This is a genomic window from Streptomyces sp. NPDC093097, from assembly GCF_044754325.1.
Classification (GTDB): Bacteria; Actinomycetota; Actinomycetes; order Streptomycetales; family Streptomycetaceae; genus Streptomyces.
The window spans coordinates 1-53,817 of record NZ_JBIVOW010000037.1; the positions used below are offsets into that span (position 1 = coordinate 1).

Genomic DNA, 53,817 nt, shown 5'->3' on the forward strand with positions numbered 1-53,817 from the left:
TGGCGGCTTTTTCCCACCAGGACGTGCCCTTCGAGCAGGTCGTCGAGGCCGTCAACCCACCCCGGTCACTGGCCCGCCACCCCCTCTTCCAGATCGCCTTCGGCTTCCAGGACGGCCAGAACGAGGCCTTCGACCTCGCGGGCGTACGCGCCGCGATCACAACGGCCGCCACCGGAGCCGCCAAATTCGACCTGAACTTCGGCTTCACCGCCGAGTACGGACCGGACGGCGCCCCGGCCGGCATCCGCACCCTCGTGGAGTTCAGCACGGACCTGTTCGACCGGGCGACGGTCGAGGGGTTGGTGGAACGGCTGGTGCTGTTGCTGGAGGCGGCGGCCGCGCGGCCGGACGTACCACTCGGCGAGCTGGGCCTGGCGGCCCCGGTCGTCAGTACCACAGCACCGGCCGCCGCGACGACGACCAGACTCACGCACAGGCCCGCCGGGGAGCCTGGTGCGCCGCCGCGCGACGCCCACGAGGAGGTCCTGGCACGGCTGTTCGCCGAAATCCTGGGCCTGGCCGCAGTCGGGATCCACGACGGCTTCTTCGACCTGGGGGGCCACTCGATGCTCGCCGCCCGCCTGGTCAGCCGAATTCGCCGCGAGCTGGGCGTGAAGCTGTCCATCCGGACCCTTTTCGAAGCGCCCACGGTCGCCGGGCTCGCCGGGGCAATCGCCACCCCGGACGAGGCGGCCGCCGCCGACACCCATGGGCTCGACACGCTGCTGCCGCTTCGCAAGGGCGGATCCAAGCCACCGGTCTTCTGCGTACACCCGGTGGCCGGCATTAGCTGGGTCTACTCCGGTCTGCTGCGCCACATCGACCCCGAGCGGCCGGTATACGGCCTCCAGGCGCGTGGCCTGACCCATCCCGACGCGGCTCCGGCGAACACCAAGGAGATGGCCGAGGACTACCTGGCCCGGATCCGTGAGGTGCAGCCGCACGGACCGTACACCCTGCTCGGCTGGTCCTTCGGCGGTCTGGTTGCCCACACCGTGGCCGTATGCCTCCAGAACGCGGGGGAGGAGGTGGAACTGCTGGCCCTGATGGACAGCTACCCGCCCGACCCGGCCGATCTGCCCGTGCTCCGGCACGGCGGGCCGGGAGTCCTCAAGGAGCTCGTCCGCTCCCTGGGCCAAGAGGAGGACGCTGACGACGGTCCGCTCGTGGGCCTGGGCGATGAGCACCGGGCCGCGCTGGCACGGGTGTTCGTCGACCACCTCGCGATGATGCGCGACATGGTGCCGGAGGTCTTCGACGGAGACGTCCTGTACTTCCTCGCGACCGTGGACAAGTCCCCCGGGGCACCCGGGCCGGGCCTGTGGCGGCCGTATGTCACTGGCGAGATCGGGATCCACGAAATCCCCTGGAGCCACGGCGAGATGTGCCGTTCCGAGTCCCTCGACGTCATCGGCCCGGTACTCGCCGCGCGGCTGCGCTGACCACGCGGGATACCGACAAGTTCCAGCCGCGTCCGCGCGGCCAGCCCCCGCGGACGCCCTGTCCGCGCCGATTCCTACGTACGACCGACCGACCGGGCCGTCACCAACCCGGCGTCACACCCTCACTCAGGAGACCCACCATGAGCAGCAACCCTTTCGAGGACCGCGACGGCAGCTACTTCGCGCTTGCCAACAATGAGGGCCAGCACTCGCTGTGGCCCGTGGGCATCGCCGTCCCGGACGGCTGGCGTGTGGTGCACGGCCCGACGGGCCGGGAGCTGTGCCTGGAGTGGATTAACACTGAGTGGACGGACATGCGCCCGCTCAGCCTCCAGGCCCGCATGGCCGCAGCGGACGCTGTCTGACCCTGCCACCGATCCGCACGACACAGGAGACCAAGAGGAGTCGGCAGACATGACCACAGCATTCGACGGGATGACCGTCGACCACATCGAGCTATACGTGACCGACCTGGCCGCGTCGCGCCAGTGGCTGGGGCAGGGGTACGGATTCGGCACTCATGCGATGGCCGACACGCCGGACGGCGCCTGTTCGGTCGCGCTCGGCAGCGGCGACATCCGCATGGTCCTCACGGAGGCGCGGACGCTCGACCACCCCGGAGCCGCGTACACCGAGAAGCACGGAGACGGGGTCGGCCGGATCGGCCTGCGGGTGGCCGACGCGACCGCCGCGTACAACGAGGCGGTCCGCCGGGGTGCCCGGCCGGTGATAGCTCCGCAGGCGTCGGACGGCATCGTCACGGCCTCGATCATGGCCTTCGGCGATGTGGTGCACACCTTCGTGGAGCGGGCGGCGGATCTGGACGAGCGGCTGCTGCCCGGCTTCACGCCTGTTTCCGCCGATGGCGCGGCGGGGACGCGGGAGCCCGCGCCCGGGATGCGTGCGGTGGACCACTTCGCCGTCTGCCTGGAGGCCGGAACTCTGGACAGCACCGTTGACTTCTACGAGCGGGTCCTCGGCTTCTCGATGGTCTTCAGTGAACGGATCGTCGTCGGTGACCAGGCGATGGACTCCAAGGTGGTGCAGAGCGCCTCCGGAGCCGTCACCCTCACCCTGATCGAGCCGGACCTCTCCCGTGAGCCGGGCCAGATCGACGCCTTCATAAAGAACCACGATGGGGCCGGTGTCCAGCACATCGCCTTCGCGGCCGACGACATCGTGCACGCCATTGGCACCATGCGCGGGGACGGCGTCGCCTTCCTCTCCACTCCGCAGACGTACTACACGCTGCTCACGAAGCGACTTGAGCTGTCCCGGCACACCGTCGACGCGCTGAGCGGGCTAGGCGTTCTCGTCGACGAGGACCACGACGGCCAACTGTTTCAGATCTTCACGCGTTCAGTGCACCCGCGCGGCACCCTCTTCATGGAGGTCATCGAGCGCCTGGGCGCCAAGACCTTCGGAAGCGGCAATATCAAGGCCCTGTACGAGGCCGTGGAACTGCAGCAGGCCAAAAACAGCGAGGCAGGTGTCCCCGCATGACCGCCGTGGCCGGGGACCGGTCGTTTGCGCCGCCGCAGCCGATGTCGCTGGCGGACGTCGAACGACTGGCCGCGGACCGGCTGCCCACCGACGTTCGGGACTTCGTGGCCGGCGGTGCCGGCGCCGAGCGGACACTGGCCGCCAACCGGGCCGCGCTGGACCGGCTCACCGTCTGCCCGCGCGTGCTGACCGGCAAGGGCGAGGCCAACTCCGCCACCCGGCTGCTCGGCGGACCGGCTGCGATGCCGGTGGCGGCCGCGCCGATGGCCTACCAGCGGCTGCTGCACTCGGATGGCGAACTTGCCCTCGCCGCGGCCGCCAAGTCCGCCGGAGTGCCGTTCGTGATCTCCACGCTCAGCAGCTTCACTGTGAACGAGATCGCCGCCGTTGGTGCCGACACATGGTTCCAGCTGTACTGGCTGCGCGACCGGGAGGCCGTGCTGAGGCTCATACGGCGAGCCGAGGAGGCGGGCTGCCGGACGCTGATGGTTACCGTCGACGTGCCCGTCATGGGGCGCCGACTGCGTGACCTGCGCAACGAGTTCACTCTGCCGGACTGGATCGGCGCGGCCAACCTCGGCACCGGGGGCAAGTCCGAGGCCCATGTGCTGCGCAGCGGCGGTTCGGCGGTCGCCGCGCACACGAAGTCCGCCTTCCAGCCGGCGCTGAGCTGGGCCGACGTGGAATGGCTGCGGGAGCGCACGATGCTGCCGCTGGTCCTCAAGGGCGTGCTCGACCCCCGCGATGCCGTACGCGCGGTGGCCGTGGGCGCCGACGCGTTGGTGGTCTCCAACCACGGCGGGCGGCAGTTCGACGGCGCGCCCGCCGCAGTTGACGCCCTGCCGGAGATCTCGCGGGCCGTCGGGGACCGGTGCGAGCTGCTGCTCGACAGCGGCATCCGCACGGGTACTGACGTGCTGCAGGCGCTGGCGCTGGGCGCCTCCGGGGTGCTGCTGGGCAGGCCCCTGCTGTGGGGCCTGGCTCTTGGCGGCGAGGCGGGAGCGGGCCGGGTGCTGGACTTGCTGCGCACCGAGGTCGAGGACGCCCTGACCCTTGCGGGCTGTGCCGGCCCAGCCGATGCGCGCGACCTGTGGATCGGATACGCCGACGGGCGGCGGACCGCACCTGCCGGAGGAACCGCTCCCACCGCCACCACCGCAAAACGAGGAGCCGAGAGCGCATGACTGCCACCTCCGCCGTCCCGCCCCCAGGCCCGCCCGCCGGGCTACTGAACACCGCGCTGCTGCATGGCTCCCTGATGGATCCAGCCCTGACCTCGATGAACCTGCTCAACGAGGTGGCCAACCGGTTCCCGCAGGCTATTTCCTTCGCACCCGGCCGCCCCTTCGAGGAGTTCTTCACCGCCGAGGACATCCACCGCCACCTGCGCACCTACTGCAGGTACCTGGCGGACGAACACGGCTTTAGCCAGGCCGAGATCGACCGCACCCTCTACCAGTACGGGCCCACGAAGGGCATCATCCAGGAACTGGTCGCTCGCAACCTCGAGGTGGACGAGAGGGTCACTGCCGACCCGGCTGCGATCGTTGTCACGGTCGGCTGCCAGGAGGCGCTGTTCCTGGTCCTGCGGGCGCTGCGCGCCGACGACCGGGATGTACTGCTCGCGATTGCGCCCACGTACGTGGGACTGACCGGGGCGGCACGCCTGGTCGACATGCCGGTCCTGCCGATTGCCGGCGGGACCGCCGGGGTTGACTTCGAGGATCTGGCTGCCCAGGTGAGCCGAGCCCGCGCAGCGGGATTACGGCCCCGTGCCTGCTACGTGATGCCGGACTTCGCCAACCCGTCCGGCACCAGCATGGACCTGGCGGCGCGGCGCCAGCTGCTGGAACTGGCCGAGTCGGAAGACCTGCTGCTGCTTGAGGACAACCCCTACGGGCTGTTCCACGGCGAGGAGGAGCGCCTCCCCACCCTCAAGGCCCTCGACGAGCGGCGCCGGGTGGTCTATCTCGGCTCCTTTGCCAAGAGCGCCCTGCCCGGAGCCCGGATCGGCTACATCGTGGCCGACCAGCGCGTGACGGATGGCACCGGAGCAATGTCCTCGTTCGCCGACCATCTGTCGAAAATCAAAAGCATGGTGACGGTGAACACGTCACCGATTTCCCAGGCGGTCGTGGGCGGAAAACTGATCGAGTACCATTTTGACCTGGCCGCCGCGAACAAGCCCGGCCGGGAACTCTATTCGCACAATCTCCGGCTTCTGCTCAATGGTCTTGAGCGGCGCTTCCCCGCGCGCGACCTGCGGTGGGCCGGTATCGAATGGACCGCCCCGAGCGGCGGCTTCTTCGTCGTCGTCACGCTGCCCTTTACGGTCGACGACGCTCTGCTCGAATACTCGGCCCGACGATACGGTGTCCTGTGGACTCCGATGACCCACTTCTACGGCGGTGCCGGCGGCACCCGGCAGCTTCGGCTCTCGGTCAGCCTGGTCACACCCGGTCAGGTCGCTGACGGTTTGGACCGCCTGGCCGCCCTCGTCGCGGAGCGGATCGGCACGCCAGCACGCTAGCCCGGAATCTCACTCTCAGAATTCTATTTTCATCAGGTGCGGAAAAACCTCGGATGGGTAGGTCATGCATTTCTCCGACCTTAATGACTTGTTTGGCAAGGCGGTCGCCGAATTCCCCGAGCGTCCCGCGCTCGCCGACGAGGAGCGGAAACTCAGTTACACCGAACTGGACGCGGCCGTCTCAGCGGCCGCCGAAAAGCTCGCCGCCCGTGGTATCGGCGCCGGCTCGGTCGTCGCCCTCAAGGTGCAGCCCTCGGTCGAGGTGATCGTCTCACTACTCGCCATCCTGCGCAGTGGCGCCTGCTACCTCTCTCTGGACCCCTCCGGCCCCGCCGAGCGGGCCCAGGTCATCCTGGACGACGCACGTCCCTGCGCGATCGTGGAAACTGCGGACGGGGAAACCGGCGCCGGGGCGGTGCCGTTCACCGAGACCACCATGCTGCGCGCGCTGGACTGGGCCGAGCCGGCCCCGGCTCTCGGCACTGCCGAGGACCCGCTGGCGTACATCATCTACACCTCCGGAACCACCGGTAGGCCCAAGGGTGTTTCGGTCACCCACCGCAATGTCGCGGCACTGTTCGCCGACGTGGCCGAGCACTACGATTTCGGCCCCGAGGACCGCTGGATGCTCCTCCACTCCACCGCCTTCGACGTGTCCGTCTGGGAGATGTGGGGGGCACTTCTGCACGGAGGCCGCCTCTATGTCCCGGACCGGTGGACGATCCTCGACCCCACCGTCTTGGCGGAGGTGATCAGGGACGAGCAGATCACCGTGCTCAATCAAACGCCGACGGCTTTCAGCAGCCTCGCGCCCGAGCTCATCCCGTACGCCGGTGAACTGAGCGTGCGCTACGTCGTCTTTGGCGGAGAACGGCTGCTGCCGTCCACGCTGCAGCCCTGGATCGAGGTGTTCCCGTGCGACCGGGTCGCCCTGATCAATATGTATGGCATCACCGAGGTTACCGTCCACGCCACCTTCCGGCGCATCACCGACGCCGATGTGGCCGAAGGAGTGTCCCCGGTCGGAGTCCCGCTCGCCGGCTTCGAGGCCCGTATCGTGGACACCGACGGACACCCCGCTGACCGGGGTGAACTGCTCCTGGCTGGGCCCCAGGTGGTACATGGCTACCTCAACCGCCCCGCGCTGAACCGGGACCGCTTTATCACTCCCGACGGCCCGGACGGCCCCGTCTTTTACCAGAGCGGCGACATTGTCGAGCGCACCGCCGACGGCGAATTGCGCTACATCGGTCGCACCGACGACCAGGTCAAGATCCGCGGCTTTCGCATCGAACTCGGTGAGGTCGAAGCCGCGTTCACCGCGGTCGACGGCGTCGTTACCGCCTCAGCCTTCGTCTTCGCCAGCTCCGGTGGTGACGAACTGGCCTGCGCCTACACCTCCACGAGTGGCGCCCCGCTTGACGAAACACCCGTGCGTACCGCGCTGCGCACCCGCGTGCCCGAGTACATGGTCCCCACCCGCCTGCTGTGGAGCGCCGAACTGCCGCGCAACCAGAACGGCAAGGTCGACCGCGCAGCGCTGCGCGCCTCCCTCTCGGAAATGGAACTGAAAGGATTCCCAATGGAGTTGTCAACCCGGTTCGGTGACTTGCTGTGAGCGTGTCAGGCGAGCGTGGCAGGGCTTGGCGGCGCCGTGATCTCGAAGGGACGGCCATCGCGTATGAGTGCCCACAGGACGTTCAGGCGGCGCCGTGCGAGGGCGATGATTGCCTGTCTGTGGCCCTTGCCCTCGGCTCTCTTGCGCTCGTAGAAGGCTCGGGAGACGGGGCAGGAGCGGGCGGCGACCATGGCGGACATGTAGAAGACCCGCAGCAGGCGCCGGCAGTAGCGGCGGGGGCGGCGCATGTTGCCGCTGATGCGTCCGGAGTGCTTGGGGACCGGGGCCAGTCCGGCGACGCCGGCGAGGCGGTCGGAGCTGCCGAAGACGCTCATGTCGCCGCCGGTGTGGGCGATGAACTCGGCGCCCAGGACGGGGCCGATGCCGGGCATGCTCAGGATGACCTCGGCGTGCGGGTGGTCGCGAAACCGCCCCTCGATCAGGGTGTCGGTCTCGGCGATCTCCTCATCGAGGGCCATCACTTCCCTCGCCAGCTTGGCCACCACGGCGGCGGCCGGCTTCTCCCCGATGACTGCGGTGTGCTGGGCCTCCGCGGCCTCCACCGCGGTGGAGGCGACGAGACGGTAGTTGCGGACCTTCCGGTTCTTCAACCAGGTCGCGAGTCGGGTCCTCCCGATGCGCCGAAGGGCGGCCGGCGTCTGGTACTGGGTCAGCAGCACCAGGGCCGCCTTGGACGTTTTGTAGTCGAAGGCCCGTTCCAGGGCGGGGAAGTACTCCAGCATCTGGGCCCGCAGCCGGTTGATCGCCCTGGTGCGGTCGGCGGCCAGGTCCAGGCGACGCGAAGTAAGAATGCGCAGGTCCACAGCGATGTCGTCGCCGCGGTGCATCGGTTCGAGGTCGCGGCGCATGCGGGCCTGGTCGGCGATGACGAAGGCGTCCTTCGCGTCGCTCTTGCCGTCGCCGCGGTAGGAGCCGGAGGCGTGGTGGACGGTGCGGCCGGGGATGTAGAGGACCTGCTGGCCGTTGTCGGTCAGCAGCGCGATCATCAGCGCGGCCCCGCCGGCGTTGAGGTCGATGGCCCAGGTCACCGGGTCGCCTTCGCTCAACTCCAATACGTCGGCGATCAGTTGAAGCAGTGCGGTCTCGTCGTTGTCCACCCGCCGCGACAGCCTGCGCTTGCCCTCAGTGTCGATCACCGTGCAGTGATGCTGAGCCTTGCCCGCATCCGTTCCGGCCCACAGTTCGGGCACGGCCACCTCCGAAGTCGTATCCGTTCACAGTCCAGCAGACGACCTCGCCAGCGTGTCCTTACCAAGCGATCTTGTCGCGCGCATCCCAATGAGTGGTCGAGTCGTCGCGGGATGCCGGGCGGCCAATCCTTTCAAGCCACCAAGGGGCTGGAGACACCAAGCCACACCCAGCATCCCTGGGCTTCCCGATCCTACGAGTGACCGGAATCAACCCACCAACAACGTAAGGAACCCGTTCATGACCCTCGCCCCCGACATCGCCATCTCGGCCAAGGGCCAGTACGACCGTGAGGGCTGGTACCAGGCCCCTACCCGGTTCAGCGCCGAGGACATGGCCAAGCTCCGCGCCAGCGTCGAGGCCATCAGCGCCCAGACCCGCCCCGAAGTCGTCTACGAGAAGGGCACCGAGGCAGTGCGCGCCATCCACGGATGCCACGCCTTCGACGAGGTCTGCGCCCGGCTGGTGCGCCTGCCCCAGCTGGTCCGTCTGGCCGAGGAACTGGTCGGCGGACCCGTGTACGTCTACCAGTTCAAGGTCAACCTGAAGCAGCCTCACGAGGGCGCCGCCTGGCCCTGGCACCAGGACTTCGCGTTCTGGGAACGCGAGGACAGTATGCTCACCGACAACGCCGTCAACATCGCCATCCTCCTCGACGACGTCCACGAGGAGAACGGCCCGCTCAAGGTGATCCCCGGCAGCCACCTCCTCGGCCTCATCGACGAAGACACCAAGGCGGCCGCGCGCAGCGGCGACTGGACCCAGCATGTCTCCGCCGACCTCGAGCACACCGTGCCCGCCACCATCGCGGACCGGCTGGCCGAGGAGCACGGCACCCGCCTCGTCGTCGGCGAACCGGGCTCGTACTACGCCTTCCACCCGACGATCGTGCACTCCTCCACCGATAACCGCTCCCCGGACCGCCGGGCGCTGCTGCTCATAACCTACAACTCGGTGAGCAATGCCCCCGTCGCGCCCGCTCGCCCGGAATTCCTGGTCAGCCGGGACGCCACCCCGGTCACCGCGCTCGAGCCGGGAGCCCAGCTGTGACTGCGACCCACAACCCGCACGAGTGGACCGTCACCGGACTGTTCGCGGCCCAAGCGGCCCGGACCCCCGACGCCATCGCCGTCCGCAGCGGCGACCGGGAGCTGACGTACCGGGAACTGGACGAAGCCGCCAACCGCCTCGCGCACCGGCTGACCGGACTGGGTGTCACGACCGAACAGCCAGTCGGTGTGCTGTTGGAGCGCACCCCCGACGTGATCGTCGCCCTGCTCGCCGTACTCAAGGCCGGCGGTGCCTACCTCCCCGTGCACACGGGATACCCCGTGGAGCGGATGGAGCGGGTGCTGAAAGCCGCGGGCGTGACCGTCCTGTTGTCCGACGCGGTGATGCGCGACCGGGGCATGCCCGGAGGCGAGCACACCACCGTCGTCGTCGACGAAGACCCTGCGCTCGCCGGGGAACTGCCCGACTACGCGCCCGCGGTGGCGGACCCGGAGCAGGTCGCGTACGTGATGTTCACCTCCGGCTCCACCGGCGTCCCCAAGGGCGTGGCCGTCACGCACCGGGACATCGCTGAGCTGGTCGGCGACGGGATCTTCGCGACCGGCCGGCACGAGCGGGTGCTGATGATCGCCCCATACGCCTTCGATGTGTCCACGTACGAGGTGTGGCTCCCGCTACTCAGCGGTGGCACCACGGTGGTGGCCCCCGGCACCGACCTCGACGCCACCACCCTGCGCACGCTCATCACCACCGAGGACATCACCGCCCTCCAGGTCACCGCGGGTCTGTTCCGCGTGATTGCTGAGACCTCCCCCGAGACCTTCGCGGGTGTCCGCGAGGTTATGACGGGCGGCGACGTGGTCTCCCCGGTCGCCGTCCGGCGGGTGCTCGAACACTGCCCCGGCACCGTGGTCCGCGCGATGTACGGACCCACCGAAACCACGCTGTTCGCCACCCAGCATCTCCTGACCGGTTCGGCTGCGGTGGCCGGGCCCGTGCCCATCGGCACTCCGCTCGACGGCACGAGCGCCCGCGTCCTGGACATCGACCTGGCCGAGGCGGCGGAGGGCATTATGGGCGAGCTGTACCTCGCCGGGGCGGGCCTCGCCCGCGGATACCTCGGCCGCGCCGGCTTGACCGCCGAGCGATTCGTCGCCGATCCCGCTGGACCGGCCGGCGCGCGCATGTACCGCACCGGTGACCTGGTACGCCGGAAGCCCGGCGGAGTGCTGGAGTTCGTCGGCCGGGCCGATGACCAGGTCAAGATTCGCGGCTTTCGGGTAGAGCCCGCCGAGGTCGAGGCCGTCCTCGCCACCTACCCTGGACTCGCCGACGTGGCGGTCGTGGTCCGCGAAGCCGCTCAGGGCGACAAACGCCTCATAGCCTACGCCGTGGGCGAGTCGGCCGACGACACCCGCGGCATGCGCGAACACCTCGCCGCTGCCCTGCCCGAGTACATGGTCCCCGCCGCCTTCATTGCGCTCGACGCGCTCCCGCTGACCGCCAATGGAAAACTCGACCACCGCGCCTTGCCCGAGCCCGAGTTCGCCGCCGCACGCGAGACCTCCCGCGCCCCCCGTACCCCCCAGGAACAGGTCTTGTGCTCCCTGTTCGCGGAGACGCTGGGCCTGGACCGGGTGAGTGTAGAGGAGCACTTCTTCGAGCTCGGCGGTCACTCCCTCACCGCCACCCGCCTGATCAGCCGGATCCGCTCCGTGCTCGGCGTACAGCTGCCGGTGCGTATGGTGTTGGAGCACCCCACCCCCGCCGGCCTGGCCGGACTGCTGTCCGGGGGCGCCACAGACGGCGCAGCCCTCGACCCCGTCCTGACCCTGCGTACGGCCGGCACCCTGCCGCCGCTCTTCTGCGTGCACCCCAGCAGCGGCACAGCCTGGTGCTACACCGGACTCCTGCGCTACGTGCCCCGGGACATGCCCGTGTACGGCCTCCAAGCACGCGGTGTGAACGGCTCGGGGGAACTTCCCAGCACGCTCGCGGAGATGACCGAGGACTACCTCACCCGCATCCGCGAAATCCAGGCGGAGGGCCCATACCATCTGCTGGGCTGGTCCTTCGGTGGGACCGTCGCCCACGCGCTCGCCGCCCGGCTGCGCGAGGAGGGCGAGGACGTCCGCTTACTGGCCGTACTCGACTCCCGGCACGGTGGCCCGGGCACGGAGCACCGCACGCCTTCCCCCCGAGACCTGCTGGAGATTGCTTTCGACGGCATCGGCGACTTCCACCGCGAGCCGGGCCAGGGACCGCTCGCACCCGGCAGGATCCTGGAGATCCTGCGGGAGCGCGAGAGCCTGATCGCCGGCCTCGACGAGCACACGGTGGCCGCCCTCGTGGACATCACAGCCAACAACATCACGCTCAGCTCAGCCGCGGCGCCAGCCCTCTACCCCGGCGACGTGCTGTTCATCGAGTCCACCGATACCTCCGGCACACCCAGCGGCCTAGCCGCCCAGTGGCGGCCGAGCGTGACCGGCCGCATCGAGCGCCGACTTGCCCCCCACGTGCACCTGAGACTGATGACGCCACAGGCCCTCGCCGACATCGGGCCGGTGATCACGGAGGCCCTCGCCGACACCCTCAAGGAGGACGCGGCATGACAACCACGACCGCCCTGCCGATCCCGGCCGGACTACGCCGCGTCGACCTATCAGACCCGGAGACCTTCGTCCGGGAGGACATGGACGCCGTCTGGCGCACGCTCCGCGACGAGGCGCCGGTCTACTGGCACCCTGAGACACCCGCCGGATGTGGCTTCTGGGTGCTTTCCCGGTATGACGACGTCCTCGCGCTCCTGAAGGACGACGAGCGCTTCAGCTCGGGGGCGGGCAACATGCTCGACTCTCTGCACAAGCCCAACGGCGACCCCGCAGGTGGGAAGATCCTTGCCCTGACGGACAACCCTCGGCACGTGGCACTGCGTACCATCCTGCTCAAGGCGTTCACCCCTCGGATCCGCGAGTTCATCGTCAACCGCCTCAAGGTCCGCGTCGACGAACTGATCGATTCGCGTCTGGGCATCGGCTCCTTCGACTTCGCCCGCGAGGTGGCCGAGCAGATCCCAATGGGCACCATCTGCGACCTGCTGGGCTTCCCACCCGCAGACCGTCCCCGGCTGCTGGACCTCAGTCGCGAAGCCCTCAGCTCCGATGAATCCGGGCAGACCGAGGACGACGCCTGGGAGGCCCGCAACGAGCTGCTGCTCATGTGCATGGACCTGATGGAGGCCCGTCGTGCCGACCCCCAGGACGACCTGGTCAGCGCCATGGTGACCTGCGAGGTCGGCGGGCGGATGCTTACCGACGACGAGGTGATCGTCAACCTCTACGGGTTCATCCTGGCCGGCGATCACACCAGTCGGCTCGCCATGGGCGGCGCGGTGACGGAGTTCGCCGCCCGGCCCGAGCAGTGGCGCGCCCTCAAGGAGAGCCGGGTGTCCATGGACAAGGCGGTCGAGGAGGTGGTCCGCTGGACCACTCCTGTGATGCACGTGGGCCGCACCGCGAAGACCGACATGGAGTGGGGCGGCCACACGATCCAGGCCGGTGACCTGGTCACCGCGTGGAACATCTCCGCCAACCGCGACGAGCGGCACTTCGACGCACCGGACGTGTTCGACCTCGCCCGCAACCCCAACAAGCACCTCGCGTTCGGCTTTGGCCCGCACTTCTGCTTCGGTGCCTACCTAGGCCGGGCAGAGGTCGCCGCCGTGCTCGACACCCTGGTCAAGAAGGTGAGCTCCATCGAACTGGTCAGCGAACCCAGGCCGTTGTACTCCACCTTCCTGCGCGGGTACAGCAGCATCCCGGTGGCGCTGCACGGAGCCACGGAGACGTCGCGTCCGTGACAACCACTGAACTGCTTCCCCTGCCGTGTCCGGCGGAGGGTACGGCAACTGGTGCGGCCGCCTGCACCGCCCCGGGGGCGGGCGTCGGGACCGGTCCCGACTCGGCATCCCGGGCCTTGGCCTCCGCCCTCGTCATCGGCGCTGGACTCATTGGCACCTCCGTCGCCCTCGCGCTGAGCGGCCGGGGCGTCCGCGTCTACCTGCGCGACGCCGACCCTATTGCCGCGCGCACTGCCGCCGCCCTCGGCGCGGGCACCACCGACACGCCCAGCGGGCCCGCCGACGTGGCCCTACTCGCCGTGCCGCCCGGCCAAGTGGTATCGGTGCTCGCCTCGGCGCAGGCCGCCGGACTGGCCCACGTCTACACCGACGTGGCCAGCGTCAAGGGACTCCCACTGCGGGCGAGCATCGCTGCAGGCTGCGATGTGGCTAGCTTCGTCGGCGGCCACCCGATGGCAGGTCGCGAGCTATCCGGGCCTGTGGCCGCCCAGCCAGATCTGTTCGCCGGCCGCCCCTGGATCCTCACCCCGCTCCCCGAGACCTCACCCGAGGCCTTGCGTGTCGTACGCGAGACGATTCAGCTGTGCGGTGCCACCCCCGTGGAGATGGCTGCCACGGAACACGACGAGGCCATGGCTCTTGTTTCACACACCCCGCACCTGGTCTCGGCCGTGATGGCCGCCAGGCTCGTGGACGTCGAGCCGTACGTGGCCCGGCTGGCCGGCCAAGGACTACGCGACGTGGTTCGTATCGCGGGTGGCGGCAGCCAGCTGTGGACAGACATCCTCGCCGCGAACGCCACCGCGGTGGCAGACGTGCTCGACGGCCTGGCGGAGGACCTGCGGAGCACGATCAGCGCCCTGCGGGACATCGGATCCGGCACGCATCGGGCGAGCGGGGCCGTGGCGGCGCTGACCGACCTGCTCGACCGGGGCCGTACCGGCCACAGGGTGCTGCCCGGCAAGCACGGCACGCCCCAAGAGCCCTGCGAGGACGTGCACGTCGTCATCGGGGACATGCCCGGCGAGTTGGCCCAATGCCTAGCGGCCGTGGGCGCGGCGGGCGTGAACGTCGAGGACATGGAACTCGACCAGAACCCCGGGCGGGCCAGCGGCACCGTTCGCCTTCAGGTGTCGGCCGCGGCCGCCGCCGTCCTTCCGACCGTACTGAACGAACTGGGCTGGAAGGCCCACGGCGGGACTACCGCTGCGGAGAAATGACACGCATGACTGAGAACAATGGGAGCACCGCCATGGCGGAGAAGGGCAACCGGATTCACCGGGGCGAGGTACTGCGGACCCGCTGGCTGACCCCTGGCATGATCCGGGTCGCCCTGGGGGGCCCCGGGCTGCGGGAGTTCCGCTCCAAGGGCCATACCGACGAGTACATCAAGCTGATTTTTCCCGCCCCCAACGCCCTGCTGCCGGCGCAGGAGGAAGACCTCACGGAGTTCCGTGCCCGCCTGCACCGAGCCGACTGGCCGCACACTCGCACGTACACCGTGCGCGCCTGGGATCCCAAGGCGGGTGAGCTGACCCTGGACGTCTTCTGCCACGGGTCAGCCGGCTTCGGCGGACCCTGGGCAGTCGGGGTCCGGCCCGGCGACTCGATCGCCTTCATCGGCCCGGGCGGTGGATACGTCCCCAACGCGGACGCCCCGTGGCATCTGCTCGCGGGCGACGAGAGTGCCCTGCCAGCGATCGCCCGCGCACTGGAGGCGATGCCCGCCGGTGCGGCCGTACGCGTCTTCGTGGAGGTCGACGGCCCCGAGGCGGTGCACGAGCTGCTGACGTCCGCGCAGGGGCAGGTGGTTTGGCTCTACCGAGGCGAACGCGAGCGCGGCGCGCCCCTCGTCGAGGCGGTCGCTGCCATGGCATTCCTGCCCGGCGAACCCCAGGTGTTCGTCCATGGGGAGGCGGGCATGGTCAAACGGCTGCGGCTGCACCTGCGGGCAGAACGCAGACTGTCAGGCGAGCGGTTCTCGGTCTCCGGGTACTGGCGCCAGGGCATCGACGAGGGAGGCTGGCAGGCCACCAAGGGTGAGTGGAACCGGCAGTCGGGTCTTGAGGAGTTGGACCTGGTGGCCTCGCGCGCCAGCGCCTATCTGTGGTATTAGGAACCTTTCCGTGTGACGGACGCAGCCGAATGAAACGGTGAATGATGGTTGAAATAGTGATCAACAGTGACCTGTGCCAGGGGTCGGGCCAGTGCTTCATGTCCGCCCCCGAGCTCTTCGACCTCGGCGATGACGGCCTGGCGGCCGTACTGCGTGCTGCCGAGTCCCCCAAAGAGGCTGAGAATGCCGTCGGGCTGTGCCCGATGCAAGCCATCGCGGTGCGGGCTGAGGGGGCCGACGGATGAGCATCCCCTCCTTAGGCGGCGCGGCGACCAACCAGCCAATGGCCGGACCATCCCCGGCCCAATCACCCACCGTCTTCCGGCGGTTGTGGGCGGCCACCGCCATCACCTCCCTCGGCGACGGTGTCTACCTGGCCGCACTGCCCCTGATTGGCACCTCACTCACCGACGACCCCACGGTTCTCAGCCTCCTCACCGCCACCGCCCTGTTGCCCTGGCTACTCTTCGGTCTCGTCGGCGGCGCCCTCGTGGACCGCTGGGACCGCCGGGCCACCATGTGGCTCGCTGACGGCATCCGCGCGCTGGTGCTGGGCTGCGCTGTACTCGCCGGGGCCCTGGACCTCCTCGGCATCCCACTGCTGCTGTCCGTCGCCTTCCTGCTCGGCATCGGGCAGGTGTTGTTCGACACCGCCTCCCAGGCCTACCTGCCGCAACTGCTGGATCGCGAACCGCAGGCCCTTCAGCGGGCCAATGCCCGGCTGCGTGGGGCCCAGACCGTCGCAGACGGATTCGCCGGACCACCACTGGGCAGTGCCCTGTACACCCTAGGCCGCACCCTGCCGCTGCTGGCCGACGCGGTGTCCTTCCTCGCCAGCGCCCTGCTGATCCGCTCGCTGCCGAGACTGCCGCGCCCTGCCCGTGCCTCCCGCGGTTCCCTGTGGTCCGACATCCGCCAGGGCACCTCGTACCTGTTCGGCAACCGCCTGCTCCTAGGCCTCGCGCTGCGCCCCGCGGTCGGCAACGTGGCCTTCATGGCGGGCGAGGCCGTGCTCGTGCTCTACGCCAAGGACAAGCTGGGCCTGAGCACATACGGATATGGCTTCCTGCTTGCCGCCCAAGCCGTGGGCGGACTCCTCGGGACCGTCGTCGCCGGCCGGGTCGGCACCCTGGTCGGCACTGGCACCGCGCTCGCGCTGACCGCCGGGACGGAGGCCGTGGCCCAACTCGCCGTGGGGCTGTCCCCGGGCCCGTGGTGGGCGGCTGCGGGGCTTGTCGTGTGCGGCGCGGGTATGTCAGCCACGATGGTACTGGGCCCGCCGATCCGTCAGACCATTGTCCCGGCAGAGCTGATGGGCCGGGTCTCGGCGGCGTCCCGGCTGTTCGCCTTCGGCGGCGGGCCTGTCGGCGCGCTCATCGGCGGCTGGCTCGCTGGGGCTGTTGGTCTGCGGGCGCCCTTCGTTTTTGGCGCCGTCCTGCTGGGCGCCATGACTCTGATGACTGCCACCCTCACCAGCAACCGCAGGATCGAGGCAGCACTTGCCGAGGCAGCCAGAAGAGACGACCACCCAGCGGCCGCTCCAGGTGCCGATTCTCTCGAAGGCTCGGACACGTCCGATCAACCTGCTACAGGTACCTCCGCCACGGACAAGTGATGTAAGGCATGTCTACCGCCTTTCTCACCCAACCTCCGGGCCCTGCCCTGCCCGTCCCGGGGCGCCGACCTCTGCCCGGCCAGAGCAAGCCTCTGGCTCCCGACGAGGCGGAGCAGATCCGAGCCCTTGAGCCGCTGACTGTGCTGTTCGACGCCGCAGAATGCGAGCGGCCCGCAGGAATGCGGCAGGGCGTCGGTAGGCGGCGGGACGCCATGCCATTCAACGCAGATGCACCTGGGGGCAGTTCTCTATGCAGCGCCCGGGCCGACTGGCTGAGCGGGCGCACACGATGCGGTCACCTGAACACATGGGCAGGAAGGCGGCTGGCGCCTCGCCAGGAGTTGATGACGAGTGAGATTGAGGAAAAGGTCACTGCGGAAGATCAAGCCGCGGCCCCTGAAGCGGCCCCTACGCACGGTTCCTGGAGAGCCGTGGCACCCATTTCTCCGCCCCAGGCACCCCGGGGCCCGCTGACCCGGCGCCGCCGCCGTTCCCGGTGGCGTTCGCCCTACTGGCCCTAGCCCGAGTGTCGATGCCACCGAGCAGCAGGTCCGCAACATCGCGACCGATAGCCCGCAGGAGACTTGCTCAGGTGGCTCTACTTGTGTCTCTTCAGTCGTCTCCCAGTACGGTGCTTGCCGATTGGTTCCGCGAGCCCTTGCAGCCGATGCCCAGGCTTCTAGGGCTGAGTAACCCCATGCAAGCGTTCATGCCATAGGAAGGGTAAATGATGCCGGAAGGTAAATCCGTTATGCCGTTATGCGTCAATAGTTTATCTGACCAGAAAATAGAGAGTGTGTCCGTCGCTTCGTTGATTGCGGTCGACTCGCTACGACTGGCTGGAAAAAATGTAGAGCATGCGCGCACGCTTGCTCAGTCTGAGACTGAACTTCCCCCGATCATTGTGCATCGCTCTTCGATGCGAATCATTGATGGAGTGCATAGACTGCACGCTGCGATTTTACAGGGGCGGGATGAAATCGACGTCAAATTCTTCGATGGGAACGAGAAGGATGCATTTGTACTTGCTGTTGAGTCCAATGTGCAACATGGGCTGCCGTTGACCCTGTCGGACCGCACCGCGGCGGCAGAACGCATCGTCAAGTCGCACCCGGAGTGGTCCGACCGCGTGGTCGCCGCGGCGACCGGGCTGGCGGCCAAGACCATCGCTGCGATTCGCCGGCGGTCAGCAACTGGGGAAGTTCCCCAGTTGCACAGTCGGATTGGGCGGGATGGCAAGGCCCGCCCAATCAACAGCGCCGAGGGGCGCAGGCTGGCAAGCACTCTGCTCACGGAGAACCCCGACGCCTCACTGCGGGAGGTCGCCAAAGCGGCCGGTGTCTCGCCTGGCACAGTGCGTGACGTGCGTCAGCGCCTTCAGAGCAACGAGAACCCAGTCCCTCTCCGTCAGCGCAGGGCCAAGCCCAGCGCCGCACAGAAGACCCGCGCCGCAATGAACGGCGGCACCAGTGCTGCCATCGGGGGCCTGGACCAGAAGACTGTGACGCAAGCACTCATGCGGGATCCGCAGCTCCGCATGTCCGAGGAAGGGCGGCTGCTGTTACGCCTGTTCACCACGCACGTTGTCGACAAACAGCAGCGGCAGCGACTCATCGAGTGGATTCCCAGCCGTTGGCGTCGCGTCGTCACGGAACTTGCCTACTCTTGTTCGCGTGACTGGTATCAGTTCGCCCGACAACTGGAGGCATGCGAAGCGGGAGAGACGGTTGACAACGAGCAAGTCCTGGAAGTGGCCGGCTGACTTGCGATTGTCCGCGAACGAACCACAGCGTTATTGACGCCTACGCAAGCACCCTGAAGTCGGTCATGACGTCCCCCGCGCCCCGCAAGCCTTACAAAGGCCTGCGTCGAGCCCTAACCATTACCAACTGGGCATGAATACGCTGCGTGTTGAAGACTTCCTCAACCACGGGATTGGTGTCTTGGGCCTCATCCAGTAGCAGGCAATCCGCCCGGATCGCAGCCGCTGAGGCCATCATGTTTTCAACCTGGATCCACCGCGCGATAGTCGGTCTGTGGACGACGAAATGAAAAGAGGTGCCCGCTGACCTGGGATGATGGGAGTTCCTACGCCCTCATCAGTCCCACGAAGCAAGGCACCTCGTAAGTGAAAGTCTCCCACAGCCCGGCGACGTTGTTCGCCGCGTTCGACGCCCCGGACCTGATCGCGCATGCCGGGCTGGTCCCGACGATCCGGCTGGCCGAGCGGTGCGGCCTGCCCGCCTTGGTGGCCGAGAAGGTGAAGCTCACTGGTGCGAGGAACGGTGCCGGTACGGCGGCCGACGCGAAGGCCCTGTCGATCGTGGGCGGCATGATCGCCGGGGCGGACAGCATCGAGGACCTGGACGTGCTGCGGCACGGTGGCCTGTCCCGCCTGTTCGGCGGGGTGCGTGCGCCCTCCACGCTCGGCACGTTCCTGCGCGCCTTCACCTGGGGTCACGTGCGCCAACTCGAGTCCGCCACACGGGCGTTCGTCTGCTGCCTGGCCGCGCACACCGGCCTGGTCCCCACCGGGGACGAGGTGGTGTTCTTGGACATCGACTCCAAGGTCAAGCAGGTCTACGGGCCGGCCAAGCAGGGCGCCTCGTTCGGCTACACCAAGCAGCGCGGCCTGCACTTCCAGATCGTCACCGTCAAGACGGGCACCTGCGCTCCGGTGATCGTGGCCACCCGGCTGCGCAAGGGCTCGGCAGGCTCCGGCAAGGGTGCGGCGAGTCTGCTGCGCGAGGCGCTGGCGACGGTGCGGGCGATGGGCATCACCGCAAAGATCATCGTGCGTGCGGACTCGGCGTACTTCTCCCACAAGGTGGTCGACGTGTGCCGGAAGGCCGGCGCGCACTTCTCGCTGGCCGTGGCGGTGAAGAAGACGATCCGCGAAGCGATCGCGGGCATGGACGAGCCCGCCTGGACGCCGATCAAGTACACCAGCGCGGTGTGGGATGCCGCCGAGGAACGCTGGATCTCCGACGCGGAGATCGCCGAGGTCCCCTTCACCGCGTTCACCAGCAAGAAGAAGGCATACCACACCACCGCCCGGCTGATCGTGCGCCGCGTGAAACGGCTGAACCCCAAGAGCGTGCCCGAGGGGCAGGCCGAGCTGTTCGGCGTCTGGCGCCACCACGTCATCTTAACCGACAACCCGTTCGTCCTGGCCCAGGCCGAACCCATGCACCGTGAACACGCCCAGGTCGAGCAAGTTTTCGCCGCCCTGGAGCACTCCGCGCTCGCCCATCTGCCGTCGGGCAGGTTTACCGCGAACGCCGCCTGGCTCACCCTCGCCGCCACCGCCTACAACCTCACCCGCGCGGTCGGCCGCCTCGCCTCCACCTTCCACGCCAGGGCACGGACCGGCACCATCCGCCGCCAACTGATCCACATCCCGGCCCGGATCGCCACCGGAGCCCGCCGCCTCACCCTCCACCTGCCCCAACTCTGGCCCTGGGCAGACGACTTCACCGAACTGTGGACGGCGACCGGACAGCGCATGGTCACCTGACCCACGCGACCGCCCCTGTCCGCCCACGACCCGAAAGACCTTGGAGACCCCGCACCGGACGGCCACCCGGCAATCACCGCTGCCCGCACCCCGAAGAAACACCCGGAACCCGCCCGACACCCGTGATCAGAATTCACGCGGTGGATCGAGGTGTACGTCCAGCAGTCCGAGGCATCGGACGAGAAAGGAGGTTCGATGTAACTCGGACGTCAAGCTCAGGGCAGCCAGCCGGTGCAAGTCCGGTCCGAGGAGACGCCAGAGTCCTCGGTAGCGGGGCTCCCGGCATCGGTCGAGAGGCAGGTGTCGAAGTGGAGCGACAACCACCCCTTGGGGGTGCGCAACCGGCCGGTCCGCAACATCACGTGAAGCCTGCAGCGTCGTCAGCACCGACCCGCGTGAGCGGGGCCAAGGAGGAGCCGAGCCCGTGCCTTGAAGGGCGAAGGCCATGGAAGACGCCTGGGAATCTGGAGCGGGCGTTCAAGAACCTCCCGGCGTAAGGGGCGTGGAACGGTCGGAAGGTTGTCCTGGGAACTGGAGAGGGCCTCCTCGGCCCCGGGTCTGCGGCCCGGGAAGCAGGGGCCGCCTATAACCGGTGGAGCCGGGAAGTGGCGGGCTGCCGAGAGGCAGTCGGAGGGGGTCGTAATAGTGCCGATCGACGGGACAACACAACCCGTCAGGAGCGAAGGGCCCCTGCTTCATCGATGCGTGTCGCGAGCGAGGAGGAGACTCGGGTGAGTGCCGAATCGGCTATGTCCGCCCGCCGGGAGGAGGGCGTCGCACGACCGGACGGCCTTCCTTTGGACAAGGTCCGTGCCTTGCAGTGGACGCTCTACCGCTGCGCCAAGCAAGATCCCGAACGTCGGTTCCATGCCCTGTACGGCCACGTCTTTCGCAGGGACGTCTTGTGGCGGGCATGGGCTGGCGTGTGTGCGAACCGGGGCGCCCCCGGCGTTGACGGGCTGACCGTCGATGCCGTGGCCGCCGCCGGGGTGGAGGAGTTCCTCCGCGACCTGTCGCAGCAGCTGCGGGCGCATACGTATCGCCCGTCACCGCTGCGGCGTGTCATGATCCCCAAGCCGGGGCGGCCGGGGGAGTTCCGGCCGCTGTCGATTCCCGCCGTGGCGGACCGGGTGGTGATGACGGCCGCGAAACTGGTGCTCGAACCCGTCTTCGAAGTCGACTTCCTGCCGGTGAGCTACGGGTTCCGGCCCAAGCGGTCCGCGATCGACGCGTGCGAGGGCGTGCGCGTGGAGGCGAACCGGGGCCGGGAGTGGGTGCTTGAGGCTGACATCCGCGACTGCTTCGGATCAATCGGGCATGACGCTCTCGTGGCCCAGCTGGCCCGACGCGTTGTGGACGGTTCGATGCTGAAGCTGATCCGGGCGTGGCTTCGGGTAGGGGTATTGGAGGACGGGGCGACCGGCTCACCAGGAGCAGGAACCCCACAGGGCTCACCGATATCACCTTTGCTGGCGAACGTCGCGCTGCACGTCCTCGATGAGGCGTGGCAGGGCGAAGGGCGCCGGCTGGGGGCATTGGTGAGGTACTGCGACGACTTCGTGGTCCTGTGCCCGACCAGGGAACGCGCTGAGCAGGCGCGGGAGCTGGCGGGCGCGGTGCTGGGCAGACTCGGGCTGCGACTGCACCCGGACAAGACCGGCATTGTCCATCTCGCCAGGGGTGGGCGGGGCTTTGATTTCCTCGGTTTCCATCACCGCAAGGTGGAGTCGTGGCGTCGGCGAGGCAGGTTTTACCTGCAACGCTGGCCGTCCAAGCGGGCGGTGGGGGTGCTGCGGGACAAGATCCGCGCGGCCACCGACCGTCGCCAGGTGGGACGGTCGCTGGCGGCCGTGGTCGCCGATCTCAACCCTGTACTGCGGGGCTGGTCGGCGTACTTCCGCTGGGGCAACTCGGCCGGGAGATTCTCCACGATCGACAGCTACGTCCACGAGCGACTTGCGATCTTCGACAATCGCAAGCGTGCCATCCCTGGCCGTAGTTGGGGCAAGCGCCATGACGGCGCGTGGTTCAACCGGCTCGGGGTGTTCCGCCTGTCCGGGAACGTATGCAGGGTGGCAGCGCATGCCAGCCGGTGAACGATGTCGGTAAGCCGTGTGCGCGAGAAGCGCATGCACGGTTTGACGGGCGGGGGCTGGAAACGGAGCCCTCTCAGGCAACCGCGCCAGTCCCCGACCCTACTCAAGTAATCACGTACTCTTTCATTGTCGACTTGTTGCGTGTTGTGATTTGAGGGCTGCATGGGCTCGCTGTAGCCAGCACTGTTAGGTCGTGTTGAACTGGGGTATCATGTGCACGAATCCGACATGTGAACGTTGCCTAAGAGGCCTGGCAATTGCTTCACGTTTTGCAGATCCTCAGGTGCTCCACTTGCTATTGGATGCTCCAGGTGGCACGGTTTGAGATTCCATCTCCCGAAGTCTGTGAGTGGCCTGTGGGTCGTCAATGATAGTGAGATAAAGCTGCTGCAACCACGTGTCGAACGCACGGCTCAGTTTCCTGTTAAGCAATGCGCGAAAGCGCATCGGAATGACGCAGAGGCAGCTCGCCGAACTTTCCGCCATCAGTATAGGAGCCATTCGCGACCTTGAGTCGAGGTACACCAAGGCCCCTCTGTGCGACGATAGGCCTGCTCGCGGACGCCCTAAGCTTGAGCAAGGGGCAGGCACGTAAAGGTGATTGGCATGCCGGGGATAGGCAAGAGCTGCCTGATTCAAGCGCATGCCCCCAACGCCCGCAGCCGCGCGCCTTGGATGGTCTCTGCCCGAACGGGCCTGGCGGGCACCGGCGCTCCCTGTGGGCAGTACCGCTGCATTCACGACAGGGCCTACGAGCCGTTTGGGGAGGTCGTGTGCACGGCGTAAGTGGAGCAGCGAAGCTGCCGCCGACGCTGCCGATCCGAGACCGCCGGTTCTCCTACAGCTGTCACCAATCGTACGCGGCACGACCACGTGAAGGTGGGGATTGATGAGCGCTCTATTCGACGAGGCAGACGGCTCGATGCTGGCCTCTGCCGTACCGCAGGGTTGGGAGTCTGACCATGGTTGCGACAGTCGGCAGAGCTGCCTGGACTACATCGACGAGCAACAGCGGACGCGGACTTCCCGACCTTGGCCGGGAGGTAGCAGGTGGTGACTGGTGTGAACACGGTCCTCGCATTGGAATTCCGGGGCGTGGGCGACAGGGCCGACTTCGGCTTCCTTTCCCGTGCGGGCTGTGCGGCCGACCTCGCCCGCGTAGATCCGCTGATGTCCCACATCGACAGGGCGCTTACCCTCGGCCAGCAGGCAAGGCTGCTGGCCGCATGCCTGCCTGCTCCGCCCGCACTGGTCCTCTCGTACTGCGGTACGGCGGCCCTCGCGCTGCACGTGGCGGCACTGACCGGCGCATCCTCGGTGCTCGTGGACCCGTATCCGGTGACGGCCGACGACATGCGGCGCGACTTCATGCAACTGTGCGAGTCGACGGGCATCGACCCGGCGGGGCTGGTGGACCCGACGGCTGAGCCAGATCCGGCCCGATGGGCCGCGGAGTTGGAGGGCGCGCGCGACGATATGGCCGCCGTACACGGCGGCGACGACGTCGCCTACGAGCTGGTCGACGACATGCTGGACCGCTACCGCGCCTGGTTGCGCTTCCTGCAGGCGAGCAGATCCGCCGGGCCGGCGGCGCCCGGCGGACAGGTCACCGCGATCACGGCCAGGCCTGATCCCCGGCTGGACCTGCTCCTCGTTGACGAGTGTGTCGCCGAGGTATACCGGGTCGGCAACCCGGACGGGATGCTCGACTCTCCAGAGGTTCGCGACCTGCTGTCGTCCGCTGTAGTCCGGCACGGTCCGGCGGCTGTCGAACGACGTGAAGGAAAGTGAATTCATGGAGCGTGTCCCAGTCGGCGTGCGTTCCGACGCCGAAGGCGTCGACTCAGCTGCCTCGGAGCCGACCGGTGCGTGCCGGCCACAAGCCCGCACACTGCATGCCCTGATCGAGGCGACCGCCGAGCGCGTGCCCGACGCCGCCGCCGTCAGCGCCAACGGAGTGTCGCTCACCTATGCGCAGCTCGTCACCCGAGCTCGTCGGCTCGCCCTGGAGCTCGTGCGTGCCGGCGTCGAGCCGGATGATTTCGTCGGGGTGACCGTCGACCGTTCGGTCGACGCCGTAGTGGCCCTCCTGGGCCCGTTATTCGCAGGGGCTGCCTACATCCCGATCGCCGCGGACCTGCCCAAGGACCGCATCCGCCTGATCGCCTCCGACGCCGCGTTGCGGATCGTCACCGGCGTGGATGCTGCAGTCGCGAACGCTGCCGGTTCGGCGTTCGTGCCCGTCAATGCCCCGTCGGATGCCGTTTCCGCCGCGGCGGAAACGGAGGTCTTGCCCGAAATTCATCCTGATCAAGCGGCATATGCAATCTTCACCTCGGGCTCGACGGGACGCCCCAAGGGCGTCGTGATCTCCCACCGATCGGCGGTCGGTTCGACCATGGCCCGGTTCGATGTCTATCCCGAGCCGTCCGTTTACGCAGTGCTCGCACCGCTGACCATCGACGCCGCCGTCGCTGGCCTCTACTTCACGTTGGCTGCGGGCGGTCGAGTGGTGCTCCCGGACGAGGAGGAGATTCGCGACCCCCAACTGCTCGCCGACTGTCTCGTCACGCAGCGAGTCAGCCACCTCGACGGACTCCCGGCGCAGTATGCCGCGTTGCTGCGGTTCCACCCCGAGGCCGCGGCGGGCCTGCGGTGCGTTATCGTCGGTGGCGAGGCGCTGCCTCGACCCTTGGCACAGCAGCATCTCGCCGAGGTTCCGGGCGTCGAGCTATACAACGAGTACGGCCCGACTGAGAGCACCGTGTGGGCGACCACGCACCGGTGCACGGATACTGACCCCGGCCCGCACGTCCCGATCGGCCCGGCGGTCGCCGGTCTGCGGACACAGGTCTTAACCGACGAGCTGCTACCTGCCGCCGTCGGCGAGATCGGCGAGATCTGGCTCTCCGGGCCGGGGCTCGCCCGCGGCTATCTGGCGCGGGCGGCACTGACCGCGGAACGCTTCACCGCGCATCCCGATCCTCGGTACCCGGGCGAACGCATGTATCGCACAGGCGACTTGGGGCATGTCGACGAGCTGGGTGAACTGGTCTACCACGGCCGCTCTGACCACTTGGTCAAGGTACGCGGCTTCCGCGTCGAACTCGGCGAGATCGAGGCCCGCCTCCGGGAACATCCCGGCGTACTGGATGTCGTGGTGGTCCCGCACATCGGCGTCACCGGCGTCCGGCTGGTCGCCGTGACCGTGCTGGCCCTCGACGCCGCAGTGGGTGTACGCGAGTTGTCTGCGTTCGCGGCCGACCGGCTGCCCGCCTACATGCTACCTGCCCTGTGGCGTCAAGCCGACGCATTGCCCGTTGCTGCGGGCGGCAAGGTCGACCGACCGCGCCTGCAGGCCGAGGCGACCACGGTGGGGAACGCTCTGCCCGTGCAATACACCGACCAAGCCCCGATGGACCCGAGCGGGTCGCTGTGCCACCCGTCGGGATGGAAGAAGACAGAAGCGGAGGTCTGACACCCATGAACAACCGTGCCGACGAGGTGAACCTGCCCCGGCAGGACGGTGCACAGTCGAGCGGCGCCGGTGACGACTTGCCCACGCTTGTGCTGTCCCTCGCGAACGAACTGCTCGAGCGGACCGACGTAGCCCTCGACGAGGACTTCTTCACGGCCGGTGGCGACAGTGTCCTGGCAATGCACCTCGTTGGTCATCTGGCTCGCCGGACCGGCGTCGGGCTGCGGGTGTCGCTGCTGTTCAGCCACCCTGTGCTGCGGGAGTTCACGGAGCAGGTCGACCAGCGGCGATCGGAGGCAGCCGCGGCTGCTCCTGCTGCTCCGGCCGGAGCGCTGGCTGCCGCACTGGACGCTCGGAGGTCCACCGGTGCGATGTGAACTCGAACCGCGCCAGGCAGGCCTGGTAGCCGAGGTCGACGAGGCGCTCGACGCCCTTGGCCCTGACGCGGGCGTCCGGGAGTCCTTCAAGGCACTGGGCACCGCGCGATTGCTGGCCGTCCACTACCCCGCCGAGTACGGGGGCCGCGGGCTCACCGTGGCCGACCACGCAACGGTGTCGGAACGCATGGGGCTGAGGGGCCTGCCGGATGTGGCCCATCTGATCACGGTTCAGGGCGTCGGCTGCCCCATCCTGACCTTCGGCACCGACGCCCAACGTCGGCACTGGCTTCCCGAGATCACCTCCGGGCGTTTGCTCGCCAGCCTGTTGTTGTCCGAATACGGCGCCGGAAGCGACCTGACGCGCATCACCACCAGCGCCATGGCCGACGGTGGCGGCTGGCGTATCAGCGGCCGCAAGACCTGGAGCCTGTTGACCGAATGGTCGCAGATCGCGCTCTGTTCGGTACGCACCCGACAGGGAAATAGCCGCTACGACGGGATCTCCCTCTTCCTGGTCGACCTTAACGACCCGGGCGTGCGGATCAACCCGATGCCGCGCGCCGCCGGTGAGCCCTACAACGAGGTGACGCTGGACGACGTCCGCGTCTCCGGCGACGCGCTCGTCGGCGAGCTGCACAAGGGCTGGGCGCTGCTGCCCACCGTGATCGGCTTTGAGCGCGGCGGCTTCGACTATCTGACCCGTGCCCAGTCCTGGCTGGCCGCGGCCGCGGCTGAATTGGGCGCACTGCCGTGCGCAGAACAGGAGGCGCTGGCGGCAGACTTCGCACGTTGCGAGTTCCTGGTCGATAACGCCCGCGCGCTCGCCTACCACGCGGTGGCCACTGCCGAAGGTCTGGAGACCAACGAGATCGTCACCGCCTACGCCAAGCTCGCCAGCGGCATGGCCGCTCAGGCCGTGACACGTTGGGCCGGCGAGGAACTGCTGTCCGTCTCCGACGGCGAGGACGGCCCGCATCGCAGGCTGCTGCGCGCGGCGGTGGTCGAAGCCCCAGAGCTGACAGTCTCCGGCGGTGCGCAGGAACTCCAACTCGACCTCATCGCGGAAGAACGCCTGATCGGCAGGACGATCCGGTGAACCTCGAACTCGACGCCGTCCAGCAGCAATTGATCGATGCGGTCGCCAAGAGCGAGGCGGAAGCGCCCGCCGAGGCCTCGGGCTGGGACGTGCTTGACACCGTCGGCCTGTCCGAGCTGCTGGCCCCCGAACCCGGCGCACGGCCGATCCTCGGCACCCTGGAATGGTGTCTGATTCTCGAGGAGTTGGGTGCGGGCTGCCGTTCCCACACGCTCGTGCTGTCGGTACGGACTCTCGTCGACGTGTGCGCTGAGGCGGGTGAGCGGACCGCCGCCGGCGAGGCATTCCGGACCTGGGTGAGCCACCACCGCACGGCGCCGGGGGACGATACCGCCCTCGTGCAGCGTGCCGGGGACGGCGTGTGGCGAATCGCTTACCCACTCCGTACGGCCCTTCCCGGCGAGATCACCCTTGATGCCTCCACCGCGAAGGCCATGGACGACCGTGAGCTGCTGCTTATCGCCGCGTACGCCTGCGGCGTGGCACGGCGTTGCCTGGAAGTGGCACAGGAACGGGCCGGGCAGCGTGTGGTCGCGGGGCGACGCCTCCTGGAGCATCAGGGCACCGGACACCGCATCGCGCGGTGCGCCGTAGACCTGACCATCGCCAGAGTGGGGCTGTGGCGGGCGGCGCACGGCGAGGACGAGGGTGAACGGGCCGGACATCGGGCCGAGGCCGCAGCGGCAGCTTGCGTCTCGGCGGCGTTGGACTGTGCGCACACTGTCGTCCAGGTTTTCGGTGCAGCCGGCACCAGTGACCCGGTTGTCGTGCGGTTGTTCCGTATGGCTTACTCGCTTCCGGCGGTGAGCGGCTCACCGCGCGCTCTGTGGCAGTCGGTTGGCGCCCGTCGGCTTCCTCCCCTGGTCTCAAGGTCCCCGACCTGAGCACCCTCAAGGAGCGGCCGGAGGATTTTCACCGGCTACTCGCGAAGCTGTTGGGCGTGGCATTACATGACACTGTGGCGGGCACCGAACCACCCTTGCCCAGGCTCGGGGGTCTGGCCAAGAATGTGAGTCGATCAAGAACCGGAGCGCTCTGGTTGACGCCAGTCCCGCGCATCCGCACGGCTGTTGAGATGCCTTCCGCTCGGAAGTGGCGAGGGAGCGTGTCGGCTTCACGCTCGCATGCATCGGCGGGAAGACCCGGACGACATGTGACCAGCTCCGTACCCTGTGCGCCTGACGGTACTCGACTTGCGCAACGCCACTCCGCGGCATCACACGAATCGGCCCTGTGCAGGGGCCCCAGGGGGCAATGCATGACACATGAGACACAGCTGCCCGAAGAGTCGGTGGCCATCATCGGCATGAGTGGCCGCTTCCCCGGGGCCGCGAGTATCGAAGAGCTGTGGCACCTGGTCCTCGAAGGGCAGGACGGGGCACAGCGGTACACGGACGGGGAACTGGCGGCAGCCGGAGTCCCCGAGGGCCTACTTAAGGACCCCCGTTATGTGAAGACGGGCTTCCCCTTGGAGGGCTTCGACCTCTTCGACTCCGAGTTCTTCGGGATCACCCCGGCCGAGGCCGAACTGACGGACCCACAGCAGCGGCTTTTCCTTGAGACGGCCTGGCAAGCCCTCGAACGCTCCGGTCATTCGCGCTCCCGCCACGACCGTACGGGCGTGTTCGCCGGCGCCTCCACGAACGCCTATCTCCTCGAGCGGATCGCGGAGAGCGGCCAGACCAGACAGGTCTCGGACGATCTCCAGGTGGCACTTGGCAACGACCCGGCGATGCTTGCCCTCCGAGTCTCGTACAAACTCGGGCTGACCGGGCCCAGCATCACCGTGCAGACCGCCTGCTCGTCGTCTCTGGTGGCGGTCCATCTCGCCGCGCAGTCCCTGCTCACCCGGGAGTGCGACCTGGCCCTGTCAGGTGGTGTCGCGGTGCGCACGTTCGAGCCGCGCGGCCATCTCTACGAGGACGGGGCGATCCTCTCGGCAGACGGCCGCTGCTGTCCGTTCGACGCGGCAGCAACGGGCAGTGTGCCAGGCAACGGCGTCGCCGTCGTGGTCCTCAAACGACTCGAGGATGCGCTGGTTGATGGGGATCATATCCACGCCGTGATCCGTGGCTCCGCGGTAAACAACGACGGCGCGGCGAAGGCCGGCTTCACCGCTCCGTCGCCACGTGGACAGACGGCGGCGATCGCCGAGGCGATGGCGGTCGCCGGGGTCTTCCCCAACACTGTCGCCTACGTCGAGGCTCACGGCACCGCTACCGAACTGGGCGATCCCATCGAGATCCAGGCCCTGAAGGAGGCGTTCGGCCCAGATGTGCTGCCTGGCACGGTCCACGTGGGGTCGGTCAAGTCGAACGTCGGGCACCTCGATGCGGCGGCGGGTGTCACCGGCCTGATCAAGGCGGTGCTGGCCCTGGAACACGGGGTGATCCCCCCCACTGCCCATTTTCGGACCGCGAATCCCCGGCTCTCGCTCGACACCACCCCGTTCCGGGTCGACGCCGAGCCGACCGCGTGGCCCGTCATCGGTCACCCGCCACGTGCCGGCGTCAGCGCCTTCGGAGTCGGCGGCACCAACGCCCACGTGGTCCTGGAAGCCGCTCCGGCATCCGAGTGCCCCGGCGCCGCAGCACCCGATGACTGGCATGTCCTGCCGGTATCGGCCCGCACGCCGCAGGCGCTGGCCACGACGGCCACGGACCTGGCCGAGACGCTGGACTCCACGGCAAGCGCCTCCGCCGATCTCGGCGACGTCGCGTACACGCTGCAGTGCGGCCGTACCGTCTTCCCGCACCGTCAGGTGGTGGTGGCCAACCACCGGTCGAACGCTGCCGCTGGACTCAGGCGCCCGGCTGGAGCGCCGGCCGTGGCCGCCCCCGAGCAGGCTCCCGCCGTGGTGTTCCTCTTCCCCGGGCAGGGTAGCCAGTACGAGGGCATGGGCAGGCAGCTCTACCAGGCCGAACCCATCTTCCGCGCCGCCTTCGACCGCTGCGCCGGGCTTCTCCTGCCCCACCTCGGCAGGGACATCCGGGACGTAGTACTCGGCTCTGGCGAGGAGGCGAAGGAGCGGCTGCGGCAGACGCTGCACACCCAGCCGGCCGTCTTCAGTCTCGACTACGCCCTCGCCCAGTTGCTCTTATCGTGGGGTGTGCATCCCACCGCGATGACGGGCCACAGCATCGGTGAATTGGTCTCGGCCTGCCTCGCGGGGGTGTTCTCCCTGGAGGGCGCGTTGCGCGTGGTGGCCGGCCGGGCTCAGCTGATGCAGGATCTAGAGCCGGGCAGGATGCTCTCCGTGCCCCTCGACGAGGCATCGCTTACGGCGTTGCTGAACGGTCGCGGGACCGTTGCGGCGGTCAACGCCCCCGCCTCCTGCGTCGTCGGCGGAACCCTCCAGCAGATGGCGGAGGTACAGGCGGAGCTGGCGGCACGGGGCATCGCCGTCCGGGAACTGGAGACCTCGCACGCTTTCCACACGCCCTTGGTCGAGCCCGCGCTGCCGGGGCTTGCTGAGGTGCTACAGGAGATACCGCTGGGCAAGCCGGACATCCCATTCCTGTCCAACGTGACTGGTACCTGGATCACCGACGAGCAGGCCACCGACCCCGCGTACTGGGTCGCTCACGCGCGGCAGCCGGTTCGTTTCTCCGACGGGGTGAGTGCCCTCGGGGAGCTGGGACCAGCCGTCCTGGTGGAGGTCGGGCCGGGTAGCCAGCTGAGCGGCCTCGTACGGGTGCGTCAGGAATCCACGCCTGTGGTGGGCCTTCTGCGCCGCCCGCGCGAGCGGGACTCCGAGCACGAGTGCCGGACGGTGCGCGAGGGCCTGGGCGAACTGTGGCGTCTCGGCGTGCCCGTGGACTGGCAGGCGCTGCACCCGTCGGGGACCCGTCGCCGGGTATCGCTGCCCGTCTCCTCCCTGCAGCGGCGCAGGCATCTCCTGCCCAGGCCGTCCCGGACGCCCGGCACGGCGGGCCGGAGGGACCCGGCCCGCTGGACCTACGCTCCCGTTTGGCACCTGACGCCCCCGCCGTCACCCGCCGCCTCCATGGATCAGCTCAGCTGGCTGGTGCTCGCCGACGACCACGGCCTCGCCGACGAACTGATCGGCCGGCTCCGCGCGGAGGGCCACACGGTGACGACCGTATACGCGGCCTCGGCGTATACGCGTCCATCGGATGACACCTTCACCGCCGACCCTGCTGATCCAGGCCATCTCTTCCGTGTCATCGACGAGTTGAGGAGTTCGGAGTCGCTTCCCCAGCGCGTGCTGCACGCGTGGGGCATCACCGTCGGTGCCCCGGACGGACAGGACGGCGCACTCCGGTACGCCCTTGCCCTCGACGCTGGCTTCCACAGCCTGGTTTCCCTGGTACAGGCACTCGACGAGAGCGGTGATACGCCCGCGGTCCGAGTCGACGTACTGACGAACGACCTGCGGGACGCGCAGGGCACTCCGGTCATCGCGCCCGAGCGTGCCACGGTGTACGGCGCGGTCACTGTGCTGCCCCAGGAGTACCCCTGGCTGACCTGTCGTAGCGTGGACGTCACTCTGCCCCGTGCCGGGGCGCACCGCTCCCGGCTTGTCCCGAAGCTGCTCGGCGAACTGACATCCCCGCAGGCCGACACCGTCGTCGCATACCGCGGGGCGCAGCGCCTGCGGTGCGCCTTCGCCCCCGTCGCGCTGGAGCCGGTGTCCCGCGCCCAGGCCTGGCCGCAGGGGGGATACCTCGTTACGGGCGCCTGCGGGGAGGCCGGCCTGGCCTTCGCCGAAGAACTTGCGAGCGCCAGTGCCCGGTTGCATCTGGCGGTGAGCCCGGACTTTCCCGCACCGGAGACCTGGCAGGACTGGATGTCGGGCGCCACGGGTGACGACGAGGGCGTACGCGACCGCATCCGCCGTCTGACCGCCCTCCGCGTCGGCCGCTCGAAGGACATCGTGTACACGACCACCGACATCACCGACGCCGATGCGCTGACCTGCCTGGTCGCCGGGGCCCGGGAGCACCTGGGGTCCCTCCGCGGTGTACTGCACTGCGCGGACCACCGCAGCTCCGGCCTGGCGGCGCTCAAGTCGCGGGACGACTTCGCTGGCGTTCTGGCGGCGCGGGTGAAATCCACTCTGCTGCTGGATGAGCTCCTGCGCGCCGACGACCTCGACTTCTTTCTGATCAGCTCGGCGATCACCGGGATCGTGGGTGGCTTCGGCCAGCTGGAGAACGCGGCTTCGGCGGCGTTTGCGGATGCCTTCGCCCACGCGGGGGCGGCGACCGGGCGGCGGACGCTGGTCGTCGACTGGGCGCAGTGGGAGTGGGACGACTGGTTCGAGCGGCAGATGTCGGGCCTGCCAAACGTGCGCGACACCTACGAGCGGCTGCGGCGCCAACGGGGCATCCCGGTAGCCGAGGGCGTGGCCATCGCCCGCGCGGCACTCACTGGTGGACCCCCGCAGGTCGTGGTCTCTACGGTCGACTTCCAGGATGTGCTCGCCGAACAGGCCGAGCTGACCGCCTCGTCGTTCACCGACTCGCTCGGAGCCTCCCGCCCCGGCTCCACCGGCTCGGACTGGGACCCGGCCACGGTCTGGCCGGACGATGAGCTTGCCCAGTCGGTGGCACGGGTATGGAACGACATGCTCGGTGTGTCACCCATCGGCCCGGACGACGACTTCTACGAGCTGGGCGGCAACTCCCTGTTCGCCATCCAGATTGTGAGCCGTCTGCGGCAGGAGTGCGGCGACTTTCCCATGAGTACCGTCTTCGAGGCACCGACCGTTGACGCCCTTGCCGCCGCCATTCGCGCACACCAGGCGGAAGCCATGGGCCTCGACAAATTCGAGGCCCTGTTGAGAGAGGTGGAGAGCCTGTCCGCCGAAGAGGCCGAGGCACGGCTCAAGGACGGCGATGTCTGACACCACAGGGGCCCGCAGAGGGCTGCACGAGCGGCTGACTTCATTGACGCCCAGCCAGCGCGCCGTACTGGAGGCATCCATGCGCCGAACCAACGTCCAGGTGCCCACGGAACTGGAGGGAGGCCAGGAACCAGGCCGGACACCCGCGGTCGTACGCCGCCGTGGCCGCCGGGCGGACAGCACCATGGAGTTCAGCCTGTTCTTCTTCTCGGGGGATGGCACCGTGGACGGCCCCGGGAAATACCAGCTGCTGCTCGACTGCGCGAAGTATGCGGACCAGGCCGGATACACGGGAATCTGGGTGCCCGAGCGACACTTCGTGGACTTTGGTGGCCTCTACCCCAACCCGTCGGTGCTTGCTGCCGCGATCGCCGTACTGACCGAACGCATTGAGATCCGCGCGGGCAGCGTGGTGTTGCCCCTGCACCATCCGGTCCGGGTGGCCGAGGAATGGGCAGTCGTCGACAACCTCTCCGGCGGTCGGGCGGCGATCTCAGCCGCCTCCGGATGGCATCCCGACGACTTCCTGCTGGCACCGGGAGACGGCGGACGGCGCTACAAGCGGCGCAGGGACGAGATGTTCGAGTCGATGGCCACCATCCAGCAGCTGTGGGCCGGGGAGACGGTGGACTTGGCCCGCGCCGACGGATCGCCGCAGCAGGTGCGCACCCTGCCCCGGCCGCTGCGGCCCAGGCTGCCGACGTGGGTCTCGGCCCAGGGCAGCATCGACACCTTCGAGCGCGCCGGAGCGGTGGGCGCGAACATCCTCACCGGGCTCGTGGGACAGCGCACCGCGGATCTGAAGGACAAGATCGCGGCATACCGGGACGCCAGGCACGAAGCCGGCCATGACCCCGACGACGGCAGGGTGACCACGATGGTGCACACCTTCCTCGGTGCGGACGATGAAACCGTCAAGGAGACCGTCCGCACGCCCCTGACCGGCTACCTCAAGACCTTCCTCGCCCAACAGGACAGCTTCGGTAGCGCCTTCTCCACGCTCAGTGCCGCCGAGCGGGAAGCCATGCTCGCCGTCACCTTCGAGCGCTACTTCGCCACGACGACGCTCCTGGGCACGCCGGACAAGTGCGAGTCCCTGATCGAGGACCTGGTCGACCTCGGCGTTGACGAGGTCGCCTGCCTGATCGACTTCGGCCTTGCCCCAGAGCAGGTGAGGGAGGGGCTCGGTCATCTCACCGACCTCGCGAACCGGTACCGGCGCACGCCGGAAGGAGAAGAGTCGTGACTGATCTCTCGGCCCGTTTGACAGACCTCACCCTGGCCCAGCGAGCCCTGCTGGACCGGCGGATGCGGGTGCGCAACCAGGCGTCCGCAGCGTCGGACCGGATCCTCGCCCGGCAGACGAACCACCGCATTCCCCTCACTGTGGACCAGGAACGGATCTGGCTTTTCCACCAGTTCGACCCCAAGGCACCGGTCTACAACGTGTACTTCGCCTTACGGCTGTGCGGCGAGCTGAACCGCGGCGCCCTGCAGCGGGCGGTGGACGCCTTCGTTCGCCGTCACGAGGCGGTACGCACCACCTTCGAACAGGAGAGTGCCCGGCCGGTCCAGGTGGTGCACGATGGCATGTCCGTAGCCGTCACCGACTGGGACCTGCGCTCGGTAGCGACCGAGCGCCGCGAGGAAGAGATGACGCGGCTTGCGGGCGAACGCGTGCGCACGGCATTCGACCTGACCCGTGGACCGTTACTGCGGATGGATCTGCTCCGCCTGGCCGAACGGGAGCACGTCCTAGTCGTCACGATCGACCACTTGGTCTGGGACCGTCACTCGATGGGCATCTTCCAGCGAGAGCTCGCCGAGTCCTACACGGCGTTCGCCGCGGGCCGGGAGCCCGAACTCCCCGAGATCGAGGTGCACTACCCGGACTACGCTCTGTGGCAGCCACAGTGGCTGCGCGAGGAGGTCCGGCGGAAGCAACTGCCATACTGGAAGAGCCAACTGGCCGGCTCTGACTTCGTCCTGGAACTGCCCATCGACCAGCCTCGGCCGCCGGTGCAGACCTTCAATGGGGCGCGCCACCCTTTCGAGCTCGGCGCCGAGTTGAGCGAGGCGGTCCGGGAGCTGGCACGGCGCGAGGACGTCACCGTCAATGTCGCGCTGCTGGCGGCATGGCAGCTGCTGCTCCACCGACTCAGCGGGCAGGAAGACATCGTGGTCGGCACCACGTCGTCCACCCGCAGTAGGCCGGAGACCGAGCCGATGATCGGGTACTTCCTGACGATGCTGCCCTTGCGCACTCAGATCCGATCCGATATGCGGATCAGGGATCTCCTTCGGGCGACCCGGGCGACCATGATGGGCGCCTTCGACCACCACGATATTCCCTTCGGCACGCTGCTTGACGAGCTGGACCTGGCGCGGGATCCAAGCCGGGCGCCCATATACCAGACGTCCTTCATCCTCGTGGACTTTCACGAGGAGGAGATGACCATGGCTGGACTGGACGCGCGGGAGATCGTGCTCGACAACTGCACGGCCAAGGACGACATCTCGCTCGGCTTCTTCGACAACCGGTCCCAGGGCATCGGGCACTTTACCGGCCTGCTCGAGTACAACACGGACCTGTTCTCGCGGAACACGGTGATCCGCATGAGTCGACAGGTCGAACTGATCCTGGAACAGATGACCGCCGATCCCGACACGGCAGTAGGCGATGTGTCGCTGATCGGTCCGGAGGAGGCTCAGCGCCTGCTCGTCCGGTGGAACAACACGGAGACCGATCGCGAGGCTGACCTCTGCCTGGAGGATCTCGTCGCCCGCCAGGCCAAGGCGACACCGGAGGCGGTGGCCGTGTCCTGCGGGCAAGAGCACCTCACCTACGCCGAACTAGTGGACCGCGCGGGCCGGCTCGCGAGCCATCTCCAGCACGAGGGTGTCGGTCCCGAGACGGTGGTCGGCGTCTGTCTGGACCGCTCGGTTGACCTGGTGGTGGGCCTGCTGGGCGTCCTGATGTCCGGCGGAGCGTATCTTCCGCTGAACCCCCGGCATCCACGGGAGCGGCTCGCTGCCATGGTCTCCGACGCAGGGGCGCGCCTGGTGCTGTCCCGGTCCGAGGCAGCCGACGCGCTGGCCGCCTGTCCGATCCTGCGGGTCGAGCTGGACACCGACGCGCCGGAGATCGCGGCGCGGCCGAATACACCGCGGCGCCCGGCTGTCGGTGGTGAGCGCCTCGCCCAAATCATCTACACCTCGGGGTCGACGGGGCAGCCCAAGGGAGTCGAGGTCACGCACCGTAATCTGCTGAACGTGGTCTTGGCCGTCGCCGACGAGGTGGCTCTCACGCAGGCTGATGTTCTCACCGCCGTCACGCCCGTCACTTTCGACGTCGCCGGCATGGAACTGTACGGACCGCTGAGCAGGGGGGCCCGGGTCCATATCGTGCCCGAGGAGGTTGTCGCGGACGGCCGCAAACTCGCGGCGCTGCTGGCGGAGACCCACGCGACCGTCATGGCGGCGACCCCCGCCACCTGGCACCTTCTGGTGGAGGCGGGCTGGCGCAACACCGGCTTGCGGGCCCTCGTGGGAGGTGAGGCGCTTCCTCCCTCGCTGGCCGAGCGCGTCGTCCGGGAGCCGGGGCGGACCTGGAACGTCTACGGGCCGACCGAGACGACCATCTACTCCACCGCCCACCGGCTGGACAGCGGCACGGAGCCGGTCTCCATAGGCCGTCCGCTGGCCAACACGCGGGTGTACGTACTGGACGAGCGCATGCGTCCAGTTTCGGTCGGCGTTCCCGGCGAGCTGTACATCGGCGGTGACGGCGTGGCCCGCGGCTACCGCAATCGCCCCGCCCTCACAGCCGAGCGGTTCGTACCCGATCCGTTCGGTGTACAGCCTGGCGCGCGGCTGTACATGACCGGGGACAAGGTCAGGTACCGCGAGGACGGGACACTGGTCTTTCTCGGCCGTGACGATGGGCAGGTGAAGCTCCGCGGCCACCGGATCGAGCTGGGGGAGATCGAGGCCAGGCTGGCCTCGCATCCCGGGGTGCGTCGTTCGGTGGTGCTGCTGCGCGAGGACCGGGTGGGTGACAAGAGGCTCGTCGCGTATACCGAGTGTGTGCAGGGTGCTCCGCCCGACGCGGAACTGCGGGCGCATCTGCGCATGTTCCTGCCGGATTACATGATCCCCGCGCAGTTCGTGAGAGTCGATGGCTTCCCGCTCAACTCCAGCGGGAAGATCGACCGACGCTGCCTGCCCGCTCCGGCCGCCGAGCGGGACGGTGCTCTCCACGCACCGCCGCGGGACGACGTTGAATGTGCGGTGGCCAGGATCTGGGAGGAGGTCCTCGGGGTCCGTCCGATCGGGCTGCACGACAGATTCTTCGACGTGGGCGGCCATTCCCTGTTGGCTCTGCGCCTGATGGCCGAGCTCGAAAAGTGGTTCAACCAGCGGCTGCCGGTGGCGGCCCTCTTCCAGGGCGCCACCGTGGAACGGATCGCGAACACGGTGCGGGAGGGCTGCCGCGAGGACGGGAGTGTCCATCTGGTGCGGCTCCGCGGGGGCAGTGATAGGACACCGGTCTTCTTCGCTCACCTGGCGAGCGGTGAGATCGGCTGCTACATGCCGCTCGCCAGCCTCGTCGAGCCCCAGGACCGCCCACTCTACGCCCTGGCCTCCCCGCTGCCGGTCGACCGCGCTCTGCCCTACGCGGACTTCGCCGAACGGGCCGCCGCCTTCGCCGCGGCAATCCGTGAGGTGCAGCCGCACGGCCCGTACACCCTCGTTGGCTGGAGTTATGGCGGACCGAACGCCCACGCTGTGGCCCACGAACTGGAGAAGGCCGGGGAGGCGACCGAGGTCGTCCTGATCGACAGCACTCCGCATCTGATCCCGGCCGGTCAGGAGCTGGAGGAGGCAGAAATCGTCGCGACCATCGCGATCAACCTGCGCGGGGAATACGACAACCGGCTCAAGCCCTTGGCCGAACTGCGTGAGATGACACACGAGGAGCACTGCGACTACCTGCTTGCCCTCGCACGCGGCTTCGGCCATCTGCCCGGCGACGCTGGGCGGGAACAGATACACGAGATCCTCGGGCTGTGGAGCGCCAACCTGCGGCTGCTGCAAACCCATCAGGCGTGTGCGACGCGGGGCACGGTGACGCTCGTCCGCGCTGCCGACGACGAGCGGGACGTGACGGACTCCTGGCGCGAGCTCAACGGGCAGCGTGTGGACGTACGGTCTGCCCCCGGCAACCACTACACGGTTCTGCGGGAACCCGGAATCCGTCAGGTCGCCGCGGTGATCAACGCGGTCCTGGCCAGCGCACCGAGGAGGGCACGATGACGACGGACCGCTCCTTCTTCCCGGCCGGCGTACGCTGGTGGCTTGAAGGCGAGTTGGCCGCCGGGCCGGACCAGCCCGCCGCCGGCGTTCCCTTCTCCGTGGCGATCGACGGGCCGCTGGACGTACCGGTGTTGGAGTGCGCCTTGGAGGACCTGGCGGCGCAGGACCCTGGAACAGGGAACGCGGTGGTCGGACAGCCGTTCCCACTCGACTACGCCGCATCGGACCCAGCTCGGCGCGAGAGGCTTGCAGCCGACCGGACCGCGGTGTTCGTACGCTCCCCGGGGCCGGCTGGACGGGAGCCGCCGTTGCGCGCAGAGCTGCTCCGCCTCGGCGAGCACCGTTTCCGGCTGCTCGTCGCCCCGCACAACGCCACGTCCGCCGATCCCTTCCTGTCCGAATTGGCCGCGGTGTACGAGAGGCTCGCCCGCGCGGCGTCCTCGGTGCCGGGCGGAACGCAGGAGGTCGTCGCGCGGGTCTGGGAGCAGGTCCTGGAGCGCCCAGTCGGCGCTACCGAGAACTTCTTCGAGGCTGGAGGGAACTCGGTGCAGCTCCTCCGGCTCCACGAGGGGCTGCAGACGGCACTGGGACGACGGGTGGAGCTCGTCGACCTCTTCCGGTACCCGACCATCCAGGCATTGACCGCCTTCCTCACCGCCGAACACGAGCAGGACGGGATCGCGACGGCTGGCAGCAGGGTGCAGGAGCACCGGACTGCGCTGCACCGTCTTAGCCGAAGGCGTGGCTTCGATGACGGCGGAGCGCGGCGTACCCCACCGCCGTGACGCCTGGCCCAGCCGGCCGTCCGCGTCCACCCACGTCGTGCCGTCGATGCCCTCGGACCGGTCGACGTCACCCAGAGAAAGCCGTGACCTGCTGGCGGCGCCTGGCTGAGTGGACTGAGGCCCGGGTGCGGCCCCGGCCCCGGCTACACGAGGTCCTCCTCGCCGAACTTCGCAGCGCGAACGCTCTGTACTTCTCCCGAGCGGCCGTCGACGGCTCCCGTATCCGGGCGCTAAGGGCGGCTCCAAGACCGGACGAAACCCGTTGACCGGGGCAAGAGAGGCAGCAAGCACCGTCTGATCACCGACGCCACCGGCATCCCGCCTGCCGCTACCCCTGAACGGTGGCAACCGCAACGACGTCACCTAGCCCCGGACTTCGCGGGTCACTGTTTCAGGTCTGTGGCCAGCGGGTTTGTCCGATGTCGGTGTCGAGTAGGTCGAGGAGGTGGAGTTGGACGCCGCGGGTGATTTGGACGGTGGGTGGGTCGGTGATGTTGCCGATCCGCAGGGTGAGTTCGCCGAGGTGGTAGAAGATCATGCGGCCGGTGGGGCGGACGCGGCGGTTGTCGGGGTAGAGGCCGCTCATGGTCTGCTTGGGGCCGAGCGCCCGTCTGACCTGCCGCTCGATCAGGCAGAAGACCAGCAGGGCCAGGCAGATGACCTGGATCAGGGCGGCAACGCGCCGGTTGTGCTGCACGAAGACCGGCGCGACCGCCAGCGGTCCCTTGAAGTCGTGGTAGCGGCGCTCGACCGCGCCTTGGCCTTTGTAGTGGATCAGGGCCTGCCCGGTGTCCGCCTGGTCGGCGGGGACGGACGTCAGCAGTGCGTACCAGCCGTCGACCGCAGCTTCGGCCTTCAGCACGCCGGTGTCGAAGTGCCAGGCCAGGACCGGGGTGCCGTCCTCGTTATCGGTGACGGTCCAGCGCAGACAAGAGGTGACACGGCGCTTGGCGGCAATGACACCGATCCGGGCGACGATCTTCTCCCGGGTCTTGTAGTGGCGTCCGCCGGCCGCAGCGGTGAGCTTGTTCAGGTCTTCGGCGGCCTTGGCCAGGCGTTTGTCCCGGGCGGCTTGCTGGCCGGCGGCGTTCGCGGTGGAGTGGACCAGGATCCGTCGCACGGTGAGCGGCGGATCGCTCTTGCGGGGCCCGGTCAGGGTGTGGGTGTCCTCCAGCACGCGGTAGGTCTCGCGGTGCTCGGCGGGCTTGCCCGCCTCCCGGTCCGGTGTCCAGTCCACGACGGTGGCCTGCGCGAGATCGACAGCGGCATAGACCTCGTCCTTGACCTGCACGGCCGGGGCCGGGGCGATGAACCGGACCCCGGCTGCCAGCAGGGCACGGACGTTGGAGTAGGAGACCAGCTTGGAGTCGGCGACCATCAGGAAGTCGCGCTCACCGGCCATGGCCCGCAGGTCCTTCATCGCACCGACGACCTGGCTGACCTCGGCCGCACCGCCGCCGAAGACCCGGGCATGGAGCGGGATGCCGCCGTCGGCCGACACCGCGAGCCCGGCCTGGACCTGCTTCAGATCGAAGCGCCGGTCCTTGGGATGCCCGTAGCCGATGACGGGGAAGTCCTCGTCCTGGCTCGCACCCGGGAAGGCCCCGTGCACGGACATGCTGGTCATGTCCCAGTGCATCCGGGCCACATCGATCCCGAACTCACCGATCGCCCGCGCCCCGACCGTGCCCGCGATGTGCTCCAGGTGCGGAGCGATCGCATCCAGTGCCCGGGCCAGACGATCATCGTTGAGTAGACCGGGCTCGATCCCGAAGACCTCCTCCACCGCCCAGCGCCTGGCCCAGTCCTCCACCCGCACCAGCGGCGCGGGCGACGTCAGCCGGTTGGCCACCAACGCCTCGATCACCTGCCCGTGTGTCACCAGCGCACTCGCGCCACCAGGACACACCTCGTCGACGATCCCGGCGACGTCCAGCCGGCGCAGAAACTCGGCAGCGACAGGCAGAGCGCCCAGACGCTTCTCCACCACGGACGTCACCGCCACTTCAAAGCGCTGACGCTGGGACCGTGGCCGCGGGGACCGGGAAGTCATCGACACACCCCACCCAACGCCACACCCCCGGCCCAGGACACCACCGGACCGGTCACACCATACGAATCAACGACCCGCGAAGTACGGGCCTAGCTGATCCCGTTCCTGCAAGCCGGGCCGCCGGTGCGGGGCAAACGTGGCCGGCCCCGGCGCTGCCCGGATGTGGTGCTGGGCGACCGCGGCTACGACTCCGACACGTACCACCGCCTGGTCCGAGATCTCGGTGTGAGGCCGCTGATCGCCCGCCGGGGCACCGAGTACGGTTCCGGACTCGGTGCCCAACGCACGTCGCCGTGATCGGCAAGCTGCCGCCGGCCTCGCCGTTTCGGGTGCGCAGGTGCTTATGGCTCTCCGTGGCTGGGGCGGACGAGGAGACCGCGGGGCCCTGGAGCTGACTGGTGAGGCTCTTGAGGCCTCGACGTATGGCGGGGAATCGCTCACACCGAGATCAAGCTGACGCCCGAGGGGCCCGCGTCATCGAGGTCAACGGCCGGGAACCTGGTCCGGGCCGACGGCTTGCTGGCCTGGATACGCCGGTCGTCGTCGCACCCGCGTGCCGGACCGGGTGTACTTCCACTACAGCTATCTGCCCCCGCCCGTGCCATGCCGCCCGGGGTCACCCGGTACTTCGCCGACGACCTCCTCCGCGGAGGCGTCAGTACCCTGCGCATGGACCACCTTCGGGGTGAAGCCCGCTGTTCACGAGAAGGCGGAAGGCCAACAGGAGCTGGACGGCTGCGTCGATGAGGAACGTGGACAGAGCGTGAGGCGGCGGGCAGATGGTGCGGCCTCACGCCTCCCACCAGCGCGAGGAAAACCCGGACAACAGTCTTCACCGCCAGGACCAGGCCGACCTGCTGACCGATCCGCTGACGTCCACGTCGACGGATGCCACGGCGTCGCCCTCTGGAGAGCGACTGGGCGGCCCAGAGCAGAGTGGATCGCAACCCGGCGACACGCCGGTTCGCCCTCGGCAAAGGGCGATTCAGGTGGCCGACGTCGGCGTGCCCGCTGGTCCGCCCGTCGCCGTGACGCCCTCGATGAAAGAGGACACGGCCTGCCAGACGGATTCGGGGCGCTCGACGGCGACGAAGTGCCCGCCGGGAACCGTCGCGCCGGTCACTTCCTCGCCCCAGTCGCGCCATTGGCGCAGTTCTGGTGACCCCAGGTTCTCGTCGTTCTCTCCGAAGACGACCAGGAAGGGCCGGCCCGTGTTCGTCCGCTCCGAAGGTAGAGCCGTGAGTACCTCGCAGTCCGCGCGCAACTGGGGCAGGAGCAGGTCCAGCATGTCCGCATCCTCGAAAAGAGCTGGCGGAATACGCCATGACGTCTTGAGCCAGTCCACGAACTGCGTGTCGGTCATGCCCGGCGGCAGGACCGGTGCCGGTGCGACAGGGGCCGGAGCGCTCACCGCGACGAAGCCAGCCACAGACGTTCCGAGGTCTTCGATCGCGCGCTGGGCGGCGAGCATCAGGGACGCCCCGCTACAGTTTCCGAGCAGGAACAGCGGTCCCGGTCCGCGCAGCGCGGCGGCGCTGCGGGCGATCTCCTCCAGATAGGTGTTGGCGTCGGAGACGACACCGTCCAGGAAACGGGTCTCGCGGCCGGTGAAGCGCACGATGCCGGTTCTCACCCACGGCGGTGACATCTGCTGCAACGCATAGAGGGACGAGACTCCGGATCCCGCGTGCGGAATGCCCAGCAGGGACACCCGATGCCGGGACACATCCCAGGGCTGTGCCGCCAGGATCTTGTTGATCGCGGCTCCTTCGTTCTGGGTCACGCGTTGCCTCCATCACCGTAAGGCGCCACCAGCTGCCGTAGAGCCGTCACGTGTTCCGCGGCGAGTTGTTCCAACAGGGAGGTTGAGGCCGGCCCCATGGCCCGCACCAGATACCGAGTGGGTCCGCCGGATGTCTCCGTGTGGCCAGCGACTTCGATGGTCAGCGGGAAGGTGTTCTCATCGAACTCCTCGCTGGACCGGATGGCTGAAGAAACCGAGTTCAGTACGTGGAAGTCAACATAGTTGAAGAGCACCGGCGGCAGGGCGTCCGGGGTCGATGACAGCTGTACGGACAACGGGGCGAACCGCGTTTCCAGCAACCGGCGTTCGGCGTCCCAGACGCGCTGCGCACATGCCTGCGCCGAGTCGTCCCGGCGGAGCCGGACTTCCAGCAGCCGCGGACGCACGAAAAAGCCGACACAGGTGTCCCCACCCGGCAGGTCGGGGCGTCCGGAGACCGGGATGCAGACGGTGTGCAGCAAGGCGGCGTCAGTCTGGGTCGCCCGCAGGTGAGCGGCGACGAACACTGTCTTCAGCGGGACACGCGCCGTGCGCGCGAAGGCCCTTGCCGCGCCGATCAGCTGATCGTCCAGGTGGACGCAGACCTCGTGAGTGGCACCGGTCGCCGTCACCGCCCACGCGAACAATGGCCGCAGGTTGGGACGAGCGGGAGCGGACGTGCCGACCGGCCTGGTCAGCGTGGCGATGTCACGCCTCTCCAGTTCCGGCAGAGCCGCCAGCACCCTCTGATGATCGGCGGCCAGGGTGGTCAGCTCGTCCGGCAGGCGGTGACCGAGGCACACGTCGTACAAGTCACGCAGCAGCACACTCAGGCTCCAGCCGTCCGAGACGACGTGATGGGCCACCACTGCCAGGGAGAAGAATCCGTCCTGGAGCAGCCCCACCCGAAAATGGAACAGCGGCTCGGCCGCGACATCCATGCGCTCGGCGCGCCGCTCCTCGATCCACCGGCGCGCACGCAGCATGCCCTCCTCGACGCTCTTGCCCCCGTCGTCGCAGCCGATCACGCTCATCGTTGTGTCTGTGGTGAGGTCGAGTTCGCGCCCGGGACGCTCCAGCCGAAGCCTGGCGCGCAGCACCGGATGGGCCGAGTGCAGCAGTCTGATCCCAGCCACGATGTCGTCCAGCGTGCCGGGAAGCTCGACGAGGTGCAGAAGTCCGTCCTGGTAGGCACCGGAGGATGCTTTCGACCAGTCGTAGATGATGCCCTGTTGAGCGCGTGTGAGGGGCAGCACGCGTGCCGGGGGCTCGGCGGGGGTGTTCTGCGTGGCTACAGACACGCCGGTGTTTCCGGAGCCTGGCGGCTCCGGGGCGCGCTGGTGCCACAGCCTGGCAAGTTCGTGCACCGTCGTCGTGGTGAACAGATCCCTGAGGGCGAGCCGTTCCCGCAGTCGCGGCGTGGTGGTGAAGACGGTCGCGGCCAGAATGCTGTCCCCGCCCAGGGAGAAGAAGTCCGCGTCCGGCTCGATCGTGTCGGCTTTCAGCGAAAGGACCTGCGCGAAGGCAGCCGTCAGGATCTGTTCGACGGTTTGCTCCCCCCAGGGCTCCTCAACTCCCGACCCGGCCGGCGCGTCGCTCCACGGTAGGGGCAGCCAGGCAGGGTCGAGCCTTCCGCTGACGGTCAGGTGGAGTCCGTCGACCGGGACGAAGTGGGAGGGGACGAGGTACGGCGGCACCAGCGCGCGGGTGCGCTCACGGAAGTACTGCATCGGCTGTTCGGCGGCGTCCTCGTCGGGCCACACGTACGCGACGAGACGGGGTTCGTGCAGTACGGGGTGTACCACGGCACGTACGACGGCGTCGCGCACCCCGTCAATACGGGAGACGGCGGCCGCGACCTCCTCCGGAGCGACGCGGTGACCGCTGATCTTCACCTGGTGGTCGGCGCGTCCGCAGTGGTGCAGTAGGCCGGTCCGGGGATCCACGCGGCCGAGGTCGCCGGAGCGGTAGACGCGCTCGGGAGCACCGCCCTCGCCCGGCAGGGTCACGAATGCCCGTGCGGTCGCCTCCGGGTCGTCGAGATAGTCGATCGCCAGTCCGTGTCCGCCGACAAACAGCTCGCCAATCCCGCCGGGTTCCACTGGAGTGCCTCCGGCGTCGCGCACGGTGACGCACCGGCCGGTTAGCGCGTGGCCGACCGGGACGTGTGGCTCGGCGAGCGAGTCCTCGTTCAGGACGTGGAAGGTCGAGTGCACGGTTGTCTCGGTGCTGCCGTACATGTTGACCAGACGCGGCGAGGCGAACCCGCGCATGCGTACCCAGGGTTCGACAATCGCCGAGGGCAGGCCCTCGCCGCCGAAGACGATGTGGCTGAGGTGCTCGCTCGACGTTGCCATGCCGAGCAGGCGGGCGTCAGTGGTGAGGCGCTGGAACGAGGAGGGGGTCTGGCTGAACACGTTGACCCGCTGCTCGACCACGAACTGGCACAGCTCCTCCGGGCCGACGTCCGTGCCCTCTTCGGGCACAGCGACACAGCCTCCTGTAAGCAGGGCACCCCACGTCTCCCAGGTGGAGTGGCCGACGCTCGGCGAGTGGGTCCAGCTCCACACCGCACCACGCGGGATGTCCAGGTCCTCCGTGGCCGCAGTGACGAGCTGGGCGACCGAGGCATGGTTGATCAGGACGCCTTTCGGCCTGCCGGTGGATCCGGACGTGAACATCGCGTACAGGCAGGCGTCGCCGTCGCCCGCGGGGGCCGTGTCCCGGTCCGGCGCGGAGCCCTCCACTGGCTTGACCTCGTCGAGGTGCAGCGTCGGGGTGCCCGTGCCGAGAACGGCGGCCCCGGCTTCGTCGACCACGAGGCACACGCAGGATGCCTCCTGCACGATGGTGTGCAGCCGCGCTGAGGTGTGCCGTACGTCGAGCGGAACGTAGGCCAGCCGCAGCGTGGCCGCCGCCAGCATTGCGCTGAGGAAGCCGGGACCAGGACGGGCCACGATGCCGATCCTGTCCCCTGGCACGACGCCGCGCAGCCGCAGAGCCGTCTCGACGGCGAGGGCAGCCTGCGCCAGCTCCTCGTAGGACGTCGTGCCCTGCGGCGTGCGCACGGCCGGGGCGTGGGGCGACGCAGAGACGTTCGCGTCGAACATGGCACTGAGGGTGCGCAAGACGAAAGCCTTTCGGTCGGAGCCTCAGAGGGCGGACTGGCAGGACTGGGCCAGGAGGTTGGCGGTCTGGAGGCGGTAGACGTCGCGCACGGAACAGGGCAGGCCGACGTCGCGGATCTTCGCCGCGAGCCGCATGGCGTCCAGGGACGAGCCACCAAAGTCGAAGAAGTTGTCGTCCTCAGAGAGCGCAGGCGCGCAGAGGACCTCCCGCATGCAGGTGAGGACGACGCCGGGCTTCGTGTGTTCGGGGGCGCTGCGCCCGGCCGAGGGGACGCTGGCTTCGGCGGCAGCGGGCGGCTCGCGCAGGACACTCATGTCGACCTTGCCGTTGCGCGTCATGGGCAGCGCGGGCAGGACGACGACGCGGGACGGTACGAGGTAGTCGGGCAACGTCTCTTGCAGACGAGCGCGCAGCGCCCGCGCAGTGAGGTGCACACCATCGTCCGGAACCACGATGGCACCCAGGTACTTGCCGCGTTCTCCGCCGTCCAGCGCGTGTACGGCCACGTCCGCCACCTCCGGCTGCGCCCGGATCACATGGTCGACCTCGCCGGGCTCGACCCGGTATCCCCGGATCTTCACCTGCTGGTCGGCGCGGCCGACGAATTTGAGGCCGGATGCTGACCAGTAGCCGATGTCACCGGTCCGATACATGCGTGCGCCGGAGCCGCCGACGGGATCGGCGACGAAGCGGCCGTGCGCGGTTTGGTCGGCGGAGAGGTATCCCACAGCCACTCCGTCGCCAGCGATGCAGATCTCTCCCAGACATCCCGGCGGTACGGGCTTGAGGGCCCGATCGAGCACATGGATCCGGGTTCCCGCGGTCGGGTCTCCGAGCGGCAGGCGCTTGAGCCCGCTCAAGTCGGTTGAGGCGTCGATGCCCACGGTCGTGACGAACGTGGTCGTCTCCGTGGGGCCGTAAGTGTGCAGAACAACGAGATCCGGGCAGGCACTCAGCACCTGCCGGACGGATTCGACCGTCACGACGTCACCGCCGGTGACCACGGTCTTCAGGCCCGCGAAGCAGGCGGGGTCGGTCTGGGCGAGGGCGCGGAAGAGCCCGGCCGTCACGTGCAGGGCTGTGGCCCCCGACTCCTCGACGAGCCATCGGTAGTCCGCCAGGTCGAACTGCTGGTCCGGCGCGACGAAGACGGTGTTGCCGCGAACGAGCGGGACCCAGATCTCGTAGGTTGCGGCGTCGAAGCTGTGCGGCGCGTGGAAAACGACGACCTCGTGTCCGCTGTCGAAGCCGGGGTCCGCGGCGAACGACAGCAGGTTGGCGTGTGACAAACCGATGGCCTTGGGCCGGCCGGTCGTCCCTGAGGTGGTCATCACGCACAGCAGATCGTGTATCTCGGGTCCGTTCGTATGCTCACCGGTCTCCGGCGTGCCGGAGACGTCCGTGAGGCGCGCCAACGACAGGTGCTGCACCCCGTTGACGTCCGGCGCGTCCCCACCCGTGATCAGCCAGGTCGATCCCACAGAGCTCATCAGATCCCTGAGCCGCTGCGGCGAGGAGTCGGACGGCAGCGGCAGGTAGGCGGCGCTCAGCCCGGCGACGGCGAGCATCGTCTCGATCACGCCGACGCCGCGCGGCAGGCTGAGGGCCACGACGTCCCCGGCCCGGACCCCCTTGCGCAGGAGCCCGGCCCGCACACTGCGGGCATGCGCCATCAACTCCGTGTAGCTCGTGGTGGAGTCGGTCGTCCTCAGGGCGGGGGCTGAGGGCGTCTCGCGCTCCCACCGTGCGACGGCGTCCCACAGTGTGTTGGCCGGAAGCACGCTCGGAGCTCCGGTTCCCCGTCGGACGACGGCGTTCCGCTCGGCGTCCGACATTAGCGCGAGCGAGCCGATCGGCTCCTCAGGAGAATCGTGGATTCCGCCCAGCAGGACGTACCACGCATCGACCAGCGCGACGACCAGCTGCGGCGAGAGCACCTCGTGGGCGTACTCGGCGACGCCGATGAGCCGGCTGTCCGAAACGGCGAAGGACACGGCCAGGTCGAAGCCTGAGACCCCCATGTCGATGTGCACAGGAGCGCACTCCACGCCCTCGACCGACCGGAACCACCCGTCGTCCTCTTCATTGACGACGAGCATCGTCTGCGCCAAAGGCACGCGGGAGATGTCCCGTTCGGCGCCAGCCAGCGCGACGATGCGGTCCAGGCCGCAGTCGGAGTGCTCCAGAGCCTCCAGGAGAAGATCCCGTGCCGACTCGACGAAGCGGTCGCTCGGCACAGTCGCGTTGATCTTCATGCGCACGGGCAGCGTGCGCATGTGCATGCCGATCGCGTCGGCGGTCTCATGCCGGTGGCGCCCGGAGAAGGCCGTGGCGACGACCACGTCGTCCTGGCGGGCGAAGCGGCCGAGGACGGCCGTGAAGCTGGCGAGCAGGACGGAGGTCACAGTCCCGCCCACCCGGTCTGCCACGGCCTCAACCCGCGGCAGCAGGTCTGACCAGTCGAACCGGTGGGCTCGGCCAGCGCCACTGAGTGCCTCCGGCCGCTGTTTCGCGGAGAGTTCGAGCATGGGCGGAGGGCCCGGGAAGACCTTCCGCCAGTAGGCCTCCGTGGCCGGACTCGGTTCCCGGTCCACGGGTGCGGTGAACGGGTAGCGCGACGGTTGAAGCGACCCTCCGTTGTACGCGGCCTCCAGACGGTGCATGAAGAGCGTACGGGACGCGCCGTCGAACACGACGTGGTGTGCGACCGCGGCCAGAACAGTACGGCCCCCGTGGCAGCGCAGCACGACGCAACGGAAAAGCGCCTCACCCTCGGCGAAAGGGCGGGTGCAGACGTCCTTCACGATAGCCTCGGCCTGCCGTTCGGCGTCGGCCGGTGACTCGCAGGTGAGGTCGAGGAGCGCGGCTCGCGGCGGCTTCGAGACCGGAATGGTCCAGTAGGTACCCGCCTCCGCGGAGAGTGCGCGCGTGAGGGCGGTCTCGTTCACCACCACAGCATCCACCGCTCGGCATAGCCGTTCCGCATCGACGTCGCCGGTCAGTTCGAAGAGCAGGGGCACGTGGTAGACGGGCTTCTCGTCGCCGAACAGCTGCTGCATGAAGACAAGCGAGGACTGGTCGGAGGACAGGGGCTGACGGTCGCCTCTTCGTTCAGTGGCCGCCGCTTCTGCCGGGCCGACCTCGTGCGCTGCTTCCACGGCGAGGGCGAGGGCACGCGGAGTCCGGTGCCGGAAGGCCGTACCCGGGGGCAGCGCGGCGGACACCGTCTTCTCGATCGTCGCCATGACCCGAAGAGCGGCGAGCGAGGTGCCGCCGATGGTGAAGAAGTCGTCGTCCCGGGCGACATCCCCGCAGCCGAGCACCTGCTGCCAGATCTCGCCCACGAGGTGCTCGGTCGAGGTCTCCAGGTCCTCGCCCATGTGCCGGGAGGGGAGTGGAGTGAAGGTGCCGGCCGCGAGCGCCTTGCGGTCTACCTTCCCGCTCCGGTTGAGCGGGATGGTCGTGGCGGCCCAATAGCGTGCGGGAACCATGTACTGAGGTAGATGGCTGCGGGCGTGGTCCTGCATGTCCTCCACCGTCAAACCCGGCTCGCGCGGTGTGATCCACGCATGGAGCTGCGGGCGCCCGAGGCTGTCCGGCACCGCCGCGACTGCGATGCCCGCGGTCCCCGGATGGCGTCGCAGCACGGCCTCGACCTCGTCCGGCTCGATCCGGAAGCCGCTGGCCTTGATCTGGGAATCCACCCGGCCCAGGAATTCCAGTTCGCCGGTGATGTCCCGGCGCACTATGTCGCCGGTCCGGTACATGGTCAGCTCCTGCGTACTCCAGGTGCATGGGACGAACTTGGCCGACGTCGCCGCTTTATCGCCGAGGTAGCCAGCGGAGACGGGAACGCCGGCGACGCAGAGTTCTCCCGGCACTCCTGGCGGCAGTCGTCGGCCGAGCGGATCCAGCACCTGGACCTGGGTGCCTTGGACCGGGATGCCGAGAGGCACCTTCCGGGGGACGTCCGCCGCCTTCTCGTAGCGCCGGTCGGTCACCCAGACCGTCGTCTCGGCCGGGCCGTAGGCGACTGTGACGGACCGCCTGGGGTCGGCCTCCAGCATCGCACGGATGACCGTCGCGTCGATGACGTCGCCGCCGGTGAAGATCTCGATGGGACCGTCGATCAGGGTGACGTCGTCCGTCGTGAGGGCCTGGAGGAGTGCGATGGTCATGAACAGCGTGGTCACACTGTGCTGTCTCATGAGCGTGCCCAGAGTCCGCGGTGTGACACGGCCTGGTGGAGCGATTACCACACGGTCGCCGCGAATCAGGGGAGTCCACAGCTCGAAGGTGGCCGCGTCGAAGGACATGGACGAGTGGTGGACGAAGACGCGGCGGTGCTCGCCGGGCAGGGAGTCCGAGTGGAGCGAGAAGTTGAGGACGCTCTCGTGGCGGATTCCGACCGGCTTCGGGATGCCGGTGGACCCCGAGGTGTGAATCACGTGCGTGAGCATGTCGCCTGTGACTGGAACGGTCGTGGCCGACGTGGGAGGAGTCGGGGCCGCCGATGGTGTGTTCGTGTGGAGTCCCCGGATGAGGCACCGGCTGGCGAAGTGCCGGAACAAGACCCGGTCCGACGCGCCGGCGCTGTCCTCGTCGCAGACGCCTGCCTCGCTGTCGACCAGGACCCAGTCGGAGGCGAGGGTGGAAAGTACCTCCAGGTCACGGTTATTGAGGTTCTCGGCGTCGAAACAGCTGTACGCGGCGCCGATGCGCATAACGGCGAGCATGGCGACGACGTGGAAGAGGCCGCGCCTTGTCACGATCGGAACGACGCACCCGGCGACGACTCCCGCGCCCACAAGCTCGTTGGCGAGGACGCCGGAGAGTTGGTCCAGCTCTGCGTAAGTGGTGTCGCCCTCCTGCGTCGTGACCGCAACCCGGTGTGGATCCTGCGCGGCGTGCGCCAGCACTTGAGCCGGAATGCTCGAGTTGGCGAACTGACGGTGCGGTGTCCTGTTCAGGGAGTCTTGGACGTCCGCGTCGGCTTGCCGCACGAGGTCGAGCCGGGCGATCGGACGGTCGCACACATGGTCCCAGCGCGCGCACAGCTCCTGGATCTCCTGAGCGACCGTGTCCAGGGGGAGAATAGAGGCGTAGGACCGCGAAGCGGTCAGGGACAGTACGGGCGTGCCGTGTGCGGAAGGCCGGCCTACCACCACCAGGGACTTGTCCTGTGCGTCACCAGCCTCGTGTGCGGACGCCGACGACAAGAGGAAACCCACCGGTTCGGACGAGGCGGGATCACCTCGCACCGCCCAGTCGGTGTTTCCCTTCAGAAATGCGGCGAGCCGTTCCGCTCGCCCGGCCAGCGTTTCGTTCGGTCGGGAGGTGAATATGCTCTCAGATTGCTCGACCGTGAATTCGTCACCGCGACCGGTACGCCATTGCAGAATGCTGAGAACGACGCTCAGAAGTCGCGCCGATGTCATTTCACCTGCGGCGACACAGTCCGGAATTATGACAGTCTCGGTTACGTGCATGGCTTTCTCTCCTCGCGCGGAAAGATGCGGCTGTGCCGCCGCTCAGGTACGTCACTTGAAAACGCAACAGCACACCGGCTGCCTTGGTGTGCTGATCATACTCACGAACGATTGTTTTGCGAGAGGGGCGCTTTTTGAACGGCGCCCTATCCGCCGTCTCCTTTGCTTGTCGCTCGGGAGCGGAGGTACGGTCTCGAGATATGGTTGGCGTGCGCCCCGTCGACGCGCCTGTGACCGCACCGTGATTCCCTCAGCGTAGTCGGCAAAAACCACGCATGTCCGCTCGCCACAAAAGGGCGAACAGCACTTCTTTCGACCGCCCTCTCCACATTCCGTACCGCTTCCACCGCGATACGAGAAGCCTCCTCCGTTGGCCGCTGGCGGATGCCGGTGGAGACGCCGGGATCGCGACCGTCGTCGCCCAGTTCGTCGGCCACGCGCAGGGACTCGCACAAGCTGCCAGTCCGGCTCAGCCTCTTCCATACGCCCCCGAAAGAGGCACCCGTATGACACCCGCCCTACCGCGGTGGCGGAGCTGACAGAACTGCAACAACACGTTCCGCTCCGAGGATTGAAACGCGCCGCGCGCCGCAAGAAGGGCGCGCCGCCGGACGTCACTGTGCTGTGAGACATCCCATCACTTATGGGTGTCAAGTCAGGCCGCTGCTGGTAGTTAGCCGTGGTGGGCCCAGGCGGTCGTCGTAGTGGGTGCGGGTCTTGAGGCATCCGTGAAGGATGCCGACGAGGCGGTTGCCGACGTGTCGCAGGGCGGGGTTGTAGTCGAGGTCGCGGGCGCGCTGCTTGTCGTAGTAGCGGCGGGCTCCGGGCGAGTTCTGGAGTGCGCAGAATGCCTGGCGCTGGAGGGCGTCGGCGAGGCGGTCGTTGCGGACGAAGCGGGCCTGGACGGTGTGGACCTTGCCGGAGGCCCTCGTGATGGGGCTGGTGCCGGCGTAGTTCTTCCTCGCTTTCGCAGAGATGTAGCGGTCGGGGTCGTCGCCGAACTCGGCCAGCACCCGGGCCCCGACGATCTCGCCGATGCCGGGCATCGACAGGTAGATGTCAGCGTCCGGGTGCGCCCGAAAATGGGCCTTCACCTCGGTCTCCAGCGTGTCTATCTGCTCGTTCAGCGCGATCAGCAGCCGAGCGAGCGCGGTGGCCGCCGCCGCGTAGGCGGCGGTCACGGGCTCGGAGACACCGAGTTGGGGTTCGCGCAGCGTCGCGGCGATGGCGGCGGCCTTCTGGTCCCGGTTTCGGCGGCGGTGCCGGGCGAGGACTGCCGTGGTCTGGGTCTTCGTCAGCTTCTTCCCCGTCTCCGGGGTGGGGGCCTTGACGAGTAGTTCCAGCGCATCGGTGCTGGTCAGCTCCAGCCCGGCGTAGGCGGCCAGGGCGCCGGGGAAGTACTCGCGCAGCGTGTTGCGCAACCGCTGAAAGGTGCGAGTGCGTTCCCAGACCAGGGTCTGGTGGGCGCGGGCGATGACCTTGACGGCCTGGGCCAAGTCGCTGTCGCCGGCGATCGGCCGCAACTGGGCACGGTCGATACGGACCATGTCCGCGAGTGCGTGGGCGTCGCCCTTGTCGCTCTTCGCTCCGGAGGTGCTGTAGCGCTCCTTGAACCGGGCGGCCTGCTTCGGGTTGACGGCGTAGACCTGGTAACCGGCCGCGAGCAGGGCCTGCACCCACGGGCCGCGGTCGGTCTCGATACAGACCACCACGCTCTCGGGCTCCAGGTCCTCCCGGGCCCTGACCCTGGAGTTTGGACACCGTAGACACTGGATCTTGAGGATCTGGGCTTTACTTTTTACCGTTGCGACCGGCTTTGCCGGTCGCAACGGTGTTCTTTTTCTTGGGTGTTGGGTGTGTTTTGCCTGCTGGGTAGCGGGTGCGGGGTGGTCGGGTGGTGCCTGGTGGGCGGCCTGGGCC

The 53,817-nt window shown here is 68.5% G+C and carries 32 protein-coding genes and 1 pseudogene; 27 read left to right on the top strand and 6 right to left on the bottom strand.

The window, feature by feature from the left end; translation table 11 throughout:
- The 6 genes from ACIQE0_RS36695 to ACIQE0_RS36720 form a co-directional block, all read left to right on the top strand.
- Positions 1-1,442, top strand: a 1,442-nt coding sequence (locus ACIQE0_RS36695) for an alpha/beta fold hydrolase (RefSeq protein ID WP_402340126.1), incomplete at its 5' end; no start/stop codon positions are given.
- A gap of 140 nt (positions 1,443-1,582) precedes the next feature.
- Positions 1,583-1,807: an MbtH family protein gene (locus ACIQE0_RS36700; RefSeq protein ID WP_402340129.1), complete on the top strand. Its 225-nt coding sequence runs from the start codon at positions 1,583-1,585 to the stop codon at positions 1,805-1,807.
- 49 nt (positions 1,808-1,856) lie between these two features.
- Positions 1,857-2,945, top strand: a complete 1,089-nt coding sequence (gene hppD / locus ACIQE0_RS36705; RefSeq protein WP_402340131.1) for a 4-hydroxyphenylpyruvate dioxygenase — start codon at positions 1,857-1,859, stop codon at positions 2,943-2,945.
- The gene (locus ACIQE0_RS36710; protein WP_402340139.1) at positions 2,942-4,129 is read left to right on the top strand and encodes an alpha-hydroxy acid oxidase; all 1,188 of its coding nucleotides are present in this window, start codon (positions 2,942-2,944) and stop codon (positions 4,127-4,129) included. The genes hppD and ACIQE0_RS36710 overlap by 4 nt, the downstream gene beginning before the upstream one ends.
- Complete coding sequence (locus ACIQE0_RS36715; RefSeq protein ID WP_402340142.1) at positions 4,126-5,475, top strand: PLP-dependent aminotransferase family protein; 1,350 nt, start codon at positions 4,126-4,128, stop codon at positions 5,473-5,475. Before ACIQE0_RS36710 ends, ACIQE0_RS36715 begins: the two co-directional genes overlap by 4 nt.
- Positions 5,476-5,539: 64 nt before the next feature.
- The gene (locus ACIQE0_RS36720; RefSeq protein WP_402340145.1) at positions 5,540-7,093 is read left to right on the top strand and encodes an amino acid adenylation domain-containing protein; all 1,554 of its coding nucleotides are present in this window, start codon (positions 5,540-5,542) and stop codon (positions 7,091-7,093) included.
- A 5-nt stretch (positions 7,094-7,098) separates the two neighbouring features.
- Here the strand turns inward: ACIQE0_RS36720 and ACIQE0_RS36725 are convergent, their stop codons facing one another.
- A complete protein-coding gene (locus ACIQE0_RS36725; RefSeq protein WP_402340210.1) occupies positions 7,099-8,304 on the bottom strand; it encodes an IS110 family transposase in 1,206 nt (401 codons plus the stop codon).
- A 238-nt stretch (positions 8,305-8,542) separates the two neighbouring features.
- Between ACIQE0_RS36725 and ACIQE0_RS36730 the strand changes: the two genes are divergently transcribed.
- The 21 genes and pseudogenes from ACIQE0_RS36730 to ACIQE0_RS36830 form a co-directional block, all read left to right on the top strand.
- On the top strand, positions 8,543-9,352 hold the full coding sequence (locus ACIQE0_RS36730) for a phytanoyl-CoA dioxygenase family protein (RefSeq protein WP_402340148.1): 810 nt from the start codon (positions 8,543-8,545) through the stop codon (positions 9,350-9,352).
- A complete protein-coding gene (locus ACIQE0_RS36735; RefSeq protein WP_402340151.1) occupies positions 9,349-11,928 on the top strand; it encodes an amino acid adenylation domain-containing protein in 2,580 nt (859 codons plus the stop codon). Before ACIQE0_RS36730 ends, ACIQE0_RS36735 begins: the two co-directional genes overlap by 4 nt.
- Positions 11,925-13,175 carry a cytochrome P450 gene (locus ACIQE0_RS36740; RefSeq protein ID WP_402340154.1) on the top strand — a complete coding sequence of 417 codons (1,251 nt, stop codon included), beginning with the start codon at positions 11,925-11,927 and terminating at the stop codon, positions 13,173-13,175. Before ACIQE0_RS36735 ends, ACIQE0_RS36740 begins: the two co-directional genes overlap by 4 nt.
- A 116-nt stretch (positions 13,176-13,291) precedes the next feature.
- Positions 13,292-14,395, top strand: a complete 1,104-nt coding sequence (locus tag ACIQE0_RS36745; protein ID WP_402340157.1) for a prephenate dehydrogenase — start codon at positions 13,292-13,294, stop codon at positions 14,393-14,395.
- Positions 14,396-14,400: 5 nt separating this feature from the next.
- Complete coding sequence (locus tag ACIQE0_RS36750) at positions 14,401-15,291, top strand: siderophore-interacting protein (RefSeq protein WP_402340159.1); 891 nt, start codon at positions 14,401-14,403, stop codon at positions 15,289-15,291.
- Between the two features lie 56 nt (positions 15,292-15,347).
- Positions 15,348-15,536, top strand: coding sequence for a ferredoxin (locus tag ACIQE0_RS36755; RefSeq protein WP_402340162.1), 189 nt, complete (start codon positions 15,348-15,350; stop codon positions 15,534-15,536).
- A 38-nt stretch (positions 15,537-15,574) separates the two neighbouring features.
- Positions 15,575-16,906 (top strand): MFS transporter, encoded by a 1,332-nt coding sequence (locus ACIQE0_RS36760; protein WP_402340213.1) that lies wholly within the window; start codon positions 15,575-15,577, stop codon positions 16,904-16,906.
- A gap of 727 nt (positions 16,907-17,633) precedes the next feature.
- The gene (locus ACIQE0_RS36765) at positions 17,634-18,668 is read left to right on the top strand and encodes a ParB/RepB/Spo0J family partition protein (protein WP_402340165.1); all 1,035 of its coding nucleotides are present in this window, start codon (positions 17,634-17,636) and stop codon (positions 18,666-18,668) included.
- Positions 18,669-19,034: 366 nt separating this feature from the next.
- Positions 19,035-20,423 (top strand): IS1380 family transposase, encoded by a 1,389-nt coding sequence (locus tag ACIQE0_RS36770; protein WP_402340168.1) that lies wholly within the window; start codon positions 19,035-19,037, stop codon positions 20,421-20,423.
- Positions 20,424-21,154: 731 nt separating this feature from the next.
- Positions 21,155-22,519, top strand: coding sequence for a group II intron reverse transcriptase/maturase (gene ltrA / locus ACIQE0_RS36775; protein WP_402340169.1), 1,365 nt, complete (start codon positions 21,155-21,157; stop codon positions 22,517-22,519).
- Positions 22,520-23,441: 922 nt separating this feature from the next.
- Positions 23,442-23,576: an MbtH family NRPS accessory protein gene (locus ACIQE0_RS36780; RefSeq protein WP_402340216.1), complete on the top strand. Its 135-nt coding sequence runs from the start codon at positions 23,442-23,444 to the stop codon at positions 23,574-23,576.
- 5 nt (positions 23,577-23,581) lie between these two features.
- The gene (locus ACIQE0_RS36785; protein ID WP_402340171.1) at positions 23,582-24,310 is read left to right on the top strand and encodes a hypothetical protein; all 729 of its coding nucleotides are present in this window, start codon (positions 23,582-23,584) and stop codon (positions 24,308-24,310) included.
- Between the two features lie 4 nt (positions 24,311-24,314).
- A complete protein-coding gene (locus ACIQE0_RS36790; protein ID WP_402340173.1) occupies positions 24,315-25,997 on the top strand; it encodes an amino acid adenylation domain-containing protein in 1,683 nt (560 codons plus the stop codon).
- A gap of 5 nt (positions 25,998-26,002) precedes the next feature.
- Entirely contained in the window at positions 26,003-26,374 is a 372-nt protein-coding gene (locus ACIQE0_RS36795) for an acyl carrier protein (protein WP_402340174.1), read from the top strand.
- Positions 26,364-27,473, top strand: a complete 1,110-nt coding sequence (locus ACIQE0_RS36800) for an acyl-CoA dehydrogenase family protein (protein ID WP_402340177.1) — start codon at positions 26,364-26,366, stop codon at positions 27,471-27,473. The genes ACIQE0_RS36795 and ACIQE0_RS36800 overlap by 11 nt, the downstream gene beginning before the upstream one ends.
- The gene (locus tag ACIQE0_RS36805; protein WP_402340180.1) at positions 27,470-28,357 is read left to right on the top strand and encodes an acyl-CoA dehydrogenase family protein; all 888 of its coding nucleotides are present in this window, start codon (positions 27,470-27,472) and stop codon (positions 28,355-28,357) included. The genes ACIQE0_RS36800 and ACIQE0_RS36805 overlap by 4 nt, the downstream gene beginning before the upstream one ends.
- A gap of 74 nt (positions 28,358-28,431) precedes the next feature.
- Positions 28,432-33,342, top strand: a complete 4,911-nt coding sequence (locus tag ACIQE0_RS36810) for a beta-ketoacyl synthase N-terminal-like domain-containing protein (protein WP_402340183.1) — start codon at positions 28,432-28,434, stop codon at positions 33,340-33,342.
- Positions 33,335-34,588 (top strand): MupA/Atu3671 family FMN-dependent luciferase-like monooxygenase, encoded by a 1,254-nt coding sequence (locus ACIQE0_RS36815; RefSeq protein WP_402340186.1) that lies wholly within the window; start codon positions 33,335-33,337, stop codon positions 34,586-34,588. The genes ACIQE0_RS36810 and ACIQE0_RS36815 overlap by 8 nt, the downstream gene beginning before the upstream one ends.
- A gap of 62 nt (positions 34,589-34,650) precedes the next feature.
- On the top strand, positions 34,651-38,658 hold the full coding sequence (locus tag ACIQE0_RS36820; protein ID WP_402340189.1) for an amino acid adenylation domain-containing protein: 4,008 nt from the start codon (positions 34,651-34,653) through the stop codon (positions 38,656-38,658).
- Entirely contained in the window at positions 38,655-39,443 is a 789-nt protein-coding gene (locus ACIQE0_RS36825) for a phosphopantetheine-binding protein (protein ID WP_402340192.1), read from the top strand. Before ACIQE0_RS36820 ends, ACIQE0_RS36825 begins: the two co-directional genes overlap by 4 nt.
- Positions 39,444-39,526: 83 nt before the next feature.
- Positions 39,527-39,807: pseudogene (locus tag ACIQE0_RS36830) on the top strand (IS5/IS1182 family transposase); the annotation flags it as partial.
- Positions 39,808-39,834: 27 nt separating this feature from the next.
- On the opposite strand, the gene ACIQE0_RS36835 reads toward ACIQE0_RS36830, so the two are convergent.
- From ACIQE0_RS36835 to ACIQE0_RS36855, 5 genes are all read right to left on the bottom strand, one after another.
- Positions 39,835-41,433 (bottom strand): IS1634 family transposase, encoded by a 1,599-nt coding sequence (locus ACIQE0_RS36835; protein ID WP_402340195.1) that lies wholly within the window; start codon positions 41,431-41,433, stop codon positions 39,835-39,837.
- 1,048 nt (positions 41,434-42,481) lie between these two features.
- A complete protein-coding gene (locus ACIQE0_RS36840; RefSeq protein ID WP_402340198.1) occupies positions 42,482-43,279 on the bottom strand; it encodes a thioesterase II family protein in 798 nt (265 codons plus the stop codon).
- The gene (locus ACIQE0_RS36845; RefSeq protein ID WP_402340201.1) at positions 43,276-46,389 is read right to left on the bottom strand and encodes an AMP-binding protein; all 3,114 of its coding nucleotides are present in this window, start codon (positions 46,387-46,389) and stop codon (positions 43,276-43,278) included. Before ACIQE0_RS36845 ends, ACIQE0_RS36840 begins: the two co-directional genes overlap by 4 nt.
- Positions 46,390-46,431: 42 nt before the next feature.
- On the bottom strand, positions 46,432-51,897 hold the full coding sequence (locus tag ACIQE0_RS36850) for an amino acid adenylation domain-containing protein (RefSeq protein WP_402340204.1): 5,466 nt from the start codon (positions 51,895-51,897) through the stop codon (positions 46,432-46,434).
- Between the two features lie 650 nt (positions 51,898-52,547).
- A complete protein-coding gene (locus tag ACIQE0_RS36855) occupies positions 52,548-53,609 on the bottom strand; it encodes an IS110 family transposase (protein WP_402340207.1) in 1,062 nt (353 codons plus the stop codon).
- Positions 53,610-53,817 lie beyond the last annotated feature (208 nt).

Excerpts from the sequence above, each read along its gene's own strand:
- ACIQE0_RS36790 (WP_402340173.1), top strand. The coding sequence starts at position 24,315 with ATGGAGCGTGTCCCAGTCGGCGTGCGTTCCGACGCCGAAGGCGTCGAC.
- ACIQE0_RS36820 (WP_402340189.1), top strand. The coding sequence starts at position 34,651 with ATGCGGGTGCGCAACCAGGCGTCCGCAGCGTCGGACCGGATCCTCGCC.
- ACIQE0_RS36795 (WP_402340174.1), top strand. The coding sequence starts at position 26,003 with ATGAACAACCGTGCCGACGAGGTGAACCTGCCCCGGCAGGACGGTGCA.
- ACIQE0_RS36740 (WP_402340154.1), top strand. The coding sequence starts at position 11,925 with ATGACAACCACGACCGCCCTGCCGATCCCGGCCGGACTACGCCGCGTC.
- ACIQE0_RS36730 (WP_402340148.1), top strand. The coding sequence starts at position 8,543 with ATGACCCTCGCCCCCGACATCGCCATCTCGGCCAAGGGCCAGTACGAC.
- ACIQE0_RS36720 (WP_402340145.1), top strand. The coding sequence starts at position 5,540 with ATGCATTTCTCCGACCTTAATGACTTGTTTGGCAAGGCGGTCGCCGAA.
- ACIQE0_RS36850 (WP_402340204.1), bottom strand. The coding sequence starts at position 51,897 with ATGCACGTAACCGAGACTGTCATAATTCCGGACTGTGTCGCCGCAGGT.
- ACIQE0_RS36700 (WP_402340129.1), top strand. The coding sequence starts at position 1,583 with ATGAGCAGCAACCCTTTCGAGGACCGCGACGGCAGCTACTTCGCGCTT.
- ACIQE0_RS36750 (WP_402340159.1), top strand. The coding sequence starts at position 14,401 with ATGACTGAGAACAATGGGAGCACCGCCATGGCGGAGAAGGGCAACCGG.
- ACIQE0_RS36780 (WP_402340216.1), top strand. The coding sequence starts at position 23,442 with ATGCTGGCCTCTGCCGTACCGCAGGGTTGGGAGTCTGACCATGGTTGC.
- hppD (WP_402340131.1), top strand. The coding sequence starts at position 1,857 with ATGACCACAGCATTCGACGGGATGACCGTCGACCACATCGAGCTATAC.
- ACIQE0_RS36765 (WP_402340165.1), top strand. The coding sequence starts at position 17,634 with ATGATGCCGGAAGGTAAATCCGTTATGCCGTTATGCGTCAATAGTTTA.
- ACIQE0_RS36825 (WP_402340192.1), top strand. The coding sequence starts at position 38,655 with ATGACGACGGACCGCTCCTTCTTCCCGGCCGGCGTACGCTGGTGGCTT.
- ACIQE0_RS36760 (WP_402340213.1), top strand. The coding sequence starts at position 15,575 with ATGGCCGGACCATCCCCGGCCCAATCACCCACCGTCTTCCGGCGGTTG.
- ACIQE0_RS36845 (WP_402340201.1), bottom strand. The coding sequence starts at position 46,389 with ATGTTCGACGCGAACGTCTCTGCGTCGCCCCACGCCCCGGCCGTGCGC.
- ACIQE0_RS36715 (WP_402340142.1), top strand. The coding sequence starts at position 4,126 with ATGACTGCCACCTCCGCCGTCCCGCCCCCAGGCCCGCCCGCCGGGCTA.
- ACIQE0_RS36815 (WP_402340186.1), top strand. The coding sequence starts at position 33,335 with ATGTCTGACACCACAGGGGCCCGCAGAGGGCTGCACGAGCGGCTGACT.
- ACIQE0_RS36710 (WP_402340139.1), top strand. The coding sequence starts at position 2,942 with ATGACCGCCGTGGCCGGGGACCGGTCGTTTGCGCCGCCGCAGCCGATG.